Origin of the sequence: Martelella lutilitoris, assembly GCF_005924265.1 — a bacterium.
GTDB classification, from domain to species: domain Bacteria; phylum Pseudomonadota; class Alphaproteobacteria; order Rhizobiales; family Rhizobiaceae; genus Martelella; species Martelella lutilitoris.
In genome coordinates this window covers 337,871-393,066 of the sequence record NZ_VCLB01000001.1, presented here as the reverse complement: position 1 = coordinate 393,066, position 55,196 = coordinate 337,871, and the positions used below count along the sequence as shown (strand labels likewise).

Here is a 55,196-nt window from a genome sequence, read left to right as displayed (position 1 = left end):
GACCTCGACTTCGCCGCTCGTATAGACCTTCGATATGTCGCGCGCCGAAAAGATCGGCGCCCGTTCCCCGTGATCGGTCCTGACTTCCTGCTGGTCCTGCATGGCCTCTCCCGCAGCGGCGATTGCCGCCACCTCACGACTGCGGCGAGCTTACCGGCAAACCGGCTCAAGTCCAGTCTGGCCCAAAGAGAAATTTCCACCTTGACGCGCATCAAGGGAACGGTGCGCACAGAAAAGGCGCGACGGAAAACCGTCGCGCCTCTCAGGTCTCAATGCGGCTGCGGGCCGGGTGCGGGCTTACTCGCGGACGGCCGTCCAGCCCTGATACTCGTCGACATTGTCGGCCGTGATCAACTGCGGCTCGAGCAGCACGGTGGTCTCCTCGATTTCCTCGCCCTGATAGAACTTGTAGCCAAGCTCAAGCGCCTCGCCAGCCATGACATAGGGGTCCTGGGACGCGGATGCCTTCAAAAGCGAGTTCGGGTCCTTCAGCGACTTTTCCGTATCCGGCGCGCCGTCGACGCCGGTGATGATGATGTCGGTGCGGCCGAGCTGTTTGGCGGCGAGCTGGGCGCCGAGCGCCATCGGGTCATTAGCGCCGAAGACCGCGTCGAGATCGGAGAAGCGGGTCAGCAGGCCCTGCATCACGTTCATGCCGCCCTCGCGCGCGGCAAGGCCGTTCTGGTCGTTGGAGACCACATTGATGCCGTCATTGGCCTCGAACACCTCCATGCAGCCGGTAAAACGGTCATTGAGCGAGGAGGAGGACGGGCCCTTGATGATGGCGACATTGCCTTCGCCGGAAAGCGCGTCGACGATGTACTGGCAGGCCTTCTGGCCGGCGGCGATATTGTCGGTCATCACCGTCACGTCGGCGCCCGGCGCGGAAACGTCGAAGGCGGCAATCGTGATGCCGGCATTCTTGGCCCGGTTGACGGCGGGCGCGATCGCCGTGTCGTCAACAGCGTTCAGCATGATGATGTCGACGCCCTTGGCGATGAAGTTGTCGATCTGGCTGACCTGCTTGTTGAGGTCGTAGTCAGCGGAAACCGAGGTGATCTCGACATCCGGATTGATCTCGCGGGCGCGGTCCTCGATGCCCTTGATCGTGGCGACGAAGAACGGGTTGCCGAGCAGGCCGACGGAAATGCCGATGCTGTTCAGTTCCTTGTCCTGCGCCTGCGCGCCGGCGGCCGTCATGGCAATGGCGGCTGCCGCGCCAAGAAGAAGTTTCTTCGAAATATGCATGGTTGCTCCTCCGCGTGTTTGCGTTTCATGCGTGAATGAAAGGCCTTTATGTCCTGTCGGAACCCTTGCCGCGGAAGCGGTCGAGGGTGACGGCAGCGATAATGACAAGGCCCTTGATGATGAACTGCCAGATGTCCGACGTTCCCGTCAGGATCAGGCCGTTCGACAGGACCGCGATGATCAGCGCACCGATCAGCGTGCCCCAGATCGAGCCGACGCCGCCAACGAAACTGGTACCGCCCAGAATGACGGCGGCGATTGCGTCGAGCTCATAGGATTGTCCGAGTTGCAGGCCGTTGGCCGCGTAAAGCCTGGCCGCCGACATGACGCCGCCGAGCCCGGCCATCAGTCCGGACACGCCGTAGACGAACAGAAGGACGAGCGGCACCTTGATGCCGGTCAGCCGCGCGGCCTCCTGGTTGCCGCCGACGGCATAGATCCAGGTGCCGAGCACCGTGCGGCGCAGCACGAACCAGGAAATCAGGATGACCAGAAGGGCGATGATGGCAAGGATCGGCACGCCCAGGATGTCGCCATTGCCGATCACCGCGAATGGCAGTTCGGCGTTGAACACCGTCGTGTCATTGCCCATCAGCCGGGCCACGCCGCGCACCGCCGTCAGCGATCCGAGCGTGACGATGAAGGGCGGCAATCGCAGGAAGGCCACCAGCGCGCCGTTGGCAAGGCCGAAGGCGAGACCGAGCGCCAGCCCCGCCGGCACGCCGATCCAGCCGAGCGCCGGGTTGAGCGAGAACATCACCGCCGCCATGGCGGACGCCGCGAGGATCGAGCCGACCGAAAGGTCGATGCCCCCGGTCAGGATGACGAAGGTCATGCCGGCGGCCAGCACGATGTTGATCGAGGCCTGCTGCATGACGATCGACAGATTGTTGACCCCAAGGAACTTGCCGGTCAGGAGCTGGAACCCGATTGCCAGCAGAATCAGCACCGGCAACATGCCGAGCGTCTTGATCAGCGTGCCGACCTGGTAGGACCGGCCGTTTGCCGCCCCCTTCTGCGCCTCAGTCATAGATGTCCTCCTTCGGCTTCTTAGCGCCGTGTGTCATGCCGCAGCCCCGGTTCCCGTGGAAAGCCGCATGATTGCTTCCTGTTCGATCGCCGCGCCGTCCGCCGATGTCACCTCGCCGGCGATTTCGCCCTCGCGCATGACGATGACGCGGTCGGCGACATTGATGATTTCCGGCAACTCGCTGGAGATCATCACCACGGCAAGGCCCTGGCGCGCCAGCTCATCGATCAGCCGGTAGATTTCGGATTTCGCGCCGACATCGACGCCGCGCGTCGGCTCGTCGAGAATGATCACCTTCGGTTTGACTTCGAGCAGCCGTCCGAGCAGCACCTTCTGCTGGTTGCCGCCCGACAGCGAGCCGACATTGACGAAGGGTGAGGGCGCGCGGATCGACAGTTTCTCGAACTCGGCGCGCGCCCGCTTGCGCGCCGCGGTGAAATTGCGCGTGCCGGCAGGTCCCGAATCCTCGCCCATGACGCAGATATTGATGTTGTCGGCAATCGTCATGTCGAGGAACAGGCCGAGCTGCTTTCGGTCTTCCGTGAGATAGACGATGCCGGCGTCAAGCGCGGCGCTCGGGCTTTGCGGGGTTACCTCGCGGCCTTCGAGCAGCACCGTGCCCGATGTTGCCTTGTCGGCGCCGTAGATCAGCCGTGCCAGTTCGGTGCGTCCGGATCCGACAAGACCGGACACGCCAAGCACCTCGCCGCGCCGGACGGAAAAGGAGCAGTCGCGCACCTTGCGACCGGCGCTCATATTGCGCACCTCAAGGACCGTTTCGGCGCTTTCGTCGCGTTCGACATGCTCCTTCTTGTAGAAGGTCGAGAGGTCGCGTCCGACCATCATCGAGATCAGCCGTTCGGCGCTCAGCTCGTCGCGGTCAAGCGTGCCGATATATTTGCCGTCGCGCAGCACCGAGCAGCGGTCGGCAAGGCGGTAGACCTCTTCCATGCGGTGCGAGATGTAGATGATGGCGATGCCGTCGGCCTTGAGCGCGGCGATCACGTCGAAGAGCCGCTCGGTCTCGCGGCTCGACAGCGACGTCGTCGGCTCGTCCATCACGATGATCCTGGCATTGGTGGACATGGCGCGGGCAATCTCGACAAGCTGGCGCTCGCCGAGCGACAGGCTGCCGACCACCGTCGAGGGCGAGAAATCGACGCCGAGACGCTTCAGCAAAGGCGCGGTGCGCGAGCGCATCTCCGCGCGGTTGACGATGCCGGAACGCGCGCGCTCATTGCCGAGGAACACGTTTTCGGCGACCGTCAGATTGGGCGCCAGCGACAGTTCCTGGTAGATCACGGCAACGCCCATGGCCTTGGCCGCCTTCGGGTTGCCTTCCGGCACCGGCTTTCCGCCGACCAGGATGGTGCCGCCCTTGTCCGGCGTATAGGCGCCGGAGAGAATTTTCATCAGGGTGGACTTGCCGGCGCCGTTTTCGCCCATCAGCGCGTGCACCTCGCCGCCATGGGCGGTGATTGCAACATCCTCAAGGGCCTTCACGGATCCGAAGGTCTTCGAAATGCCTTCCATTTCCAGAACCGGGCGTGCGGTCTCTGTCATGCGTCGGTCTCTCCCTTTCGCGCGGCGACGATATAGTCGACGCCTTCCTCCTCGAGCATGCGGGCATCGGCATCGGCGAGGCCGTCATCGGTCACCAGCTTGCGGATCTGCGCAAAGGGCAGGGACAGCGTCGATGTCCGTTCGGCGAATTTGCGGCTATCGACGAGCACGATGATCTCGTTGGCGAAGGCGGCCATGTCGCGGGTCAGCTGCACGAGCAGCGGATTGGTCTCCATCAGGCCCTGTCTCTCGATGCCGAGCGCGCCGACGAAGAATTGCGAGGCATAGAAGGCGCGCTCGTCGGAAAACCGGTCGTAGACGATGCCGGGCTCGCGATGCAGGTCGCCGCCGCCGATGGTCAGCTGGCATTCGCCGAATTCGGCGAGATAGGCGGCAAGCGGCATGGAATGGGTGAAGACCCTAAGATTGCGCCGGGCGATCGCCATGCCGAAGTGAAAGCAGGTCGAGCCGCCGTGAATGATGATCGCGGTGCCGTCGCGCACGAGGGTCGAGGCGGCGGCGGCGATCGCGCGCTTCTGCGCCACGGCGATGTCACGGTTTTCCATGAAGGGAAGGGGGATGGCGCGTCGGGCGTGATGCCCCTTTTCGGCCGCGATGCCGCCATGCACGCGCTGGCCGAAGCCGGCCTTCTCGAGCTTGTCGATATCGCGCCGGACAGTTGCGGCGGACACGCCTGTCGCATCGGTCAGCTCGGTGACCGAGAGAAAGGGGTGCTCAGCAAGCAGGGCCAGGATTTTCTGGTGCCGGTGCAACTCCGCCATTCCGTCCTCCCGTACGGAATCTTGTTTCGGAAAAAATGAACCAATCGATTCAGAAATGCAAGATTTTGTGCGTACTTTTGGTCGAAAACTGTTTTGATGCGATCAAAAGATGATCGATATCAATCATTTCGGCCGTGATCTGGCGTTTTGGTATCTTTGCGGAGGCTTTCGGTCGCCGACGGCAGTTGCGCGGGCCGGGCGCGGCAAGCGCTGGCCCGCTGCAACCGCCGATCGGGCTCAGGCGGCGCGCAATTTGGTCAGGTGCTTTTCGATATCGGCGACCGACTGGTTGGCGAGTTCCTTCTGGATCTCCTCGCGCATTGTCCCGCTCGTCTCGGCCTTGAGATGGGGGCGGAGCGCGCCGATTGCCGCCGGCGGGGCGATCAGGACGTAGTCCTCGATCGTCTTGTCATAGACGAGGGCGTTGAGACGTTCGGCGACGCGTTTGACAAATTCCTGCTCAGCCTGTTCATGCCAGTCGGTTTCCTCCATGGCGCTGCGACCGTTGCCGACCGAGGAATGCGAGCGTCCGGGCCGGTCGGTGCCGATCTCGCGCGAGGGCGCGTCGTCCTGGGCGAAGCGCTCTTCGACCCTGAGGTTCAGGATTTCGGCATCGCCGATGTTTTCCAGAAACAGCGCCCGCGATCCGTCGCAGACGACGACCCAGGATTTGTGGGGAACTTTGAACAGGCTCATCATGGACCTCCTCTTGGTTGCCGGGGAAGATTTGCCTTAAGCAGAAACCCTCCGGGCAGGCCTGATGTTCCTCGAAAAGGTATCCGAAGCCGTGCCCCCTTCAGTCGATCGCCGGCAAAACCTCCAGGATTCGCCCCGCCTGGCGGGTGGCGGCCGTGGTCGGCGGCCAGACCAGGGAGAGGGTGAGGCTGAAACGATCCGACAGCGGAATGCTGCCGATCGGGGCGGCCATGGAAAGAAAGGCGGCCTCCGGCAGCACGGCGACAAAATCATGCTCAAAGACGAGGTTGACGATGATCGGCAGGGAATCGACCTCGACGATGCGCATGGCCGCCCGTTCGGCCTCGCTCAGCTTCTCGGCGAAAAGCGCGTCGGCCTTTTGCCTGAGTCCGCTTTTGAGGCTCGGCACGGCGACCGGGCGGGTCAGCACCAGATTGGCGACGTCCCCGCCGCTTGTCTCGATCAGCCGGCGCGGGCCGACGATGGAAAGGCGCGAGCGCGAGATCGCCCGGCGCTCGAAATTTTCCGGGATCGCCTCGGTATCCAGCAGCGCCACGTCATAGGTGCCGCCCTGCAGGCCGCGCATCAGCTCGTCCGCCGTGGTGGAGGAGATAAACAGCGGCGTGCCGGGCCGCTGCTCGAGCCAGCGCGCGGAAAGCCGGGCGAGGGAGCGCGCGGTATTGCTCTCGTAACCAAGCGGGATCACCGAGCCCAGGTGGCAAGTGGAGACGGTGCGGCGGAACTGGCGGGCCGCACTCTTGGTCAGCCGTTTCCAGACTTCCTCCAGCGTCTCGGCAAGGGCGAGCACCTGCTGGCCGGCGGCGGTCAGGTCGATACCCTCGGCGTTGCGGGCAAAGAGCGCCCGGTTCATGTCCGCTTCGAAGGCGGAAATCTGGCGGGAAAGCTGCGGCTGGCCGATGCCGATCTCGCGCGCGGCGCGGCGGATACTGCCCGAGCGCGCCACCTGCGAGAAGCGGGAGAGCGTAAGAAAGCTCACCGAAAGCTTCGCCTTTTGCACGGCGTCAACCACCGCAATCTCCCCAAGAGCACGGGCCGTGCCTGCCGCAAGCGCGATATCCGGCATCAGCCGCCTTCCCTCAAGCGTCAGCGACAGGCGCGATCCGGCCTTCTGCACCAGCGGCGTAGCGAGTTCGTCCTCCATCCGGCCGACGGCGGCCGCCATGCTGGCCGGCGGACGATGCAATGCGCGCGCTGCAGGCCGCAGGCCGCCGCATTTCAGCACTTCATGCACGCTTATGATCGTCAGCGTATCCAAGGACTTCGTCCTGTTTTGCGGTGCTTATATTTTATGCAAAATAAAGATTGCATAAATCGGGAGCATCTCCTGTTCATCATATGGGATATCCCGCCCTCCGCGATAATCCAATAGGCTCGCCTCAATCAATGGGGAACGCAATGAGCCCGAAGAACAAGAGCATCATGTTTTCAGGACAGCCGCTCGATTTCGACATCCTGTCGCGGATCGGCGCCGGCCTCGCGCTTCCCGCCGTCACCCAGGCCGGTGTCGAGCGGGTCGAGCGTGCCCATCAGGTGGTGCGCGACCGGCTTGCCGAAGGACTTTCGATCTACGGCGCCAATACCGGCGTCGGCGCGATGAAGGATACCGAGTGGACGGTCGAGGCGCTGGAAGATTTCAATCTCGGCCTCGTGCGCGCCCATCATTTCGGAACCGGAGACCCCTTCCCGGTCGAGATTGTCCGCAACGCGATCGCGATCCGCATCAACACCGCGCTGACCGGCCGGGTCGGCTGTTCCATGGCACTTGTGGAGGCGTTTCAGGCGCTGCTCGAACATGATGTCATTCCGGTCGTGCGCCGCACCGGCTCCATCGGCTGCGCCGACATCGGCCTGATGGGCCAGGTCTCGGCAGCGCTCACCGGCGTCGGCGATGCCGTCTATCAGGGCCGCCGCATGCCGGTGACCGAGGCCTTTTCGGCTGCCGGTCTTCAACCTCTGCGCATGGAACCGCGCGACGCGCTCGCGTCCTTCTCGCTCAATGCCATCGGCTATGCCTCGGCGGCATCCGCCCTGCACAAGGCCGCCCTTGCCGTGCGCGTGCTTCTGGCGACAGGGCTTGCGACGGCCGGCGCCATGGGGGCCGCGATCGCGCCCTGGCGTTCGGTGGTCGAGGTCGGCACCCATGCCCATGCCGATATCGGCGTCTGGCTCTGCCGCGCCTTTGATGACTGGTGCTGGACGTCTGCCAGCCATGTGCAGGATCCGTTGTCGATCCGGATGATGCCGCAGGTGTTCGGCACCACGATCGAGAGCCTGACGATTGCCGGCAATACAATCCTGGCCGCTACTGGCCGCACCGACGACAATCCGGTGGTCATCGGAAACGAGGTGCTCACCTCCGGCGGCTCGTTGCCGCTCGATGTGACGATCTACATGCAGGCCGCCCAGATCGCGATGGCCCATGTGGCGCGCAACATCTTCAACCGCTGCGTCATTCTCGCAAACGGCGGACGGCGCGGCCTGCCGGTCAATCTCGTGCCGCCCGGCACGGTGGCCACCGGTTTCGGCCCGATCCTGAAACTTGCCGGTGATCTCTTCATCCGCACCCAGTCGCTGTCCGCGCCGATCTCGGCCCAGTCGCTGGTGGTCGCCGGCGGCATCGAGGACGAGGCCGCCTTCCTGCCGCTGGTGGTCGAACGCTTCGAGCGACAGGTGCGGGCGCTGAGGCGCATGGCGGGGCTCGAGGCGTTGCTGGCGGCACAGGCCATGGATATTTCCGGCGATGAGCCACGCGGTGTGGCAAATCTGGTCTATGCTATCGTCAGATCGCATTCCGCGCTCTATCTGAAGGATAGGCCGCTTTCGAGCGAGGTCGAGCAGATTGAAGAGGAGCTCGGCTCGGAGGCGACAATGACCAGACTGATCGAGAAGGCGCCGCTGGCCCTGCTCGATGACTTCTTCGCACTCGCACCGCCTGAGACGGCCTGAGGCCGCAGGCGATCAAGCACGGTTTTGAACGGACCGACCAAGAGAGGGACAAATCATGAAACGACTTTTCACTTTGACAGGCGCGCTCGCCATCTCAGCCTTTGCCCTTGCAGGAACCGCTTCGGCCGATCCGGTCGTCGTCTCCTCCAAGATCGACACGGAAGGCGGTGTGCTCGGCAACATCATTATCCAGGCTCTTCAGGCCAATGATATTCCGACGGAAAACAAGATCCAGCTCGGCGGCACGCCGATCGTCCGTCAGGCGATCACGCAGGGCCAGATCGATATCTACCCGGAATATACCGGCAATGCCGCCTTCTTCTTCAACAAGACCGACCTTCCGGTCTGGAACAAGCCGGAGGCCGGCTATGAAGAGGCCAAGAAGCTCGACTACGACACCAACAAGATCGTCTGGCTGACCCCGGCGGACGCCAATAACACCTGGGCGATCGCTTTGCGCAAGGACGTTGCCGATCCGAACAACCTGTCGACCATGAGCGAGTTCGGCGCCTATGTCGCCGATGGCGGCACGGTGAAGCTGGCGGCATCCTCCGAATTCGTCACCTCGCCGGCAGCGCTTCCGGCCTTCGAGAAGGCCTATGGCTTCGATCTCACCTCCGGCCAGCTGATCCAGCTTTCCGGCGGCGACACGGCGGCAACGATCGCGGCGGCGGCAAAGCAGACCTCCGGCGCCAATGCCGCCATGGTTTACGGTACGGACGGCGGCATCGCGCCTTCCGGCCTGAAGGTGATGAAGGATGACAAGGGCGTCCAGCCGGTCTACCTGCCGACCCCGATCATCCGCGAGGTTCGCCTCGAGGAATACCCTGAGATCGCCGAGATCCTGAAGCCGATCTTCGAGGGCCTGACGCTTGAAACCCTGCAGGACCTCAACGGTCGTGTCCAGGTCGGCGGCGAACCGGCCGATGCGGTTGCCAAGGACTATCTGACGACGAACGGGTTCGTGAACTAACAGGCTGGCCCCGGCGCATTTGTCCATCCTTTTTAACCGTCATGCCGGGCTAGACCCGGCATCCAGGGCGGCTCGAAAAGTGGATGAAAATCGCCAAGAAGGGCTCTGCCATGCGGCCCTGGATCCCGGCTCAAGGCCGGGATGACGGGAACGAGTATTTCCGGCTTCCTCCAATTTGCGTCATGCTCGGGCTTGAGCAGGGCATGACGCAGCAGGTGGAGCGGGCGAGTGCAAAAGACGCTCAGGCCGTTCGCAATATCAATCTGCCGCGTGAATTGCATTGTCTTTAGCCCCCGCCGTAAGCGGGATAACCGACCCACAAGCCGAAGGGCATGCCATGTCAGCCATCAGCGCATACCGAAAGGAAGGCCGGGCCGCCGCAAGGCTCGACAAGCTCGGCGTCATCGTCGCGGCGATTGCGCTCTTCGCGCTCTTCCTCCAGCCCTTCGCGCTCTTCCGCGCGAACCGCATTGTCGCGGCCGACAATGTGATGGTCTGGTCGGCCATGCCGCTGTGGCAGGCCATTATCCTTGTCGTCGCCATGCTCGCCGCCATCGCCCTCATTCTGTTCAGGACGCCGGTGAACCTTCGGCTTGGCGTTTCGATCGCCGCGATTGCCGTGCTGGCGCTGATGGTCGGCCGTGCCGGCTATTACCTGATGCCGGCGGATAATCCTTACGCCCGTGTCTCGCCCGGCGCGAGCTTCTGGATCCTGTTGTTCGCCTTTTCCATCGCCATGGCCGATGCCATCGTGCGCAAGGCCTTGCCGCCGATGATGCGGATCGCGTTCCTGATCGTCGCCGCCGTCGCGATCGGGCTTCTGCTCTGGTCGGGCGCGTGGAACGACCTGTCGATCCTGAAGGAATACAACAACCGCGCCTCCGCCTTCTGGCGCGAGGGCCGCACCCATGTGGAACTCGCCTTCGGCTCGCTGGCGGCTGCATGTCTTGCCGGCATCCCCATAGGCATATTGTGCTTCCGCGTGCCGAGGGTGCGCGCCACCATTTTGAACAGCCTCAACGTTTTGCAGACGATCCCGTCGATTGCGCTGTTCGGCCTGCTGATCGCGCCGCTCGCCTGGATCGGCCGCAATGTGCCGGGCGCTGCCGAACTCGGCATTGCCGGTATCGGCTTCGCCCCGGCCATCGTCGCGCTGTTTGCCTATTCGCTGCTGCCCGTCGTCTCCAACACGGTCGCCGGCCTCGACAGCGTGCCGCGCGATGCCCGCGAGGCCGCGCGCGGCATGGGCATGACCGGTCGCCAGCGGCTTTTCCAGGTGGAGCTGCCGCTGGCCTTTCCCGTCATCCTCACCGGCATCCGCATCGTGCTGGTGCAGAATATTGGCCTTGCCGTAATCGCCGGGCTGATCGGCGGCGGCGGATACGGCACATTCGTCTTCCAGGGCATTGCCCAGACGGCCACCGACCTCGTGCTCCTGGGCGCGCTGCCGGTCGTCGGCATGGCCTTTGCCGCGGCCATCATTCTCGATGCGCTTGTTGAACTCAGCCAGACCAGGGCCAAAAAGGGGAGCCGGGCATGATCGAGATCGAGGGAATTACCAAGGTCTATGGCGACTATAATGCCGTCGACAACGTCTCGCTCACCGTCGAGCGCGGCGAACTGGCGGCGATCGTCGGCACGTCCGGCTCCGGCAAGACCACGCTGATGCGAATGATCAACCGCCTCGTCGAGCCGACATCCGGCGTAATCCGCATCGACGGGCGCGACAATCGCGAACTGCCGGATTACGAGCTTCGCCGCGGCATCGGCTATGCCATTCAGGGCCATGGCCTGTTTCCCCATCGCTCTGTAGCGGAAAACATCGCCACCGTGCCAAAGCTTCTCGGCTGGGACAGGAAGCGGCGCGATGCCCGCGTCGATGAACTGCTGGAGCTGTTCCATCTGGAGCCGGCAGCCTTTCGCGACCGTATGCCGCACGAGCTTTCCGGCGGACAGCAGCAGCGCATCGGCGTCGCCAGGGCGCTTGCCGCCGAACCGGCCGTGTTGCTGATGGACGAACCCTTCGGGGCGCTCGACCCGATCATCCGCGCCAAGGCGCAGGAAGACCTGATCGATATTCAGAGGAAATTCTCCACCACGGTCGTGCTCGTCACCCATGATATGGACGAGGCAATCCTCCTCGGCCACAAGATCGCGGTCATGCATGAGGGAAAGCTCGAACAATATGCGCCGGCGGCCGAAATCATCGCCGATCCGGCGAGCGCCTTCGTCAACGAACTGCTCGGCACCGGCGACAAGGCCTTTCGCATGCTCTCGCTGGAGGCTTGCGAAAACCTCGTCGAGGAAGGCCCGGCCGAGGGCGAGGCGATCCCCGCTTCGGCAAGCCTGAAGGATGCGCTGGCCGCAGCACTCTGGTCCGGTCGTGACGCGCTGCCGGTCGAGCGCGATGACAAGGTCATCGGCCGGGTCACCCGCGATGCCCTGATCCGTCGCGCTGCGGGACCGTCATCATGAGAGCCTCGGTCTTCATCCGTCTGGCGCTTCTCGTCCTGCTGATCGCCTTCATCAGCTTTCCGGAAGCCTTCGCGCCGGTGTTCCGGCCGTTCACCCAGAACGGCGCGCCGGCGATCTACACCCAGACCAGCCTGCTCTCCCTGACGCTGAGCCACCTCGCCATTGTCGGCGCGGCGACGGTTGCGGCGACCCTCTTTTCCGTCGGCCTTGCCATCATCGTCACAAGGCCGTTCGGCGTCGAGTTCCTGCCTCTGTCGCGCTCGATCGCCAATATCGGCCAAACCTTTCCGCCGGTCGCCGTGCTGGCGCTTGCCGTGCCGATGTTCGGCTTCGGCCCGATCCCAACGCTGATTGCGCTGTTTCTCTACGGCCTTCTGCCGATCTTCGAGAACGCGCTGACGGGGCTCACCAATTTGCCGGGCAATGTCTCGGAGGCCGCGCGCGGGGTTGGCATGACCGGCACGCAGCGTCTCATGCAGGTCGAGTTCCCGCTCGCCTTTCCCGTCATTCTCGCCGGCATCCGCCTTTCGGTCGTCATCTCGCTGGCGACGGCAACGATCGGCTCGACGGTCGCCGCCAAGACGCTCGGCGAGGTGATCATCGCGGGGCTTTTATCGAACAACACCGCTTTCGTTCTGCAAGGCGGTCTCGTGGTCGGCGTTCTGGCGCTCCTCATTCACGATGCCTTCGTGATGTTCGAGCGGGCAACCGCGCGGCGCACGGGCCGCTTCTACTAGGAGACATCAAATGTCGGATTTCGATCTCGTTCTGAAAGGCACGCTGGTGCTTTCCGATCGGGTGGTCAAGGGCGGCCATGTGGCGGTCCGCGACGGGCTGATCGCAGCCATCGGCCAGGGCACGATGCCCGAGGCACGCGAGCGTCACGATCTGGGCGAAGCCCTGATCCTGCCGGGCGCCATCGATGCGCAGGTGCATTCGCTGAGCCAGAAGGACCAGGAGGATTTCATCTGGTCAACGCGCTCTGCCGCTTCCGGCGGCGTCACCACGATCGTCGACATGCCCTATGACGAGGGCAATGTGGTGAATTCGGCCGAAGCGGTCAAAAAGAAGATCGCGCATGCATCGCCACAGGCCCGTGTCGATTTTGCCCTTTACGGCACGGTCGATCCCACGGAAGGGGCATCGCGTATCGTCGAGCAGGTAGAAGCCGGCGTCGCGGCCTTCAAGTTTTCCACCTTCGGCACCCATCCGACCCGCTTCCCCCGTATCCCCGCAGCGCTTCTGGAAGAATGCTTTGCGGCGATTGCGCCGACCGGCCTTGCCGCCGGCGTCCACAATGAGGACGATGAATTCGTCAACGCGGCCATTGCGAAAGTGAAGGCCTCCGGCATCACCGATTACCGCGCCCATGGCCTGTCGCGCCCGCCGCTGACCGAACTGCTCGCCATGCACCAGATCTTCGAGACGGGAGCCGAGACCGGCTGCCCGGCGCATGTGGTGCATTGCTCGCTTGGCCGCGGCTACGAGATCGCCGCCGGCTATCGCGCTGAGGGCCACAACGCCACCGTTGAATGCTGCATTCACTATCTGACGCTGGACGAGGAAAACGACGTCAAACGGCTCGGCGGCAAGGCCAAGATCAACCCGCCGGTGCGTCCGCGCGCCGAGGTTGAAAAACTTTGGCGCCATGTCGCTTGCGGCAATGTCACGCTGGTTTCCACCGATCACGTGAGCTGGTCGGAAGACCGCAAGACCAATCCGGATATGCTGGCCAATGCGTCGGGCGTGCCGGGGCTTGAGGTGATGATGCCGCTCTTCGTCAAGGGGGCGCTCGAGCATGGCGTGCCGCTGTTCTGGGCGGCAAGGCTGATGGCCGCCAATCCGGCGAAGCATTTCCGCATCGACCACGTAAAAGGCGCGCTCGAAATCGGCAAACATGCGGACATCGCCGTGCTGGAACCCGGCGATTTCGTCTATGACGCGGCGCAAAGCGGCAATAATGTCGTCGGCTGGTCGCCCTATAACGGCATGCGCCTGCCCTACAAGGTGGCGGCGACCTTCCTGCGCGGAAAACAGGTCTTTGACGGAAAAGCCGTCGCCGAACCGGGCTCCGGACGGTTCGTCCGGCCAGAGGCGAGCCTGCCGCTTCGGGAGATGATCCGATGAGCCGCAATCTCGCCGTCAGCGCGGCGCGGATCGCCGCCGATATCGATGCGCTGGCCGCGATCACCGATCCCGGCCGGCCGTGGACGCGGAGGGCCTTTTCCGATTTGTTTCTGCAAGGCCGCGCCTATCTGGAGACGCAGTTCCGGGCCGCAGGCCTCGAAACCCACATCGATACAGCCGGCAACCTGATTGGCCGCCGGGCGGGCCGAAACGCAAAAGCCGGCACGATCATGCTGGGCTCCCATTCTGATACGGTCCCGGATGGCGGGCGCTTCGACGGGGTCGCAGGCGTTGTCGTGGCGCTGGAAGTGGCGCGCGGTCTGAAAGAAGCCGGCATCGAACTGGAACACAATCTCGAAGTCGCCGACTTTCTCGCCGAGGAAGTCTCGATCTTCGGCGTTTCCTGCGTCGGCTCGCGCGGCATGGCCGGTATCCGTCCCGACGAGTGGCTCGGCCGCGAGGCGGAGGGCATGACGCTGGCCGAGGGCATCGAAAAGGTTGGCGGTAAACCGGCATTGCAGATCGCCCGTGACGATATCCGCGCCTTTCTCGAACTGCATATCGAGCAGGGGCCGGTGCTGGAGGGGGAAAAGCTGGATATCGGCGTCGTCACCGCCATCGCCGGCATCACCCGCGTCGAGATCATCGTCGAGGGCCGGGCCGATCACGCCGGCACCACGCCGATGGACCGCCGCGCCGACGCACTTGCCGCGGCGGCGCATGTGGTGCTTGCAGTTGAAACCCTTGCCGGCGAGCTTGCCGCGACCCCCGGCCATTTCGCCGCCACCACCGGCGAATTCGAGATGTGGCCGAACGCGGCCAATGTGGTGCCGTCGAAGGTGCGCATGCTGCTCGATATACGCTCGGAACACCGCGACGATCTCGGTGAATTCCTGACCGGTCTGGAATCCTGCCTCGAAGGCATCGCGCGTGACAATGGCGTTGCCATCGCCGCGCCGCGCCTCGTCTCCGACAATCCCGCCATGCCGATGGACCCGCTGGTGATGGAAACGCTTGATGCGGCCTGCGAGACGACAGGCGCTGCGCATCGTCGCATGGCCTCCGGCGCTGGCCACGATGCAGCCTTCATGGCGCGCATTGCCAGAGCCGGCATGATTTTCATTCCCTGCCTTTCCGGCCGCAGTCACGCGCCCGAGGAATGGGCGGAAAACGCCGATATCGCGCTCGGAGCGGAAGTGCTGCTCGAAGCGGTGAAGCGGCTCGACACAAAACTGATGGAGCAATGAGATGGGCCGTATCCTGACGACCAAAGATGTCGAACCCGCCGTCAAGGGCGGCTCTGTTTATGCTGCCGGTGGCGGCGGATGGGCCGATCATGGCCGCATGCTGGGCTATGCCGCCGTCAATGTCGGCAAGCCGGAGCTGGTCTCGGTGGAAGAGCTTGCCGATGAAGACTGGGTGGCGACCGCCGCTGCCATCGGCGCGCCGGCCTCGACCACGCCGTGGGAGATGCAGGGCATCGACTACATCAAGGCGGCGCAACTGCTGCAGGACGCACTCGGCGAAAAACTCGCCGGCCTGATCGTCGGCCAGAACGGAAAATCCTCGACGCTGAATGGCTGGCTGCCGTCCGCCGTGCTCGGCACCAAGGTGGTCGACGCCGTCGGGGATATCCGCGCCCATCCGACCGGCGACATGGGCGCAATCGGCATGGCGAGTTCGCCCGAACAGATGATCCAGACTGCCGTCGGCGGCAACCGCGCCGAAAATCGCTATATCGAACTGGTGGTGAAGGGCGCGACGGCGAAGATCTCGCCGGTGCTCAGAACCGCGGCCGACCAGTCCGGCGGCTTCATCGCGTCGTGCCGCAATCCGCTCAGGGCATCTTACGTGAAAGCCAATGCGGCGCTCGGCGGCATCTCCATGGCGCTCGCGCTCGGCGAAGCGATCATCGCGGCAGAGAAGAAAGGCGGCTCCGCCGTCATCGATGCGATTGTGAAAACCACCAATGGCGCAATCCTGACCGAGGGCAAGGTGACGAAGAAGGCGGTGGTCTACACCAACGAGGCCTTCGATGTCGGCACAGTCACGGTGGGTTCCGGCGACAAGGCGACGGTGCTGCACGTGATGAACGAATACATGGCGGTCGAGGATGCCGGCGGCAACCGGATCGCGACTTTCCCCGATGTCATCACCACGCTGTCGCCCGAGGGTGAACCCTTGAGCGTCGGTCAGTTGCAAGAGGGCATGACCATCTTCGTGCTGCATGTACCGAAGACGGTTATTCCGCTGTCGTCCAGCGTCAGGGATCCGGCCGTCTATCCGGTAGTCGAAAAGGCGCTCGGCATTTCTATTGCCGATTACGCGCTCGCCTGAGGAGACAGGACAATGCCGAAAGACAATCCGCGCCATCCGAATTTTCCGATCCCCGGCGGGCCTGAAGTTCGTGCAAAGGGCTGGCGGCAGGAAGCGCTGCTGCGGCTCATGGAAAACGTGCTTTCCGTCGGCGAGGACCCGGACAATCTCGTGGTCTATGCCGCGCTCGGCAAGGCCGCGCGCAATTGGCCGTCCCACGCCATGATAGTCAAGACGCTTCTCGAAATGGACGAGAACCAGACGCTGATCATCCAGTCCGGCAAGCCGGTCGGCCTGTTGAAGACCCACGCGAAAGCGCCGCTCGTCATCATGGCCAACTGCAATATCGTCGGCCAATGGGCGAAGGCGGAGGTGTTTTACGAACTGGAGCGCAAGGGGCTGATCTGCTGGGGCGGGCTGACGGCCGGCGCCTGGCAGTATATCGGCTCGCAAGGCGTCATCCAGGGCACCTATGAAATCTTCATGCGGATTGCCGAAAAGCGCTTCGACGGTTCGCTGGCCGGCCGTTTCATCCTGACGGCGGGGCTCGGCGGCATGGGCGGCGCCCAGCCGCTGGCCGGCCGCATGGCGGGTGCGGCCATTCTGGTGGTCGATATCGATGCTGAGCGCGCGAGGAAGCGCCACGAAATCGGCTTCCTCGACGAGATCGCGCCGGACCTTGACGCTGCGCTGGCGATGATTGAGGAGGCGGTAGCGGCGAAGAAGGCGATCTCCATCGGCCTCGTCGGCAATGCCGCCGACATCTATCCGGAGATTGTGCGGCGCGGCATCACGCCCGACATCGTCACCGACCAGACCTCGGCCCATGATCTGGTCTATGGCTATGTGCCGAAGGGCATGTCGCTGGCCGAGGTGAAGCGTCTGCGTGAGGAAGGCCCGGCGCAGCTGATGGCCGCAAGCCGTGCCTCGATTACCGATCACGTCCGCGCCATGCTGAAGTTCCAGCAAAACGGCGCGGAGGTGTTCGACAACGGCAATCTGATCCGCACTCAGGCGCGCGAAGGCGGGGTCGAAAACGCCTTCGACATTCCAATCTTCACCGAAGCCTATCTCCGGCCGCTGTTTGCCGAAGCCATCGGCCCGTTCCGCTGGATGGCGCTTTCGGGTGAGGCGAGCGATATCGCCCGCATCGACGATCTTGTGCTCGAAATGTTTCCCGACAATTTCATCGTCACCAACTGGATCCGGCTGGCGCGTGAAAACGTGCCGTTCGAGGGCCTGCCTGCGCGCATCGCCTGGCTTGGCCATGGCGAGCGCACGCGCCTTGCCGTCGCCGTCAACGATCTCGTGGCGAAGGGCGAGCTCAATGGCCCGGTCGCCTTCTCGCGCGATCATCTCGATGCAGGCGCCATGGCGCATCCGAATATCATGACGGAAAACATGAAAGACGGCTCCGACGCGATCGCCGACTGGCCGCTGATCGACGCCATGACCATGTGCGCCTCGATGGCCGATCTCGTCGTCATCCATTCCGGCGGCGGCGGCTATGCTGGCTACATGACCAGCGCTGGCGTTACCATCATCGCCGACGGCACCCCGGAAGGGGCCGAACGTCTGGAGCATGCGCTGACCAACGACACCTCGCTCGGGATCATCCGCTATGCGGATGCGGGGTATGAGCTTGCAAAGGCGGCGGCGGAACGCGGGAGCGTGGGGTATCTGCCGCTGGAGGGGTGACAACGCCGCCGCCCCGCCGTGTGAGACGACCCTGCTCGCCTTGTGAGAGTGCTCTGCCGAAAACCGATCTTTTCCCTTGAGGGGGAGATGCCCCGAGAGGGGCAGAGAGGGGTGAAACCCTGCAAGTAAGCAAAGAGTAAGAGGGGAGGTCCGCTCCCCCTCTGTCGTTTTCGCGACATCTCCCCCCAAGCGGGGAGATTGACTGTCATTCAGTCCGCACATCGCTCCGGTGTCGCCAGAGCCTGTGACGCGTCGCCTGGATCCTCGGGTCAAGCCCGAGGACGACTCAGAGTGAAGTGATGGATTGCGCCCGATAAAACGGTTGTCCCGTCAGATATCCAGATTGGCCACCGAAAGGGCGTTGTCCTGGATGAAGTCGCGGCGGGGTTCCACCTCGTCGCCCATCAGGCGCGAGAACAGGCCGTCGGCGCTGGTGGCATCGGAGACCTTGACCTGCAGCAGGGAGCGGACGTTGGGGTCCATCGTCGTTTCCCAGAGCTGCTCGGCATTCATCTCGCCAAGCCCTTTGTAACGCTGGGTGGTGAGGCCCCGTCGGCCGGCTTCGAACACGGCCTCCAGCATGGCGCGCGGGCCGTGGATGGTCAGATCGCCATTCTTGCGGCTCAAAAGCGGCGGTTTCTCGTAGACCTCGAACAGACGTTTCTGCAGCTGGTCCATGTAGCGCGCATCGGTCGAGCCGATCAGGCCCATGTCGAGCGAGGCGACTTCCTTAACGCCGCGCACGGTGCGCTCGAAGCGCAGTCCGCCATCCTCGCGCACGAAGCCTTCCCAGCCACGCTCGGTTTCCTCGGCGATCACGTCGAGACGGGCGGCGATATCGGCGGCAAGGCGTTCGGCCTCCGCCTGGTCGGTCACCCGTTCAGCGTTCAGAGCACCGGCAATCGCCGCCTGCTCGACCACCGCACGATCATACCGCGAATGAATGCCTTCCATCAGGTTGCGCATGCGGATCGCGTCAACAATCACCTGGCGCAGGTCCGCGCCGGCGCGCACTTCGCCGGAGGCCAGATGTAGGGATGCATCCTCAAGGCCCTGATCGATCAGGTAATCCTCGAGCGCCTGCTCGTTTTTCAGATATTGCGTCGATTTTCCACGCGTTACTTTGTACAGCGGCGGCTGGGCGATATAGAGATGGCCGCGCTCGATCAGTTCCGGCATCTGCCGGAAGAAGAAGGTCAAAAGCAGGGTGCGGATATGCGCGCCGTCGACGTCAGCATCGGTCATGATGATGATCTTGTGGTAGCGCAGCTTGTCCGGATTGTACTCGTCCTTGCCGATGCCGGTGCCAAGCGCGGTGATCATCGTGCCGATTTCCTGGCTCGACAGCATCTTGTCGAAACGCGCGCGCTCGACGTTCAGGATCTTGCCGCGCAACGGCAGGATCGCCTGGGTTTCGCGCGAACGGCCCTGCTTGGCGGAACCGCCGGCCGAATCGCCCTCCACCAGGACCAGTTCCGACTTCGCCGGATCGCGGTTGGAGCAGTCGGCAAGCTTGCCCGGCAGCGATGCGATATCGAGCGCGCCCTTGCGCCGCGTCAGTTCGCGCGCGCGCCGCGCCGCCTCGCGGGCAGAGGCTGCCTCGGCCACCTTGGTGACCAGCACGCGGGCCTCGTTCGGGTGCTCTTCCAGCCACTGGCCGAGCGCCTCATTGACGCAGCTTTCGACAACGGGGCGCACCTCGGAGGAGACCAGCTTGTCCTTGGTCTGCGAGGAAAACTTCGGATCCGGAACCTTGACCGAGAGAACGGCCGTCAGCCCTTCGCGGCAGTCGTCACCGGTCAGCGTGACCTTTTCCCGCTTCAAAATGCCGGATGTGTCGGCATAGGAGACCATCTGCCGGGTCAGCGCGCCGCGGAAGCCGGCCATATGCGTGCCGCCGTCGCGCTGCGGAATGTTGTTGGTGAAGCAGAGCACATTCTCGTGGTAGCTGTCATTCCACCACATCGCCACCTCGACGGTGATGCCGTCCTTCTCGGTGGAAATCGCGATCGGTTCGGAGACGAGCGGCTTTTTCGAACGGTCGAGATAGGCGACGAAGGCCGCCAGCCCGCCATCATAGTGCATTTCCTTGGAAACCGGCTCGGCATGGCGATTGTCGGTCAGAAGAATGCGCACGCCCGAATTCAGGAAAGCCAGCTCGTGCAGGCGCTTTTCCAGCGTATCATAATCGAAATCGACCATGGTGAAGGTTTCGGAACTGGGCATGAAGGTCAGTTCGGTGCCCGTCTCGCCGCCGGCATCGCCGATGACCTCCAGCGGCTTGTCGGCAACGCCGTGGGTAAAGGAAATCTGGTGCAGCTTGCCATTGCGCTTGATCTTCAGTCTCAGCCAGACCGAGAGCGCATTGACCACCGAAACCCCGACGCCGTGCAGGCCGCCGGAGACCTTGTAGGAATTCTGGTCGAACTTGCCGCCGGCATGCAGCTGGGTCATGATCACTTCGGCCGCCGAAATGCCCTCGCCGGTATGAATATCGGTCGGGATGCCGCGGCCGTTGTCGGTGACGGTCACGGAACCGTCGGGGTTCAGCGTCACGGTGACGAGGTCGGCATAGCCGCCGAGCGCCTCGTCGATGGCGTTGTCCACCACCTCATAGACCATGTGATGCAGACCCGAACCGTCGTCAGTGTCGCCGATATACATGCCCGGGCGCTTGCGCACGGCGTCGAGGCCCTTGAGAACCTTGATCGAATCGGCGCCGTATTCGGCCGGAAGGCCGACGGCTGTTTCTGGAGTTTCGCTCATCAACAGGTCTTTCCGAATGTGTCAGGGGTGCGGCGGGTCCCGCAAAACACCGCCGAATCACTGCTTTTTCAAGCGCCAAGCTTAGGGGAAAAGCCGTTTCCGCTCAAATCGCTGCGGTCCCTTTTACAGTCAAATTGGGGATAAACCTAGACCGTTTCAATGGCAGGGGCTTTTGGCCCCGCCACTCGTCAATCCGGCAGGATTTCTGCCGTGCGGCCTGAAGGTCTCAAAAGACCAGAGAGCGGTGAAGCGCGGCGCCGGCCCAGGCGCCGTCGGCAACGGCAAGCGAGACCGAATGCGGCGAGCGGGCGGCATCGCCGCAGGCGAAGGCGCCGGCAATGCCGGTTTCCTTCATCGCGTCGGTGACGATCTGGCTGCCGAGCATGGTTTCCTCCAGCGCGCAGCCGAACCGCTCGGCAATGGAGGTGGCCGGAACGGTTCGCGAGGCCACGAAAAGGCCGGTAAAGGACAGGAGGCGGCCGTCGGCAAGGCGGATGTCGGCCTTGCCCTCGATGCCGGCCACCGGCGTTTCCTCGATCGCGACGCCGCGACTGGTGAGGTCGTCGCGGGTCGCGGCGTCGAGCGTCACCGCGCCGTTCAGAAGGAATGTCGTCTTTCCCCATTCCGGGATTAGCTGTGCCTGATGCAGGGAGGTCGGGGCCGAGGCAATCACGCCGAGCGCGCCTTCGTTCAGCTCGTAGCCGTGGCAATAGGGGCAATGAAAGGCGTGCTTTCCCCAGCGTTCCTCAAGCCCCGCAATATTCGGCAATTCGTCGCGAACGCCTGTTGCAAACAGGACCCGCCGGCCACGATGGACCGTGCCGTCGGCAAGCGTAAGCGAAAACCCGTCCTTCTTTCCCGTGACATTCTCGGCAAGTGCGTCGATCCAGGTCAGGGTCGGATAGGCTTCAAGCTGGCGGCGCGCGTCCGCGGCGATCTTGCCCGGTTCGACGCCGTCCTGGCCAAGAAAGCCGTGCGAGTGGCTGGCGAAGCGGTTGCGCCTTTTGCCGCCATCGACCACCAGCACGGACCGGCGAGCGCGCAGAAGCTGCAGGGCGGCGGCCATTCCGGCATAGCTGCCGCCGATGATGATGACGTCATAGTCCATGAAGTCTATTCCTTTTGACTGCGCCAGGCGTCGTGGCGCCGCTTGAAATCGGCCGCGAGATCGGCAAGGGAAACGTCTGAAAAGCGGGACAGCAGCAGCGCCTCGGCCTCGGCAAAGGCATCGTCGAGCGCGGCATTGACCGCCTGCTCGACGAGGCAGGAGGGGTTTTCGCTGCGATTGCCGATGGCGAAGATCGCCGGTTCGCCCAGAGCGTCGTGCAATTGCCTGAGCGAAACCTTTTCCAGGTCGGCGGAAATCCGCCAGCCGCCGGCATGGCCGCGCGCAGACGTCACGAGGCCTGCCTCGCGCAGGAGACCCATCGTGCGGCGAACGACCACCGGATTGGTGTTCATGCAGCGCGCGAGCGCTTCGGAGGTCATCGGTTCGTCGTCCTGTTCGGCCATATGGAGCAGGGCATGGAGGACGGAGGAAAGGCGACTGTCTCTTTTCATGTAACTTTAATTATTACATTACGAGGCAAAATACAAGCGGCACCCGTCAGGGGCGCCGCCTGGAATTGGTAGAGCGGTCGCGCCTATCAAGGAAACGCAGACCCGCTCTCTCTTTGTTTTGGCGCATTTTCGCGGGCGACAGGTAAATCCACCTGACTGCGAAATGCTGTAGTCAGTCGAAACCGAGGCAGTGGAAAGACGTCAGTCAGCCCGCCTTGCGGCGGGTCCAGCGCTCATTGGGCTCGATCAGCGCCGCATCGGCGAAGGTCGCCATCTCGTGCTCGGCCCTGTCATGGGTCAGGATGCCGTTCCAGTGAAGGTAGAGATAGCTGTCGCGGATGATCTGGTTGGTCGAGGGGATGTTTGCCGCAGTGCTGCGGACGCGATTGGACTGGGCGGCCGTCGGGGCCATGACCTTCTCCATGGAATGCTTGCAATGTTCGGGAGGCGCTTACCGGCGGGAAACGTCTTCGCATTCGAGGCCCCATACAAGTCTTGCAGGGCCGGATGCAGAGAACCTCTTGGCCAGAAGCTGTATCGAGGCCCCGAATGCAGTTTCACCCTAGTAAAACTGCCGCCGTTCATCTTTGATCTCCCTCAAATTTCGTGAAGATCGTCACTTTTGAAGGGATAAGGGGGCCAGTTTCCGGTCAACAAGGCCGTCGAGTTCGCCGATCGCCTCTTCGTCGAGCTGGCCGATGATGCGCGACAGGCGGTTGGCAAAGGCGGTGTGGGCGGCCGAAAGGCCTGCCGTGTCGATCACGACGCGCGGATCGGACTGGTCGGCGATGGCAAACAGCGCCTCGGCATCGTCCCAGATAATATGAAAATAGCCGGCCACGCGCTGGAGAAAGTCGAAACTCGGCTTGCCGCGTCGGCCATGCTCGAGCGCGGAGAGATAGGCCGCCGAAACGCCGATGGCCTCGGCCATCTCTTTCTGCGACACGCCGCGCTCTGCCCTCAGCTTACGAACGGCTTCTCCGAACGGCGTCATGCTCATGTCCCCTTCTTCGGGCAAGGCGCACGTAGAGCGCGCCTTCGCCGCCATGCTGGCGGGCCGCCGTCTCGTAGGACGAAATCAGCGGCCGGAAATCCGGCAGCGAAAACCACATCGGCACGGCCCGCTTCAGCGCGCCGTCGCTGCCGATCGAACCGCCCTTGCCGGTGATCACCAGAATATGCCGGTGTCCCCTGTCATGGGCGCGGTGCAGGAATGCCAGAAGCAGCGCATGCGCCTCGTCCTGAAACAGGCCGTGCAGGTCGATCCTGGCGTCGATTGCAAGCCGGCCGCTCGCCAGCTTGCGCTTGACCGGCCGTTCCAGCGGGTGATGCCTGCGGGACTTCTCCGCTTCCGGCTTCTTCGGCAGCGCCAGCGGCGAAACGCTGGTCTTTCCTGTGTCGGTCTTTTTGCCGTCAGCGACAATGCCATTCATCAGGTCGGGAAAACTTTCCGGGGCGGATGCCGGCTTTTCCAGCTTCTTGCCGGGAAGCGGGCGGGCCGTGCGCGCGACCTTCATCCACAAGTCCCGTTCTTCTGTGGAGAGCTTCCGGCGGCTCATCGTGAAAGAAACTCCCGGCAAGAAGAGGCGGCGCCGAAACGCCGCCCCCAACGAAACACTGGCAAGGCCTATTCGGAGGCGGTCGCGATCAGCTTCCAGTTCGGGTCGCGCGCCCGCGTGTCGCGCGCAAACGTCCAGAGATCCCGGATCTCGGCAATCTGCTCGGCGTCACCGTCAACGATCTCGCCGTCCTTGCCATAGGTGGCGGAGATCATCTGGCTGACAATCCTGAGCGTGATACGGGCCTCGGTCTTGTCGACCTCCGCCTCGGTGATCTCGGCCTTCTCGATGCCGACAAAGCTCGCCTTGACGGATTCGCCATTTGCCTCGCGCTCGCTGATGGCGGCGTTGAAGCCCTCATAGACTTCCTTCGACAGGAGGCCCTTCAGCGTGCGACGGTCTCCGTCGGCAAAGGCCATGACGATCATCTCATAGGCCGCGTTCGCGCCCTTCATGAAGGCTGTCGGCTCGAATTGCGGATCGGCCTCGACAATGGCCCGCAACCCCCTGTTCGCCTCGCTGCCCTCCGGCGCGATCTTGTCGACGGCGGCAAGCCGCTCGGCCTTGTTCTCCTTCTCAGTGCCGGGCAGCGTGATCACATTGCCCTCCTGGCGGGCAGCATCGGTCGCGTCCGCGCGCGAGCGGACCGGGGTCTGTTCGTAGCGCGGCTTCTCATTGCCGGTGCGGCGGCCCAGAACATTGCGGAGCTGGAAAAAAATCACCACCGCAGCAATCAGGAAGAAGAGTGTTACGAGATCGCTTGTGCCCATTTTGGTGTTAACCGCCGTTTTCCCTGTTGTTTCCACTCCCCATATAGACTTCACAGGGCCATGATTCAAATGTAACACTTCGTAGAAAGGCGTTCATTTCGTCATGATCATAAACGAAGACGGACCGAACAGGAAACCGATTTGCCGCTTCTGATTGTCATCATTCTCTTCCCCTTCGTGGAAATCGCCGGGTTCATCATTGTCGGGCGGGCCATCGGCCTGTTTCCGACGCTGGGCCTGATCGTCCTCACCGCCGTGATCGGGGCAATCCTGTTGCGCGTGCAGGGCTTTTCCGTGCTGCAGCGCCTGCAGACGGATGTGCGCGACGGCGGCGATCCGGGCCGCGAGATGGTGCACGGGGCGATGATCGTGCTTGCCGGCATTCTGCTGCTCATTCCCGGCTTCGTCACCGACATCATCGGTTTCCTGCTGTTTATCCCGCCCTTCCGCGATTTCGTCTGGCGGCGGATCAGCCGGAACATGGTCGTGGTCTCGCAGGGCTCCGGCTTCTTTCGCGCCGGGCCGGGACCGGGCGGACCGCGCAGCAAGCCGGGCGGCAAGGGGCCGACCGTGGTCGATCTCGACGCCGAGGACTTTTCCTCCGGTGCCTCCGACCCGAACTCTCCATGGGCGGAACGCGACAGGCTCGATGACGAGCGCTCCGACGACGACAGGAAAAACGACAGGGACCGCTAGAAGGCGAAAAGCCGGGACGATCGGTCACGCGCCCTGCGTCACGGGCTCTTCAGGGGGCGCCAAGGGTTGTGCGCTCGTCCCCTAAATGCTAACTGGCAATCCAAATTGACCACTCGAAAGGACGCGAAATGGCAGAGGAAAACGGCGCTGAAAAGAAGCAGAGCCCGTCGCTCAGCATTCTGACGCAGTACATCAAGGATCTTTCCTTCGAAAATCCCGGCGCCCCGGCTTCGCTGCAGAAGCGTGAAGGCCAGCCGAACATCAACATCAGTGTCAATGTCAACGCCAATCCGCTTGGCGAGGACAATTACGACATTCTGCTTTCGCTGAAGGCCGAGGCCAAGTCCAAAGACAAGACGTTGTTCCTGTGCGAGCTGGTTTATGGCGGCGTCTTCCGCGTGGCGAACTTCCCCAAGGAGCACGTGCTGCCGATGCTGTTCATCGAATGCCCGCGCCTGCTCTTCCCCTTCGCCCGCCAGATCGTGGCGGATGCCACCCGCAATGGCGGCTACCCGCCGCTTCTGGTCGACCCGATCGACTTCGCGCAGATGTTCCAGAAGCGCATGGCCGAGGAACAGGCCCGCGCCAAGGTCCAGCAGCCCGCCAACTGAGCGGACTGACAAGAGCTTCAGGAAAGACCCGGCCTTCGCGCCGGGTTTTTTTTTTTTGTTGACGATGCTCTCGTCACCCTCATTCGTCATGCTGGCCTAGAGCCGGCATCCAGGGCCAAGAATCGAGAATCACCGCGATTAAGGCACTGTTATAAAACGTGTTTGTGGCCCTGGATCCTCGGGTCAAGCCCGAGGATGACCCGGTACGGGTAGGGAGGGGCCTTTTCAACCGACGCCTCGATGAGAAACGCGATGTCCTGAAATCCGGGTAGGATACAATACTGAGCGGTTTCAACGCTTTTCAACGTTCTCGTGATTTTAAACCGGACACCAGTGGCTCAAGACCGGGGTGACGGAGAATGTAAGCAGGCTCTTTGCTTTAGCAACAGGCTTTTTCAGCAGTCTGAACCCGGCACCCATGGCCGGTTTTTGTCCGGCGCGCGTTTACGAAGCGCTCAGACTTCGTGCGGAAAACTCTCTTCAGTCCCGATCAGCGCCAGACCGTGCGCGATCGAGAGAAGCTCGCCGCCGGTTTCGATGCGGGAGGCGTCGAAGCGATTTTCGAAGATGTTGCGGACGGCCGGCACGAAGGAGGAGCCGCCGGTCAGGAACACCTTGTCGATCTCGGTTGCGGCGATGCCTGCCCCCGTGATCGCCTCGTCGAGCGCCTCTTCCATCTGCCGCAGCTCGCCCGATATCCAGCCCTCGAAATCTGTGCGGCGCACGGAGCGGCGGCTGTCGCGGCCGAGCGGGGCAAAGAAGAACTCTGCCTCGTCTTGCACCGAAAGCGCTCTCTTGGTGGCCGAGACTGCTTCATAAAGCGGATACCCCTCGTCGTTTTCGATGAGCTCGATGAAGAGCTCCAACGCCTCCGGGTCGCTTGCGTCCCGCACCAGGCTTTTCAGGTCGGCAAAATCGCGCGTGGTCTTGAAGATCGACAGCTGGCTCCAGCGGCCGAAGCTTGCATAATAGTTCGACGGCACGTCGAGTTTCTTGCCAAAGCTCCTGTAAGTCGTGCCCTTGCCGAGCATCGGGCTCACCACATTGTCGATGATGCGATAGTCGAACATGTCGCCGGCAACGCCGACGCCGGAATGCGACAGCGGTTCGGCGGAAAGCCTGCCTGCGCTTTTCGAGAACCGGATGATCGAATAGTCGGTGGTGCCGCCGCCGAAATCGGCCACCAGAACATTGCCGTCCGACCTGAGCCGGCTGGCGAAATACCAGGCGGCCGCCACCGGCTCCAGCACGAAGCGGATTTCCGGGAAGCCGAAGCGTGAAAGCGCGTCATTGTAGCGCTCCAGCGCCAGCGTCTCGTCGGCGCCGATGCCGGCAAAGCGCACCGGACGGCCGGCAACCACACGGGCAACATCGCCGGGCCAGCCATCGCCCGCATAGGCCATCAGCTTTTCCAGGAATACCGCCATCAGGTCGGCAAAGCTGTGGCGACGGCCGAGCACGGCCGTCTCCGAAAATAGCGGGCTTGCCGCATAGGTCTTGATCGACTGCAGGAAACGGCATTCGCCGGGATGGTCGATCAGCGTGCGGATCGCCGCTGCGCCCGCTTCCGTGACAAGCGGCGCGCCGACGGCGGCCTTTCGGTCCTTCATGAAGGAAAGGCAGGTGCGCATCGTATCGGTCGTTCCCGCCAGGCTCTCGAATGTCAGCGAGCGGGTTTCTCCCTCGCCATCCGCGGGAAGCGCGATCACGGTATTGGTCGTGCCGAAGTCCAAGCCGAGCGCGGTCATGACGCCGTCCTTTTGATCGATGGAAATGTCTTGCGAAGGGCGGCGGTTATACGCCTTTGGGACGGCATGGCAAGACGCGGGCATGAAAAAGCCGTCGCAACTTTCGCCGCGACGGCCTCAGGCTCGGTTCGTCGCTGCTCAGAGCGCCGGGAACCGGCCGTTGCGGCGGGCATCCGCCATGAGGGCCGCAATCGCGCAGGAGCCGATACGGGCCTGCGCGCCATCGGCGCGGCTTGTCAGGATGATCGGAATGCGGGCGCCGAGGATGATGCCCGAGGAGGTGGCGCCGCCGAGAAGCACGAGCTGCTTGGCCAGCATGTTGCCGGATTCCAGGTCAGGCGTCAGCAGGATATCGGCATCGCCGGAAACGACGGACGAGATGCCCTTGATCTTGGCGGCCTCCAGGCTGATCGCATTGTCGAAGGCCAGCGGCCCGTCGACGATGGCATTGGTGATCTGTCCGCGATCGGCCATCTTCGACAGGCAGGCGGCGTCGATGGTCGACTGGATCGCGGGGTTGACGGTTTCAACGGCCGAAAGCACGGCGACCTTCGGCGTGATCTCGACATCGGAGATCGCGATCATCAGGTCGATGGCGTTCTGGGCGATGTCGACCTTGGCGGCGAGATCCGGCTTGATGTTCATCGCCGCGTCGGTGATGAAGAAGGGCTTGGGATATTCCGGGTCGACCATGGCGAAGACATGGGAGACACGGCGGCCGGTGCGCAGTCCGGCATCCTTCTTGATCACGGCGCCCATATATTCGTCGGTGTGCAGGCTGCCCTTCATCAGCGCCTCGGCCTCGCCCTTGCTGGCGAGGGCGACAGCCTGTGCGGCGGAGGCATGGCTGTGCGGCGTGTCGATGATCCTGTAGGCGGAAATGTCGATCTCATTCTCGTCGGCAATCGCCTTGATCTTGCTTTCCGGGCCAACAAGAATCGGTTCGATCAGGTTTTCATGGGCGGCCTCGACGGCGCCCAGAAGCGCGTCGCGGCTGCAGGGATGCACAACGGCGGTGGCGATTGCGGGCTTCTGCGCGGCGCGTTCGATGAAATTCTTGTTGAAGCCTGCGACGTCGAATTTGTCGGCCATCGTGGAATACTCCTTGGGTGATCGGGTTATGCTCGGGAGGTTTGGGCTGAAGAGGGCGGAAGAAAGGTTGTTACGGCTGCATGCGTTTCCGCGACCGAACGGCGCGCGGCGCAGAGTGAGGCCTTTGGGAGGGCGAGGCTTTGCTCCGGTTCTTCTGCCATATCGGTCTCTTCCAGTTCCCGTCATGCGCAAGTCGGCTGAGTGGACTTCGGCGAAGCCGCCGGTTAACGTGTAGCCGCTTCTGCCCGGGTGCCGCCGCGAGACGCCTTCGACTTAAGGCTAAGTTCTTGGCGCGGCCTTGAGCAAGATCAATCTGGCATATTAGAGCGCCGTGCGTCCATTCGGACGCACAAGGGACGCACTAACCTATTGAATCTACGCATCGTGCTTTCCGAAAATCGATACCGATTTTCGCGCCGATGCGCTAGTCTGCCACTGCCCATCCAAAACTTCGCTTCCGCCGGGTGGTGCGCATCAAAACACGCCAATGATAGGGAAGGTTCATGTCGAGGAAAAGAACAGTCTTGATGTCCGTCATGTTCGCGGGACTCCTGGCCGGCGCGGCGCAGGCTGAGACCGCGCTGTCGATCAAGGTGCCGGGCGGACCGGACGCGATCGATAACGAAGCCATTTATGATTGCGGCGACTTCACGCTGAAGGCGCGGTACGTGACCAGCGGCGAGATTTCGTTGGCGCGGCTGGAATGGCCGGAGCATCTGACCGTCGCCGCGCAGGTGATCGCTGCTTCCGGCGCGCGCTATGCCGCCGGTCCCTGGGTCTGGTGGACCAAGGGCGACGGGGCGACGCTCTACAATGTGATGAACGGCGAGAGTGATCCGGGCATTGCCTGCGAAACCGCATCCTGAACGAAGATGGACCGGTTCTTCGTCATTTCCGGCTGTTCGGGCGGCGGCAAGTCGAGCCTGATCGAGGCGCTCGCGGCGAAAGGCTTCGCAGTTGTCCCCGAGCCGGGCCGGCGCATCGTGGCGGAGGAAGTGGCGGGCGAGGGCATGGCGCTGCCATGGGTCGACATGGCCGCCTTTGCGCGAAGGGCGGTGGCAATGGCCGCCGCCGATCATCAGGCAATATGCGAGACCGCCGGACCGGTGTTCTTCGATCGCGGTCTGATCGATGCCGTCGCGGGCCTTTGCCATGCGACCGGGGCCGCCGAAGTCCCGGATATCGCTCGGAAGCTCCGTTACAACGCCACCGTTTTCATGACCCCGCCCTGGCCGGAGATCTACGTCACCGACGCCGAACGTCGTCACGGGCTCGATGACGGCATCGCCGAATATGAGCGGCTGATGGATTTCTACCCGAAGCTCGGCTACCGACCGGTGGTGCTGCCGAAGGCCGATATCGAGACCCGCATCCGCTTCATCCTGCAGCGGGTCGGCGTCTACTGAAAACGGCCGCCGCGCTGCAGAACCTCGATCTTGTAGCCGTCGGGATCGGTGACGAAGAAGAAGCGGGCAAAGGGCGCGCCCTCGCGCTCCATCGCGACAAGCCTGCCGACGGGAATGCCGAGACCGGTCAGCCGCCGGTGCTCGGCCTCGATGTCTTCGACGCTGACGGCAAGATGGCCGTAGCCATTGCCGAGATCATAGGCCGCGCTCTGGTCCGCATTGACCGTCAGTTCCAGCTCGAAGCCTGTCTCGGCATTGGCGAGATAGATCAGCGTGAAGCCGTCGAACGGGTAGCGATCGACCACCTCGAGGCCGAACAGAAGATTGTAGAAATCGATCGAGCGGGCTTCATCGAGCACGCGGATCATCGAATGGATCATCTTGGCCATGGCGGCGGCTCCCTTGGTTTCGTTCTCCCATAAGCCATTTGCCGCGGACGGAAAAGGCTCGGATGCGTTTCTTGCGGGGCGAACCGTTCCGGCGGTTCCGCGGCTTGACCGCCCGTGGGCGCGGGTCTATCGCGGAGCCGTGGAGACGCCATGCCGCAATGGGCGCGGGCAGGCGGAACGAGGGGCAATCATGGCATCACTGACCCGCACATCGGGCATCGGCTTTGCGGTTGCGGCGGTTGCGACGCTGTCGGGCGTCGACGCGCTCGCCAAAAGCCTTGGCGCGGAGATGTCGAGCTTCCAGGTCGCCTTCCTGCGCTACACGGTCTCGGCGCTGTTTCTTGGCCTGTTCGTCGCCGTTTTCGTGCGCCGGAGGCCAAAACCCGGCTTCATGAAGGACCATGCGCTGAAGGGGTTTCTCGCTGCCGCCACGGCCAGCCTGTTCTTCTACGGCATTGCCGGCATGCCGCTGGTCATGGCGCTGGCGCTGGCCATGACGGCGCCGATCTACATGGCCCTGCTCGGCGCCCTGGTCTTCGGCGAACGGCCCGGGCGGGCGACCTATCTGGCGCTTGTGCTTGCGGTCTCGGGCTCGGGGCTCATCGTCGCGGCAAGGGGCGCGGGGCTTGCCGGCCCTCCGGTCTCGTTTGCCGCCATTGCCGCCGGTCTTGCCGCCCCGCTTGCCTATGCCTTCACGGCGATCGCGATGAAGCGCTCGTCCGCCAATGATCATCCGATTACGCTCAGCATGATGCAGACGGCATTCGCCGCGGTCTTCTCCGCGCCGATGGCGTTTTTCCTCTGGCAGGCGCCCGATCCGGCGTTGTCCTGGCAGATCGCCCTGATCGGACTTTGCGGCGCGCTCGGCTTCATCTTTCTGGTCGCCGGGCTGAACCGCATGCCGGCCTCGCTTTATGCAGTGGTCGATTACTCCTCGCTTGTTTGGGCGGGGTTCTACGGTTTTGTCTTTTTCGATGAAATCCCGACATGGCCGACCCTTGCCGGCGGCGCGCTGATCGTGGCGGCCTGCGTGATTTCGGCAGGCTCCTCACGCGGCGCGGGCGTTCAGGACAGGCCTTGAGTTTGACATCCGCCAGGGTCTGGATCACCGGACGATTAATCTGAACCGCCCGGTGATCCAGCTCATCGTTTGCGCATCGGGCTATCGAAAAACCGGATTCCACTTTCTCGCCCGATGCTCTAAAGCATCTGCCGCAAGCAACAGGTGAAACGTGAACGATATTCCGAGACATATTGACGATCAGCGTCGCGAGACGATCATGAAGGCCGTGACCGACATTCTGGCCGCGCTCGGCGAGGATCCGGCGCGCGAGGGCCTCAGGGACACGCCGTCGCGGGTGGCGAAAATGTACATGGACGTGTTTTCCGGCCTTCATGAGGATGCCTCGGAGCACCTGAAGACCGTGTTCACCGAAGACGGCCATGACGAGATCGTCATCGTCAGGGACATTGCCTTCCATACGATGTGCGAGCACCACCTCCTGCCCTTCTTCGGAAGAGCGCATATCGCCTATCTGCCCGATGACGGACGGCTGACCGGCCTTTCCAAGCTCGCCCGCGTGGTCGAAACGCTTGCCCGCCGGCCGCAGCTTCAGGAGCGGTTGACCGGCCAGATCGCCGACGCGATCGAAGCCGTCCTCAGGCCGAAGGGCGTGATGGTGTTGGCAGAGGCGCGCCACATGTGCATGGAGATGCGCGGCATCAAGGCTCACGGCGCCAAGACCGTCACGCTGGTTTCGCGCGGCGTCTTCAAGACCGATCCCGCACAGCGCGCCGAGACCCTTGCCCTGCTGCGTGGCCCCGTCTGACAAAGACCGCATGTCCTGTATCTTTTTTTGCCGCGCTGCAGGCAAAGACGCTTGAAAAACCCGCCAAGAGCCTGTAACAGCCCCATGCATCGCAACGCGCTCGCCGCGTTCGGGCCGCTTTAGCTCAGTTGGTAGAGCACATCATTCGTAATTACCGGGTCCGCCCGAGAATGACGTGCGAAGCCAGTGGGTTGGCGGGTGACAGAATAAAATAGTAGGGCCATAGTAGGCCGGCCCTGCGCTTGGAATGCCGCTTTAGCTCAGTTGGTAGAGCACATCATTCGTAATGATGGGGTCACGTGTTCGAGTCACGTAAGCGGCACCACTTCCAAGACATCGATAGAGGAAGTGCCAAAAGTGCAGCTATGACCGATGGCCCATATGATCCAAGAGCAATAGCGAACCTCATGCTTGAGGAGGCAGACCGCTCGGGAATATCGGTTACCAATCTTGCGCTTCAAAAACTCCTTTACTTTGCCCATGCGATTTTTCTTGTCGAAACTAAGCGACCACTCGTCAGCGGTTATTTCGAAGCCTGGCGTTACGGTCCGGTTCATCCCGCTGCCTATTCGGCATTCAAGATGGCTGGCAGTTCACCCATCGACTTCAGGGCCACCAGCCAAGATGTCTTGACCGGCGAGCGTTTCGCTCTCGAAGTACCGGACGCGCTATCCGTCCGTCGCCATATCGCGCGAATAATGTCATCCTATGGCCAGCTTTCCCCCGGTCGTCTTGTTGATATCTCTCACGCCAAGGGTGCACCGTGGCACTTTATTGCGGACAAAGGCAGAACATCTGTTGCACTGGGGCTTCGAATCCCTGATGATGTGATCGTTAACCGATTCAAATTTCATAAGATTTCGGTTGGCGAGAGCACCGTCGCGGGAGAACCGGATGAAGATACGCCGCTTACCTGAAATAGACTTGGCACGGATCGCGCATCTGCCGACCGATCAAAAGCGTCGTGCCCTTGAGCACTTCAAGCTTGGGCATCCTACGATCACCTACAAGCCTGTCCGTATGCGGTTTGCCGACATATTCAATGTTCAGCCGGATATGTTCTCCGCAGCTGACGCCATCGAATGGACGGTGCTGGAACGCCTGATAAGATCGAAGGCGACCTCCGACGATGAGCGCATTGCGAACCTACTTGTGGCCAAAGGTTTGCATCTGTTCGCACAGGACAATGCGTTGCGCAGTCGAACCCAAGGCTTCTTTCCGTTGGCACTTAGTGTTGGCGAGAAAGTTGAATACTGGCTGCCAATGGTGACGGCATTCGAGGGTTCCCCTCTGGTCCTTTTCGTCGATCCTCGGCGGTCAAAGCAATTGACGGCGGAGGCCCGACGTTTCGTATTTTCCATGATGCATGAGCATATTCGTGTCTCAGACCCGGACTTTGGCACCTCACGTCTCGGCATCATTCAGTTTGGCAATGCGATCGAAGACCAGCGCCCGGTGAAGATGTGGACCGATCAGGGGATCGATCTTTATGGGTTCGAGCAACTCGATCAGATGGTGAGCGAAACATATGCCATCTGGCGCGAGGTTAGCGAGGAACGCGAGGCAGATGTCCGACGCAAAGCCGCTGGTGGCGGTCATGGACCTCTGTTCGACTGATGCCCTTCAGCGCGCTTTCAGTCGCCGTTTCACGGCCTTCCGCACGCGCCGCCAGTATGTCTGTTCCGCACCGTCGCTTCGATACCACGCGTCGTGTTGCCGCAATAAGGCTTCCTCTGCGGGATCGGCGAAGTGTTCAATGAGTTCGTCGGCAACACGCGTGATCTCCTCGGAGGGTATCAGTCGCGGTTTGATGGAGTCCGTCCAGATGCCCCACGCGATCAGTCCGACGAAGATGATCAGCTGAATACCGCAGAAGACCAGAATTAGCCCGGCAAGAAGCTTGATTGACATATCCCACATCGCAGACCTCGACCTGTTGCGATGTAGCCTATAGTCAACATTCCTTCTGCGAAAGCCAAAATTGAGATTCATCGTCCGTGGGCTTATCGTCTTCATTCGTGACTTATTGCGCCCATGGAAGACGTGCGCGCGATACTCGCTCGAAACATAAAGGCTGCCCGCAGACGGCTGAATATCTCGCAGGAAGAACTTGCCGCGCGGGCCGAGATCGACCGCACCTATGTCTCGGGCATCGAGCGCCAGGTTAGGAACCCAACGATCACCGTTGTTGCAAGATTTGCAGAGGCCCTGGAGACCACCACGGCAAACTTGCTTGATGGCAATAGCCGGTAGTTGCCCCCGAAACACGACGTTCCCGCGACGATCACGCGCTGCAAAGCCACGGCCGCCACCCATAACCCCGCTCAGCGGCCCGTCGGAGGCCGTCAGACGCGCTCGGCGCGTTTGTGCTGGGTTATAGCCCGCCGCGCCTGGCGGCCTCGGAGGGCCGTATGCGGGCGGCGGTGCAGTCCGGTCAACCTGCCCATAGCTGGCGGCAGCGGGTGTAACCTGTAACCGTAACCTTGGCCCCAAAAAGACAAACGGGAGGAGGGGGAGTATGGCGCTCCCCCTTGCCGCCGCGCGGCACCGCGCCCGGCACCGTTACGCGGGTTACGGTTACGGCATTGGCGTATATTCAAAATGGCGGTTCCACGTCGGACGAGCCTGCCTTGACCCGCTCCAGCGTGGGTATGCCGCCATCGCCGCGCCGAGCGACCCATTCCGCCTTGCGCTCATCGTCGGTGCCGCGCGCAAAACCCTTGCGCGGCGAGATGCCGTCCTGGCCGGGATCGTGCAGACGGAAGGTGTTATAATCCCAACCGATCCTGTCCATGATCGCCCGCAGGCGTTGCGCCTCCGGTGCCCGCATCCTGCCACCCTCGAAGCCGAGGAGGAGCTTGACGCTTTCCAGCGAGACGCGGCCTGTGCGCTCGCCGAACCAATCTTCGAGCACGGGTTCGAAGGTGTCCTCGACAAGCCGCACGGTCTGCACGTCCGCCGCCGCCTGCCAGAGGTGGCGCGGCAGCCCGATCTCCTCGCCGGCCCGTTCCCGCACCACCGCCTCGGCCCAGAGCTGGTGCACGTCTTCCTTCAGCCTCGCCAGGTCGATTTCGCCCACCTTCACGGGCCAGAAACGGCGATTGCCGGTCAGGTCGCGAAGATAGGCGTCTTCATTGGTGGTGCCGATAATGATGCAGTGCCGCCGATAGCCGCGCGCATCGTGGCCGTAGGCCTTGCGGTAGTTATCCGTGTCCGTGCTGAGGAATTTCTTCAGGCTCTGGCTCGTGGTGTGGTTCATGCCGTCGAGCTCCTGGCACTCGACAATCCAGGCGCGGGCGAGCAGCTCGGCCTTGGTCTTGTCGTCGCTTTTCAGATCGAGATTGCCGCAAAACCATTCCTTGCGGACGGCAAGCCGTTCCGCGAGGCCAGACTTGCCGGCACCTTGCGGACCTTCGAGCACCAGCATCGTATCGAACTTGACGCCGGGCTGCTTGATCCGTCGCACACCGGCAATCAGCAGCTTGGAGCCGAAGGCGCGGTTGAGCTGGCTATCCTCGGCACCGCAATAGTCCCTCAGCCATGTGTCGATGCGCGGTGTGCCATCCCAGGCGAGACCGTCGAGATAGTCGATGACCGGATGATAGGCCTGGTCGTGGGCAACCGCGATCAGCTCCCGCCTGACGGCGCTCGGGCTTGCCTTGAAGTGCAGGTCCCGCAGGAACTTGCTGCTCAGGATTTCGATGATCTCGTTGAGGTCGCGGTCGTCGAGACCCTGGCCCGTGATCTCATCGGCATTGACAAAGAGGTTTCGGCGCGCGTCTACGCCGAGCCGCATCAGCGCGTAGCGGACATTGTCGGGATGGTCCTTCAGCGGGTTGCCTTCGAGGCTCGTTTTCGGCCAGTCGCCGCGCCTGGCCTCGATATAGGCTAATCCCCGCGCCACCTGTCTTTGGGCGTACCGCAGCGGATTCGGGTTTTCGAGCACATGCGCGCTGATCTTCAAGCCGGGATCGGTGACGATCGAGACCACGTGGCCCGGATCGACATCTTTTCCCAGGAGCCAGATGATGGAGGCCAGAACCAGCTCGGAACGCGAATCGTAACTCTTGGCGGGCGGGTCGATGCCATCGACCAGCGCCGCAGCCCATTCCGGGCTCGGCGGTATGATCTCCGAGAGATCGTCCGGCAAGGGAAGAGGCTGGATTTCGGTCACTTCCGGCGTGACGAGCGCCCTCGAAGGGGCGGCGAGCGCCTTGGCCGTGTCCGTTTTCAGCTTGAAATCCGCCGCCATGTATTCGACGGGCGGCTTGTCGAGATCGACCGGCTCCCCCGCGAGGGCGAGCGCCGGTTCGCGCCCGGCCTCGCGCTTCTTCTGGTTCAGCCAGTTGACCGTGAACGGCACCCGCATCAATTGCGCGGGGCTCTGGGTGTTCCCCTTGCCCTGATAGACCTTCAGGATTGCAAGGTTCAACGCCTTCGCCGCCTCGCAATCCATCGGCTCCTTCAAGCGCCAGAAGGCCTGGTAGCCGCCGCCGGAAAAGCATATCGCGCTCGGTGCCGGCAAGCGCTTCGGCATTCGCTTCGGATCGGTCAGCAGGGCGAGGATGGTTTCAAGCTGCTCCGCGCGCGAGCCGGGATAGTCCTTGCCGTCGAGATCGACATGGAGAAACCGTGCGGCGGAAAGATTGCGCTTGCCCCGGCCGCCGGACAGAAACTCGCCATTCGGCAGGAAATAGATGTTCCGCTGCAGATCGCCGGCATTGTTGATGCCGACGAATTTCTCTGCGGATTCCCGCTCCTGGGGACCGTAGGTCTTCTGCACCGGGCTTTCCGGACCGACGCTGTTCATGCGCTCGAGATGCAGCGGTGCGCCCTGTGTCAGCCAGGCAAGGAAGGCGATGGCCCGTTTCGGGTCGGGTTGGAGATGGTCAGACATGATCGCTGCCCTCCGTGTTGCATTCGCCGGCGGCGAGCCAGTCGAGGACATCGGGAAGGCGATAGCGGATCGCACCGACCTTGCTGTGGGCATTCAGGCGGAGAAACTTGGGTCCCCCGCCATATATTCTTCTCTTGTGAAAGAACGACGTGCTGAGCCCGGTGAGCGTGGCGACTTCTTTCGTGGTGAGAAGCTTTTCGGGATAGGCAAAGGTGCGCAACGAGGCGGCACCGTTCGCGCGAACGGACGATGAGTTGGGATTCATGTCGAACCTACCTGTGGTAGGCCCTGCCAAGGCCGGTTAAGACACTCGGCGATCGGAATCATTCATCTGACGTGGCAGGGAAAATCCCCTAAAGAGCGCCACCCGAAGGCTAAAGCCGACGGAACCCGCCGCGGATATGCATCCGCTGGATGCTGTCACCTCATCCGCTATAAATATCGCATAGCCTCAGGGCTTATTCAACCCAAGGACGCGGCGCGTCAAATCTTTTACGTCTAATGGTTTGATCGAAGGCGACTTTGTTTCATCGAGAAGCATTGAGCATCCCATTCCGCAAGCTCGCACAGAATGCGCGAGACTGCCTCGTCTCGCAGTGCCTCGATTGCCGGATCGCTTTCAACGGCCTGTCGCTTATATTCGCGACAAAGCAGGTCTTTCGCCTCGCGGACCTCGAGCGGGCAATCGAGCCCAAGGATTTCGTGCGCGGCACTTTCCGCCAGCGAGGCCACCGACCGGGCGGGCGCGTTATTCGAAACGGGGAGGAAGGCGGACATTTCGGCATTGCAAATATCCCGCCGCCGTTCGCGGATCATATTGGCAAGCGCTTTATCGATTGCGCCATTCCGCGTAGTCGACGGACCCAAGAGCGCCTTCATTGCCAGACCCAGACGGCGTTCGACGCACTGGTCCGACTCTGCAGATGCCGGATGCGCCGCGATGATCGCCAACAAGACCCGTTCCAGCACCGTTTCGGTTCCCGCTATCATCGCGTCAGTCCGCGGCATCGACCAGCTCCAATATCCGTTGTGCGACCTGTTCCACCGGCCCGCGCAAGCGCTCGGCATTGACGACGATGTATCCGCCCGTCACATCGCCCGTGGCGCGGTGGTTCAGCAGTCGCTTGAGCGCGTAATAAGGAACGTCCAGGCTCTCCGCGATGGTGATGAAGGTGCGGCGAAGGTCGTGAAGCGTGAAGCTGACCCCGGCACCGGCGCTGACGCGCTGAAGGAACTTCTTCGTCTCGATAAGATGCCCGTCCTTGCCCGGCCCCGGAAACACGAAGGGCGAGCCATTCGACCGTTTGCGGCGTTCGGAGAGGAGGTCGAACAGGAAGGTGGAGAGCGGCAGGGTCAGCGGATCGCCATTCTTCGTCTTGGGCAGATGCAGCGTCTTCGCGACAAGGTCCACATTCTCCCAGCGCAGCGCCATCAGCTCACCCCGGCGCATTCCGGTAAAGAGCGCCGTCAAAAGAAAGTCGCGGGAATGTACCGGCTCCGCATGGACCGCCTTCCACCAGTTCGGCAAATCCTGCGCCGAAACGAGCGTCTGCCGACGCTGCTCACGATGCCATGCCCGCGCCTGCGTCAATATCTGTGCCGGGTTGGGCGGAAGCGCGTCATGCGTTGCGGCGGCGAAATTATAGACCGACCGGAAATGCCGGAACACATTGTTCGCGGTCGTCTTGCCCACTTCCGCCGAAAGCTCCTGATGGCGCTTCAGCACCATCTGTCGGGTGATTTCGTTAATCGGCTTCCTGCGCCAGGATTTCAGATAGAGCCGGGCCGAGCGGGTGTAGTTGTCGACCGTGTGCCTGGAAAGATGGGGACGCGCGGCAAAGAAACTGTCGAACGCATCGGCCAGCGTGACCCGCGCCACGACTTCCCGCTTCTTCTCGGCGTTGGGATCCTGCCCCTCGGCCATTTCGCCCAGCAGCGCCAGCGCCTTCTTGCGGGCGACTTTGGGCGCGAAGACATCCGCCCGCCCGATGGTGACGCGCCGCGTCTTCCGGTTCACCTGCCCCTCGGCATAATAGCCCTTAGATTGGGTGCCGACACGCAGACCGAAGCCGGTCAGCAGCGTATCGCGATAGAAAACCTGCCCGCTCTCGGCGTGAGGAAGTTCGTCAATCGCACGGCGGGTGAAACGTAAACTTGGCATTGAGACCTCCTTCTGGCCTCAACTTAAGGTAACGCAATTCTCTTGAAAATACAAGCAATATCAAATAGTTATGAAGACGATTCTATTGACGGGAAAGACGATGAAACGCCATCCAACGCCTGCGCACGCGCGAGCGGACGAAAATCGGAATCGCCTGTTTCAGTTTAGCCCAACGTGGCAAGAAGAACTTTCTTGATTTTCCCATAGTATCTGTTACTATGATTTTGAAATGACAAAAGCACTGCTACACGAAATCGCTGCTATTCGCAACGGCACGACCTTCAAAGCCGACGACGGTGGCGTTCCGTTCGTGCAAGGGCGACATCTGCGTGGTGGGTATATCGTCCCCGGAGACTTTGCGTTTGGTGCTCCGCCCGTTCGCAGTTTCGCGGAAGCCCAGTTGCGGTCAGGCGATGTGCTCGTCGATACGAGGGGAACGGTTAACTGGGCGGCTCCCGTCGAAACCATTGATTCTCCCTTGTTTGCCATACTTGACATCGCGATTGTCCGCTTGTCGAGCGCGCGTGTTCTGCCTGCCTATCTCGCGCTTTTCCTGAACTTGCCGACCACACAAAGCGCGCTGGCCATGATGCGCAGCACTGCAACGATCCCGCGCCTGGGGCTTGGAGCGCTCGCCGAGCTCGAAATTCCGATACCCTCTATTCAGGTGCAGGAACGCATGGTCGCGCTCGATTATGAGCGACGACATCAAACACATCTGAACGAGAAACTTGGTGAGGCGCGCAATCGCCTGACCGACGAAATCCTCCGCCGTTCGGCGGAGGGGCAGCCCATGCCGGACGGCAATCCAGCATGGGCAATTCACCGCCAGACAAACCTTGCTCGGGAGCGTCTGGCTAATCCTCCCTTTGAAGAAGGAAATCGTATTATGAGCAATAAGAAGTCGCCCGGCAAGGGCGGAACCACCCATGTCGTTCCTGCAAAGGACGGCGGTTGGAATGTGAAGCGTGGCGGCGCAAGCCGCGCGTCCGGACATTTCGACACCAAGCAGCAGGCTGTCGATCGCGCGCGCGAGATCAGCCGCAACGCTCAGAGCGAACTGAAAATCCATAATCAGGATGGCAGGATCGCTCAGTCGGACAGCCACGGCAACGACCCGCGCGACGTCAAGGGCTAAAGCCGCAGCACCGGGAGTGGGCAGGTTCGCCTGCCCCTCCATTCATGGGAAAATGAGAATGAACGACAAGATCAGCCAGAACGATATCAATGCAGCCGCATGGGCGGCCTGCGACACCTTCCGGGGCGTCGTCGATGCCGCACAGTACAAGGACTACATCCTGACCATGCTGTTCCTGAAATACGTCTCCGACGTCTGGCAGGATCATTTCAATGCGTACAAGAAACGCTTCGGCGACGATGATGAACGCATCCGCCGTCGTATGGAGCGCGAAAAATTCTTCCTGCCCGAAGGCACGTCTTTTTATGATCTTCACCTCCAGCGCAGCGCCGACAATATCGGCGAGATCATCAATATCGCCCTGGAAAAATTCGAGGACGCCAACAAGAAGAAGCTTGATGGCGTGTTTCGCAACATCGATTTCAATTCCGAATACAATCTCGGTGAAACCAAGGACCGCAATCGCCGCCTGAAGAACCTGCTTGAGGATTTCAACAAGCCTGCGCTCAACATGAGCCCTTCGCGCGTCAACGAGGATGTGATCGGCGAAACCTACATTTATCTGATTTCGCAATTCGCCTCGGATGCCGGAAAGAAGGCCGGGGAATTCTTCACGCCCCGCAAGATTTCCGAGCTTCTGGTGCGGCTCGTCGATCCCCAGCCCGGCAATCGGATATACGATCCTGCCTGTGGCTCGGCCTCACTTCTGGTCCGCGCATCGGAGCAGGTGGCGGCGAATGCTCAAAACGAGCAGGACATGCGCAATTTCCAGCTTTTCGGGCAGGAGGTGAACAGCGGCACGCGCGCGCTCGCGCGCATGAATCTATTCCTGCACGGGCTCGACAACGCCGAGATCGAATGGGGCGATACGCTCAACAGCCCCAAACACCTCGAAGGCGATGCGCTGAAGCGTTTCGATATCGTCGTCGCCAATCCGCCGTTTTCTCTGAAGAAATGGAGCGGCCAGGAAAAGAAGAAGGGCAAGGACCAGCGCGACGAGGATACGGATGGCAAGATCGACCCGCGCATCGACCCCTATAATCGCTATTTCCGCGGCATTCCACCGGTCTCGCGCGCCGACTTCGCCTTCATCTCTCACATGGTTGAGAGCGCGCGCCCGGGTTCGGGCCGCATCGGCGTCATTGCGCCGCACGGGGTGCTGTTTCGCGGCGGCGCCGAAGGGCGCATCCGGCAATCGATGATCGAGGAAAACCTGATCGACGCGGTCATCGGCCTGCCGGCGCAATTGTTCCCCTCGACCGGTATTCCGGTCTGCATCGTCATCTTCGATCGTGCCCGTGAAAAGGGCGGCGCGCGGGAGGCTGCCGGTGACGTGATGTTCATCGATGCCGCGCGCGACTATGATCCGGGCAAGAAGCAGAACCAACTGCTTGATAGCCATCTTGACACGATCGTCGATGCCTATCGCAAGCGCCAGCCGGTCGAGCGTTATGCCCGCCCGGTGCCGCGCGCGGAGATCGCGGAGAACGGTTTCAACCTCAACATTCCGCGCTATGTCGACACCTTCGAGCCGGAAGAGGAAATCGACATCGCCGCCGTGCAGCGCGAAATCATCGATCTGGAGCGGCAACTGGCCGAAAGCCGTGCGCGGATGGACGGCTATTTGCGGGAGCTTGGGTTGGATGTCTGAACACCGCGCTTTCCCGAAAAGCGTTCAGGCCGGGATTCCCAGACTTGGACCGAAGCCTGATGGATGGACGACTTACGCCTTGGGCGATTTGCTTGAGGTGGTTGAACGGCCCGTTCGGCTCGACGCTGAAAAGCATTACCAGCTCGTTACAGCGAAGCGGAATCGCGGGGGCATCGTTGAGCGCGGACGGCTCAGAGGGCGGTCCATCAAGACTAAGACTCAGTTTCTCACGAAAAGCGGGGATTTCCTAATTTCACGCCGCCAGATTGCGCATGGTGCCTGTGGAATAGTTCCCTCCTCTTTGGACAACGCAGTTGTTTCAAACGAGTATGCAACGCTTCAGCCGACCGACCGGCTGAATATTGATTTCTTGAAACACCTGACGAACACCATTTACTTCCAGCAGACCTGTTTTCACTCCAGCATAGGAGTCCATGTCGAAAAGTTGGTGTTTAATCTCGAACACTGGATGACATGGCAATTTCACCTGCCTCCGCTCCCCGGACAGCGCCGCATCGCCGCCATTCTCGATGAATGGGACAAGGCGATAGCGATTGCAGAGAAGCTAGTTGATACGAGGGCGCGACGGAAAAACTGGCTCTCACGCCAAATTTTTCGGCTTTCCGGCGACCAAACCAGCGGCGGCGATATTCAAGAGGTCAAGATTTCAGACATCGCAGAAGTTATACGTGGAGTTGGATATGATCCAACTATCGATAAGTCACCGGAAGGTGGCGTAAGAATTCTCACTGCCGGCAACGTGCAGCAACGACGGATAACTCTGCAAGGGGATTCAACTTATGTGATAGAAGACATAGTGCCTCAGCGATTGCTGACTCAGCAAGACGACTTCATTGTATGTATGTCGAATGGCAGCAAGCATCTTGTCGGCAAAGCTGGCCGCTGCTTGAATACGCCATCTGAAAAAATGGCCGCAGGGGCTTTTTGCGCAACCGTACGGCCGAAGCATAGCCAATCAGTACGACTGCTTGATCAGATGTTTCAATCTCAGCGATACGCCGAACTACTTCACTTAGCGCTCGCGGGATCGGCTATTGGCAACTTGGCACCATCGCAGCTTGAAGATTTTCTGTTTTTCTTCACGGACTCCGAAAAATCCATAGAAGAACTAGAACTCATAGATCGTGATCTCGACCAATCAACTCTTCTGGCGGAGCTACTGTCTAGTCAAAAACGCGGCCTGATGCAAAAGCTCTTAAGCGGTGACTTGCCCGTACCGGAGAGCATCGACCGGCTTTTGCCTGGCGGTCAGGATGTTGACGACGCTCTTGAGGCGGAGGACCAGAGCGCGGAGGCGACAGGATGAGCGAGAGCCCGCAATTTTCGACCTCGGAAGCTGGAAGCGTGCAGCTGCAGACCCTGCATCTGCTTGCCAATCTCGGCTGGCGCTACAAGACGCGCGCCGACTGCGAGGGCGAGCGGCGCGGGCGGTTGGCCTCGACCCTGCTTGAAGATGTGCTGGCCGAACGGCTGCATGCCATCAACCGGATCGAACAGCGCGGCAGGCGCTGGCCGGTGACCGATGCCGCCGTTCAGGAGGCGATCGGCAAGCTGCAGGCGGCGCTCGGCGACACCAGCAAGGGCGCGCAGGCGGCCAATGAGGCGGCGACCGATCTGATGCAGCTCGGCACCGCCATCCCCATCACCATCGAAGGGGAAACCAAGAGCCGCCAGCTTGGCTTTATCGACTGGCAGAACCCGGAAAACAACCTGTTCCACATGACGGCGGAGTTCCCCGTAGAACGGTCCCGTTCGGCCGAAACCCGACGGCCCGACATCGTGCTTTTCATCAACGGCATTCCGGTGGCCGTGATCGAACTGAAGAAATCCGCCGATGGCGCTGATCAGGGCATCAGCCAGACGATCCGCAATCAGGGCGCGGATGAAGTCCCGCGCCTGTTCGCCTCGGTCCAGGTCCTGCTTGCCGCAAACCCGTCCGATCCGCGCTATGCGACGCCCGGCACGCCGAAACAGTTCTGGTCGAAATGGCGCGAGAAGGAAATCAGCGAGCGGCGGATCGGCGAGATCGTCAACGCGCCGCTCGACCCCGGAGAGGCCAGCGCCATCTTTGTCGACTTCTCGCCGCACCGCCGTCGCCATGAAGGTCTGATGGACAGTGCCGACGGCCGGCTGCCGACGCCGCTCGACATCACGCTCGTTGCGCTCTTTTCCAAGGCGCGCCTGATCGATCTGATCCGCGCCTACACCCTGTTCGATGGCGGTATCAAGAAGATCGCACGCTATCAGCAATATTTCGGGGTGAAGGCCGCCCTCTTGCGCCTGTCGCACTATGACGACCACGCGCGCCGCAAGGGCGGCGTGATCTGGCACACGCAGGGCTCCGGCAAATCGCTGACGATGGTGATGCTGGCCAGGGAGATTGCCAATCTGATCGAGGATCCCCGTATCGTTCTGGTCACCGACCGGCGCGATCTCGACCGGCAAATCCGCGATACCTTCAAAGCCACCAGACTGCACGACGTTCGCCAGGCCACGACCGGGCGGCATCTGCTTGATCTTGTCGAGGAAAAAGCCGGGATCGTCACCACCCTCATTCACAAGTTCAAATCCGGCCTGCGCAGCCGCGAGGTCATCGACCAAAGCAGGGACGTCTTTCTGCTCGTTGACGAAAGCCACCGCAGCCAGACCATCAAGGACGATGAGAGCCTGCACCGGCAGATGCGCAAGGTGTTCCCGAACGCCTGCTATATCGGCTTCACGGGCACACCCTTGCTGAAGAAGGAACGCTCGACCTTTGACCGCTTCGGCGGCCTGATCCATGCCTACAGGATTGACGAGGCCGTCGAGGACGAGGCTGTTGTCCCGCTTCTCTACGAGGGGCGACTGGTGGAAACCGATGTAGATGAGAAGTCGCTCGACCGCTGGTTCGAGCGCCACACCAAGGGCCTGTCTGCGCAAGAAATTACTGAACTCAAGAGGAAATTCTCGCGCGGACGGGAGGTTCTGGGCGCCGAACCCTATCTGGTTGAAATCGCCGCCGACGTGTCCGAGGACTTTTCCTGGAACTGGAAGGCGACCCCGTACAAAGGGCAGCTTGTCGCCCAGAGCCGACGCGCGGCGGTGATCCTCAAGAAGCTGCTCGATAATTTCGGCGACGTCACCAGCGAAGTTGTCATTTCACCCGGCGACGACCGGGACAATTATGAGCAGGTCAACGAAGAGCCGAGCGACGAAGTCGACCGGTTCGTGAAGCAGGTGAAGGCCAATCACGGTTCTGTCGAGCGCTATGAAGAGCTTGTCATCGAACGCTTCAAGAATGGCGGCGAACCGGATATCCTGATTGTCGTCGACAAGCTGCTCACTGGTTTCGATGCCCCGCGCAACCGCGTTCTCTATCTCACCAGAAAGCTGAAGGAACATGGCCTTTTGCAGGCCATTGCCCGCGTCAACCGGCTTTACGAAGATGATACGGGAGAGAAGAAGGATTTCGGTCATATCATCGACTATGCCGGGATCCTGGGTGAGCTGGACAAGGCGTTGACGCAATATTCCGCCTTCGAAGGCTATGACGAGGCCGATGTTGCCGACGCACTGCATGCCATCCGCAAGCAAACGGAAAGCCTTCCCGACAAGCATGCGGCTCTCCTCGATCTTTTCAAATCGATCCGGAACCGGCACGATCAGGAAGCCTTCGAGGCCTCTCTTGCCGACGACCTGCGCCGGCAGGATTTCTATGATCGACTTCGAGAGTTCGCAAAAGCGCTGCAGCTGGCCTTTTCTTCCGAGTCCTTTTCGCAAGATACCAGCCAGCGCGTGATCGACGGCTACAAGGCCGACCTCAAGCGGTTTGAAAACCTTCGGCGGGCCGTTTCCCGGCGTTTTGCCGACCGGCTCGACGATGCCAAGTCGAAGGAGCTCGATGCAAAAATCAAGGCATTGCTCGACAGACACATCACGACGGATGGCATCACGCCCATTGTTGCCGCGGTCAATATTTTCGACGAAACCGGTTTTCGCCAGGTGGTGCTCGAGGAAACCGGGAGCCTTGCGTCCAAAGCCGACGCGATTGCCAGCGCCACATCGAAATCCATCACAGAGAAAATGGAAGACGACCGCGTCTTCTATCAGCGTTTCTCGCAGATGATCCGGAAGACGATCGAGGCGTTTCGTGCCGGTCGCCTGAGCGAGCAGGATTACTTTCAGCGCGTGCAAGATATCCGAAACGGCGTGGTCAACCGCAATGCGGCCGAGGATGTCCCCGATCGGCTGAGAGGAAACGAAACGGGTAGCTCGATTTATCGCAACCTTGTCGAGGACTTCGCCGGTATTTCCTCACCGGAAGAGGCGTCGGGCTTCGCTGAAGAAACCGCAGCCGCCTTTGACAAGATCATGCGCCAGCACCGCAAGATCGGCTGGCAGGATGACCCGGACACGCTGAACGAAATTCGCAATGCGATGGATGACTTTCTCTATGACGAGATCAAAAGCACACGTGGGTTGTACGGTCTCGACGCCGACGCCATGGATGCGATGATCGACAAGGCGCTGGTGATCGGCCGCCGACAGCTGAAATTCTAGCCATGGCAAACGTTACCACGCACAACGTCGAACTTGCCGGGCAGATCCTGCCTTACGCGCTAAAACGGTCTTCGCGCAAAACGCTGACGATCACTGTTTTTCCCGATGGCGGCATACTGGTTGCAGCACCGGCTTCTGCCAGCGTGGCGGACATCGATCAGCGCCTCAGGCAGCGTGGCCGGTGGATTCTCCGGACGAGGCGGGCGTTCGAGCAATTTCGACCCATTACACCCCCGCGCCGATATCTACCGGGTGAGACACACCGTTATCTAGGACGGCAATACAGGTTATCGGTCGAGCAATCATTGCGATCAGACGTCACCATCGAAGGCGACCGAATTGCGGTCAAATATCCTGGGATGCGGTCTGCCGAGAGAACCGAACAGCTTCTGACAACTTGGTTCCAGCATCAGTCGCGGCAACGACTGCTGGAGCGTCTGACGTCGCTTTCACGCGCGTTTCCGGAATACGGTGACCCGCCCAGGCTGACCGTGCGCAAGCTGACGAAACGATGGGGCAGCATGTCTCAGGATGGTTCGCACATGCTGCTCAATACCCGTTTGATCGAAGCGCCTATCGACTGCATAGATTACGTCATCATTCACGAGCTTTGTCATGTTCGCGAACCCAATCATGGTCCGGCCTTCTTCGAGTTACTTGAACAAAAGCTGCCCGATTGGGAAAGACGCAAGCTTCGTCTTGAGAAAATAATGGTATAGGGTCGCGCCAAAGCCGGGGAAGATGATTGATGAGCGATATAAAGCTTTTCCGCACGGAGAGTGCTACGGTCACCGAACTGCGCGGCAGCGCGGTTGCATTGGAAAAGTCGCTTCAGACCCTTATTGAGCGCAACATGGAAGCGTTCCTCGGTGTGCGGTTTCTCGCCTCCGAGTTTCCAACAACGCATGGCGGGCGCATGGATTCGCTCGGCATCGACGAGAACGGCTCCCCGGTAATCGTCGAGTACAAACGGGCCAGCAACGAGAACGTCATCAACCAAGGCCTGTTCTATCTCGACTGGCTGATGGATCATCGCCGCGATTTCGAATGGCTTGTTCTGGAGCGCTTCGGTGCGGAGCAGGCAAAGGCGGTCGATTGGAGCACCCCGCGCCTGATCTGCATTGCCGGCGACTTCACGAAGTATGATGCCCATGCGGTCAATCAGATGAACCGGAACATCGCACTTGTTCGTTATCGCCGCTTTGGCGACGAACTCTTGCTATTCGAACTGCTGACCTCAGCATCGGAGCGGCCCGCGCGCGAAATCCCGGTCAGTAGCGATGCCCAAGGCGAGTCTGCGGCAACCCGACCACGGTCTCGTCAGAAAACGGTTACGCAATACCTCGCGGACGCCGACCAAGACCTTGTCGACCTCTACGAGGCGACAAAGGCGTACCTGCTCGCGCTGGGCGACGATGTCGAGCTGAAGACCCTCGACAACTACGTTGCTTTCCGCCGCCTGAAGAACTTTGCATGTGTCGAGGTCAAGCCGCAGATCAGGCACCTCAAGGTTTTCGTCAAGGTCGATCCGGACACCATCGAACTTGAGCCCGGCTTTACCCGTGATGTGCGCAACATTGGCCATTTTGGCACTGGCGATCTTGAAATTATCATCACCGACGTCGCCACACTGGACAAAGCCAAGCCAATGATGGACCGCAGCTATGATGGGGCGTGAAGGACTGGGCCGTATTCGCTAAACCGATCGCCTTCTGCGCCCATACCCAAGCTGGTAGTCGACGCCGGTCATCCGAAAGCGCCACTTCAGCATTTCCTCGCTGGCCAGGAATTTGTTCATGGCGGCAGTGTCGGTTAGTCCGTCTCGCCGGATGCGTAGCAAAGCGGGCCGGGGCAACAAGAGTGTGCCACCTAGCCAATCCGCTTCATCTTCTTGATCCTGACTGTAATTCGAAGGAATCAAATGGCCATCTTCCGAAAGGCTGGCGGAATGGAGTTCATGGCCGAGAGCTATGTGAGCCAGTTCATGCATAATGACGCTATTTATTCGGGGCGCAGATTGCGACGAATTGAACAGAATCAAGTGGCGGTTGCCAATTCGCAAGGTAAAAGCTGACCAGCTTAGGCCATCAACAACAGTCAACTGGTGTAGGTCTGTAGCGGGTAGTCCAGCGACATCGCGCTCGTTCCAGACAGTAGCACCGAACTGCTCTGCTAGATCGGCACCATGAAGCGGCTCGTCATGAGCAAGGCCGAGAGATTTCCTAATCTCCACCGATCGACGCTCGCATTGAGACTTAAACCCCCGACGCAGCAACTAATGTCCTTCCGCTTCGATTTTCTCGACAAACTGCTTGCTGGCCCGTTCGATTAAGGCAGCCAGTGATTTTGCAGTATCGGGAGATATCGCCTGTTTCTTCTTAAAGGCGATCTGCAAACCGCCGATTCCTGTGAACTTGGCCATATCTTCTTCAAGCCACGCACAGACCTTCTCAAGAGTACCCATGTCGGGAACGTGACCGCGCTCAATTCTGGACAGCGTAGTAGGGCTGATTCCGATCTCGGCGGCGGTAGCTCGGACACCCATGCTTCCCTTCTTCTTCTGCACGAGACCAGCAAGGTCTTCGATCTTCATACTTCTCCCCTTGTGTGCCTTAGAGTAGAATTTGTGTGTCACAGACTGGACAGCTATCACGCAAAGCGCTAGCGTTCGTACCAGTCAGTGGCACACTTAGTGAATCACTCCTGATTCGGTAGGTCAAGGCCAAATGACCGACTGCGACCATTTGGAGATCGGAAATGGTGAAGGTGGAATTCAAGCTGAATGGGCGGTCGGTGCGACCCAACGATATCGCCAATCAGTTGGAGAAAGCGATGATGAAGCAGGTGCAGGACCGGATTACTCATAAACTGCGGAACGTCCGCGATCCCGAAACAGGTGCGGCACCGACGATCAAGGTCATCGGACGGTCACTGGATAACCTCTCGTTCGAGGTCGCCGGCTCACCCGCCCTGATCGAGGAAGTGAAGCGTCGCCTGCGGTAGGGACGATGTTTGGCGCAACCTCAAGGAAAAAGGAAAGGAGGTGATTCATATGGCGAATAAGGAAGTTACGAGCGCAAAGGCTGCTTCGGCAGCATCGAAAGTGCTGCGCAACCCCAATTCGAGCAAGGCTGCCAAGACGGCGGCCGCGTCAGCTCTCACGCAGCGCCCCAATCGCAAGAAGTAGAAGTGTCCGGCGGCAGGCCTTCGTCTGCCGCCCGTCTTAAACGCCAGATGGAGAAAGAAGATGGCAAACGATGACAAGGAAGAAAAGAGTAAGGCGGTCACCATCGTGATCGATGGTACACCGTACGAAGTGGACAAGGGTGATCTTACCTACGTCGAGTTGGTAACGCTCGCGGACCCTGAGTATCCGCAGCACCCCGAGACCACGTATTCGGTGACTTACAAACGCGGCCACGGCAATAAGCCGGAGGGCACGCTATCGCCCGGTGGTTCTGTCAAGGTCAAGGATGGCATGGTGTTCAATGTTTCACGCACTGGTCAGTCATAACGAAGACCTCAACCGGCTCCTGGTGAAGGGCTATGCGATCGCGCTCGACGGCAATCACCTGATTGTTCGTGATATCCCCTATCTCAATGACAAGGGGGAACTTTGTTGGGGCGCGATCGTGTGCAAGATGCAATCGCCCGACAACAAGCGTTACACACAAAAGAACCATCAGATCTTCTTCGCGGGCTCGCATCCTCATGGACTTGATGGTAAGCCGGTTGCCAATCTCGGGGGTGGGCCTCATAGGCTTCCGTTGCCTGACAGCCCCGATGTAGTGGTCCAGCGATCGTTTTCGAACAAGCCCCAGTCTGGCGGTTATGCCGACCATTTTGCTAAAATCGAAAGTTATGTAACGATTCTTTGTGGACCTGCGATGGAGCGATACGGTGCTAGCCCGCTGACGTTTAACGCAGTTGAAACAATCGTCGGAACGTCGGTGTTCAAATTCAAGGACACCCTAACAACCTTGGCTGAAATCGGCGATCTCTCGGCGAAACTCAAAAATGAAGTCGTGGCCCTCATCGGACTTGGCGGTACCGGAGCGTATGTGCTCGATTTCATGGTCAAAACACCAGTTGCGCGAATACTGGGATTCGACCGCGACCTGTACCATGTTCACAACGCCTTCCGGTCGCCCGGTAAGCTAGACGAAGCCGAGCTCGATCAGTCGAAGGCTGAGGTTTATCAGAATCGCTATGAAGGCTTCCGCGAAGGACTCTCCTTGGTTCCGAAATTCGTGGATGAATCTTGTGCCGAAGACTTTAGGGACGTGACCTTCGCCTTTGTCTGCGTCGATAAAGGCAGTTCGCGGCGCGGAATATTCGACCTGCTAGTCAAGCTGGGCATCCCCTTCATCGATGTGGGTATGGGCCTGGATCGAAAGCAGGGTCCGATCAATGGCACTTTGCGCGCAACCTACTACGAGCCTGCGAATGCCGAAGCCATGCTGGAGCGCAATCTCGCGGAGCTAGGTGACCGTGAGGACGATGAATACCGTGTCAACGTGCAGATCGCCGAATTGAATGCTTTGAACGCTTGTCTGGCGGTACTACGGTACAAACAGATTAGGGGTTTCTACCTAGACGAGAACTACTTTAACCACATGTTGTTCAAGGTGAATGACATCAAGATTCATGGCGAGCCAGAATGATCGAAGAATTCCGTTTGGCCCGCGTGCAATATGTGCCCAAGACGCTAGAACCTGGTGTGCTTTACGTCGCTGACGAGTTCGATATCGCGGTGCATCTGTGCGCCTGCGGATGCGGCTCGAAAGTCACAACGCCGCTTGGCCCTACTGAGTGGCGTTTGACAGAGCAATATGGTCAACCGACGCTTCATCCATCTGTCGGCAACTGGCAACTGCCATGCCGTTCTCACTATCTCATCACTTCGGGCAAAACACGCTGGGCGGGACAGTGGAGCGAAGAACAGATTGCCGCGGGTCGAACGGCCGAAGAGCAGCGGCGAGAAGCCTTCTACGCGCAGCGTGCGCGCGAACGGAAGTGGTGGGTTCGTCTGTGGAACTGGGTGCGTGGCCTGATTGGTTTCTAGAGCTTTGACAGTCTTAAGCAGTCTTGCCAAGGCCCGCCAACATCTGTCGAAAACTCGCAGCTTCAGTGCATCCAAAGCTGCTGTCGCGCTATTGCACAGAATTCAGTCGAGCCGTGACATCCCTCCATCCACACGCTCCCCTCCGCTCCCCAATTGCTTAATCCCGTTGATAGGGGGAGGTCCGACAAACGGCGACACGTTTGCGATTAGTAGGGTGGATAAGGATTTGTATTTCGGTAGTAGGGGTGCGGGGTGAAAGGGGTGGCAACCGGGTGACATGCCGTGCTACCTCTCACGCCATGAAAGTGGAGTCGCGCCAACGGCTTGTCTAGTAAGGTTCAACGATTTCGTAGAGCATATAACTGTATGAAATAATTACGAAAAACAATTCGTAATGATGGGGTCACGTGTTCGAGTCACGTAAGCGGCACCAGCCAACCCAATGCTGCTTCTTGTCTTTATCAGCGCGCCTGTCTCAGGCTATTTTGCCATGATCTTCTCGGTCATGTTTGCGCAATATCCGCGAAGGTCGGGATAGTCGGGGTTAAACTCGTGGACATTGATCGATGCGCCGCGTCCGACACAATCGCCCCCGACCAGTTCGCCGGCGGCAGGCGGTTTCGGGTGTTCGACATCGTCGATGATGTGCCGGATTTGATGTCTCTCGGCAATCCCCGACACATCAAATCCGGCACGCCGCGTCTCCGATGGCGTCGCTGGTTCCAACGGCAAAGGGCGGGCTCAGGCCTCGCCCCAGAGATCCTCGGCCACCTTGACCACGAGCTCGAGCTTGCGGCGCTGGTCATCCTCGGTCAGCGCATTGCCGTGTTCGGTGGAGGCGAAACCGCATTGCGGGGCGATGCCGAGCTGGTCCATGTCGACATATTCGGCGGCCTTGTCGAACTGACCGCGGATCCAGTCCATGCTCTCCAGTTCCGGCGTCTTGGTGGTGATGAAGCCGGCCATGATGCGCTTCTTGCCCTTGGGCAGAAGCTTAAGCGGCTCGAGGCCGCCGGCGCGGTCGGTGTCATATTCCATGAAATAGATGTCGACGCCGGTCTTGTTGAAGATCGCGTCCGCCGCCGCGTCATAGCCGCCGGAAGCGGCATAGGTGGAGCGGAAATTGCCGCGGCACATATGCATGCCGATCAGCATGTCGGCCGGGCGGTCCTTGATCGCCTCGTTCAGCATCCAGGCATAGCGGTCGATCAGCCAGTCGGGATCCTGGCCCATGGCCTTGCGCTGAGCGCGCTGGTCGGGATCGCCGAGATAGGCAAAGAAGATGTCGTCGAGCTGAAGGTAGCGGCAGCCGGCGGCGTAATAGGCATTAACGGCCTGCTTGTAGGCGGCCGCGATATCGGCGAAGAGAACATCCGGATCCTTGTATTCCGCCGGCAATACGTCGGCCGGGTCGGTGCGAAAATGGACGCAGGAAGGCCCGGGGATCGAGATCTTCGGGCAGACCTTGGTGTGGTCCTTCACGAAGGTGAAGTGCTCCAGCATCGGGTGATCGGCGGGAAAGCCGAGCTTGCCGTTGATCACCGGGCGGACCGGCGGGATCTTGGTGCCGTGGAACTGCACCCCTTCGTCGCCCGTCTGCATCTCCATGCCGTCCAGCATGCCCATGAAATCGAAGTGCCAGAAGGCCCGGCGGGCCTCGCCGTCGGTGACGACCTTCAGACCGACATCCTCCTGCATCCTGATCAGCGCTGGGATCGCGGCGTCTTCGATGGCCCGCAGTTCTTCGGCCGGCACATGCGCATTGCGGGCTTCCGCGATCGCGCGGGGACGGAGAAGGCTACCGACATGATCGGCGCGGAAAGGGGGTGTGGGCATGGCTTGGGCCTCGCTTTGGATACAGCGCTGCGCAGGGCGCAGCCGTCATGAATCGGGATTGCTGTCTATCATGATTTCGACGGTGCGGTCGACAATGGTCTTCTTTCGCCATGCGCCGTGGAAGTCCTATTTCTTGGGCCTCACATAGATTTCCAGCCGGTGGCTGACGATCGAAAAGCCGTGGCGCCGGGCGATCTCTTCCTGAAGGCGCTCGATCTCGTCGGAGCGGAATTCGATGACATCGCCGGTCTCGATATTGATCAGGTGATCGTGGTGCGGATGGTCCGCGCTTTCGAAACGGGCAGGGCCGTCGCCGAACCTGTGCTTTTCGAGAATGCCCTTTTCCTCAAGCAGCCTCAGCGTGCGATAGACGGTCGCCAGCGCAATGCCGGGATCGATCTCGATCACGCGCCGGTGGAGTTCGGCGGCATCGGGATGATCGTCCATGCCTGCAAGCACCTGCAGAATGACCCGGCGCGGCTTGGTCAGGCGAAGGCCGTTTTCGGCGCAAAGGGCTTCGATATCCATGCAATACGCTCTCTCATTGGTTTGCGGACGGGCGATCTGCCTTTCAACCTTCGAACGCCGTGCTTTCGCAACTAGGCCAGTTGCGTCTCAATTGCAAACCTGTGTCTCACTCCGATATCCGCCTGCTTTCGGCGCGCGCCGCCTTTTGCGTGACGTAGAGAAAGACGCCGATGAAGGCGGCAGAGAGCAGAAGCACGATTGTCGGGGCCGGCGCGCTGTCGATGAAAAACGACAGGTAGATGCCGAGGAAGGACGACAGGACGGCGACGGCCATCGACAGGACCAGCATGGTCCGGAAGTTCCGCGTCAGGAGAAAGGCGATCGCGCCGGGGGCGATCATCATCGAAATCGCCAGAATGATGCCGACCGCCTTCAGCGCCGCAACCACCGTCAGCGAGATCATGCAGAGCAGGCCGTAGTGAAGGAAATTGACCCGAAGCCCGACGGCGCGGGCCTGCGCCGGATCGAAGGCATGCAGCAGAAAGTCCTTCCATTTGAGGCCGAGGACCGCGGCGACGAGGGCGGAGATCGCGGCGGTCTCGGCGATATCGCCCCAGGAGACGCCGAGCATGTCGCCGAAAAGGATATGGTCGAGATGGACCGAGGACTGGATCTTCACATACATGACGAGGCCGAGCCCGAACATGCCTGCAAAGACGATGCCCATCACCGTATCCTGCTTGATCCGGCTGTTCTCGCTGAGGTAACCGGTCAAAAGCGCGCAGACCATGCCGGCGATGAACGCGCCGATGGCATAGGGAAATCCGATGATGTAGGCGATGACGACGCCGGGGAAGACGGCGTGCGAGATCGCATCGCCCATCAGCGACCAGCCCTTCAGCACCAGAAAGCAGGAGAGCAGCGCCATGGGCACCGCGACCATCGTCGAAATGATCAGGGCGCGGACCATGAAGGAGAACTGGAACGGCATGGCAAGGGTTTCGACCATGGTCATCGGCCTGTCTCCAGCGCCCTTCCGGCGCGCCGTCTGGCGGCGCGCAGCCCGTGCTTGGGCGCGAAGACGAAGGCAATCAGGAAGAGGGCCGTCTGCAGGACGAC

Annotated in this window: 59 protein-coding genes and 1 tRNA gene (2 of these 60 running past the window's edge); 31 read left to right on the top strand and 29 right to left on the bottom strand. The window is 61.2% G+C overall.

From position 1 onward, the window contains the following. The 7 genes from FF124_RS01860 to FF124_RS01830 form a co-directional block, all read right to left on the bottom strand. Positions 1 to 102 carry the 5' portion of an ABC transporter ATP-binding protein gene (locus tag FF124_RS01860; RefSeq protein WP_138746770.1) on the bottom strand. It extends 642 nt beyond the left edge of the window, so only the first 102 of its 744 coding nucleotides appear in the window; the start codon lies at positions 100 to 102; its stop codon lies off the left edge, out of view. A 195-nt stretch (positions 103 to 297) separates the two neighbouring features. Further along, complete coding sequence (locus tag FF124_RS01855) at positions 298 to 1,248, bottom strand: ABC transporter substrate-binding protein (RefSeq protein ID WP_138746769.1); 951 nt, start codon at positions 1,246 to 1,248, stop codon at positions 298 to 300. 46 nt (positions 1,249 to 1,294) lie between these two features. Beyond that, positions 1,295 to 2,278: an ABC transporter permease subunit gene (locus FF124_RS01850; RefSeq protein ID WP_138746768.1), complete on the bottom strand. Its 984-nt coding sequence runs from the start codon at positions 2,276 to 2,278 to the stop codon at positions 1,295 to 1,297. 33 nt (positions 2,279 to 2,311) lie between these two features. Then, complete coding sequence (locus FF124_RS01845) at positions 2,312 to 3,841, bottom strand: sugar ABC transporter ATP-binding protein (RefSeq protein WP_138746767.1); 1,530 nt, start codon at positions 3,839 to 3,841, stop codon at positions 2,312 to 2,314. Next, entirely contained in the window at positions 3,838 to 4,623 is a 786-nt protein-coding gene (locus FF124_RS01840; protein ID WP_138746766.1) for a DeoR/GlpR family DNA-binding transcription regulator, read from the bottom strand. The genes FF124_RS01845 and FF124_RS01840 overlap by 4 nt, the downstream gene beginning before the upstream one ends. Before the next feature lie 237 nt (positions 4,624 to 4,860). Further along, positions 4,861 to 5,319 (bottom strand): baeRF12 domain-containing protein, encoded by a 459-nt coding sequence (locus FF124_RS01835; RefSeq protein ID WP_138746765.1) that lies wholly within the window; start codon positions 5,317 to 5,319, stop codon positions 4,861 to 4,863. 100 nt (positions 5,320 to 5,419) lie between these two features. Continuing rightward, positions 5,420 to 6,595 (bottom strand): LysR family transcriptional regulator, encoded by a 1,176-nt coding sequence (locus tag FF124_RS01830; protein ID WP_138746764.1) that lies wholly within the window; start codon positions 6,593 to 6,595, stop codon positions 5,420 to 5,422. 140 nt (positions 6,596 to 6,735) lie between these two features. Here FF124_RS01830 and FF124_RS01825 point away from each other — a divergent pair, with 140 nt between their 5' ends. From FF124_RS01825 to FF124_RS01780, 10 genes are all read left to right on the top strand, one after another. Next, a complete protein-coding gene (locus FF124_RS01825; protein WP_138746763.1) occupies positions 6,736 to 8,286 on the top strand; it encodes an aromatic amino acid lyase in 1,551 nt (516 codons plus the stop codon). A 55-nt stretch (positions 8,287 to 8,341) separates the two neighbouring features. Continuing rightward, positions 8,342 to 9,259: a glycine betaine ABC transporter substrate-binding protein OsmF gene (gene osmF / locus FF124_RS01820; RefSeq protein WP_138746762.1), complete on the top strand. Its 918-nt coding sequence runs from the start codon at positions 8,342 to 8,344 to the stop codon at positions 9,257 to 9,259. An 83-nt stretch (positions 9,260 to 9,342) separates the two neighbouring features. Continuing rightward, positions 9,343 to 9,549, top strand: coding sequence for a hypothetical protein (locus FF124_RS01815; RefSeq protein WP_138746761.1), 207 nt, complete (start codon positions 9,343 to 9,345; stop codon positions 9,547 to 9,549). A gap of 47 nt (positions 9,550 to 9,596) precedes the next feature. Continuing rightward, the gene (locus FF124_RS01810) at positions 9,597 to 10,799 is read left to right on the top strand and encodes an ABC transporter permease (protein ID WP_138746760.1); all 1,203 of its coding nucleotides are present in this window, start codon (positions 9,597 to 9,599) and stop codon (positions 10,797 to 10,799) included. Next, complete coding sequence (locus FF124_RS01805) at positions 10,796 to 11,734, top strand: ABC transporter ATP-binding protein (RefSeq protein WP_138746759.1); 939 nt, start codon at positions 10,796 to 10,798, stop codon at positions 11,732 to 11,734. The genes FF124_RS01810 and FF124_RS01805 overlap by 4 nt, the downstream gene beginning before the upstream one ends. Beyond that, positions 11,731 to 12,471 carry an ABC transporter permease gene (locus FF124_RS01800; protein WP_138746758.1) on the top strand — a complete coding sequence of 247 codons (741 nt, stop codon included), beginning with the start codon at positions 11,731 to 11,733 and terminating at the stop codon, positions 12,469 to 12,471. Before FF124_RS01805 ends, FF124_RS01800 begins: the two co-directional genes overlap by 4 nt. Before the next feature lie 10 nt (positions 12,472 to 12,481). After that, positions 12,482 to 13,861 (top strand): dihydroorotase, encoded by a 1,380-nt coding sequence (locus tag FF124_RS01795; protein WP_138746757.1) that lies wholly within the window; start codon positions 12,482 to 12,484, stop codon positions 13,859 to 13,861. Next, positions 13,858 to 15,108, top strand: coding sequence for a Zn-dependent hydrolase (locus tag FF124_RS01790; protein ID WP_138746756.1), 1,251 nt, complete (start codon positions 13,858 to 13,860; stop codon positions 15,106 to 15,108). Before FF124_RS01795 ends, FF124_RS01790 begins: the two co-directional genes overlap by 4 nt. A 1-nt stretch (position 15,109) precedes the next feature. Further along, complete coding sequence (locus tag FF124_RS01785) at positions 15,110 to 16,198, top strand: thiohydantoin desulfurase (protein ID WP_138746755.1); 1,089 nt, start codon at positions 15,110 to 15,112, stop codon at positions 16,196 to 16,198. A gap of 12 nt (positions 16,199 to 16,210) precedes the next feature. Further along, positions 16,211 to 17,875, top strand: coding sequence for a thiourocanate hydratase (locus FF124_RS01780; protein WP_138746754.1), 1,665 nt, complete (start codon positions 16,211 to 16,213; stop codon positions 17,873 to 17,875). Between the two features lie 330 nt (positions 17,876 to 18,205). Here FF124_RS01780 and gyrB read toward each other — a convergent pair whose 3' ends face one another. The 7 genes from gyrB to FF124_RS01745 all read right to left on the bottom strand — a co-directional run bounded on the left by gyrB (position 18,206) and on the right by FF124_RS01745 (position 24,530). Beyond that, on the bottom strand, positions 18,206 to 20,641 hold the full coding sequence (gene gyrB / locus FF124_RS01775; RefSeq protein WP_138746753.1) for a DNA topoisomerase (ATP-hydrolyzing) subunit B: 2,436 nt from the start codon (positions 20,639 to 20,641) through the stop codon (positions 18,206 to 18,208). A gap of 226 nt (positions 20,642 to 20,867) precedes the next feature. Then, positions 20,868 to 21,749 carry an NAD(P)/FAD-dependent oxidoreductase gene (locus tag FF124_RS01770; RefSeq protein WP_138746752.1) on the bottom strand — a complete coding sequence of 294 codons (882 nt, stop codon included), beginning with the start codon at positions 21,747 to 21,749 and terminating at the stop codon, positions 20,868 to 20,870. Between the two features lie 5 nt (positions 21,750 to 21,754). Further along, positions 21,755 to 22,201, bottom strand: a complete 447-nt coding sequence (locus tag FF124_RS01765; protein ID WP_138746751.1) for an RrF2 family transcriptional regulator — start codon at positions 22,199 to 22,201, stop codon at positions 21,755 to 21,757. Between the two features lie 205 nt (positions 22,202 to 22,406). Then, positions 22,407 to 22,613 (bottom strand): hypothetical protein, encoded by a 207-nt coding sequence (locus tag FF124_RS01760; RefSeq protein WP_138746750.1) that lies wholly within the window; start codon positions 22,611 to 22,613, stop codon positions 22,407 to 22,409. A gap of 204 nt (positions 22,614 to 22,817) precedes the next feature. After that, the gene (locus FF124_RS01755; RefSeq protein ID WP_138746975.1) at positions 22,818 to 23,195 is read right to left on the bottom strand and encodes a helix-turn-helix domain-containing protein; all 378 of its coding nucleotides are present in this window, start codon (positions 23,193 to 23,195) and stop codon (positions 22,818 to 22,820) included. Next, positions 23,167 to 23,760 (bottom strand): Smr/MutS family protein, encoded by a 594-nt coding sequence (locus FF124_RS01750; protein WP_138746749.1) that lies wholly within the window; start codon positions 23,758 to 23,760, stop codon positions 23,167 to 23,169. The genes FF124_RS01755 and FF124_RS01750 overlap by 29 nt, the downstream gene beginning before the upstream one ends. 68 nt (positions 23,761 to 23,828) lie before the next feature. After that, positions 23,829 to 24,530: a Tim44/TimA family putative adaptor protein gene (locus FF124_RS01745; protein ID WP_138746748.1), complete on the bottom strand. Its 702-nt coding sequence runs from the start codon at positions 24,528 to 24,530 to the stop codon at positions 23,829 to 23,831. Between the two features lie 141 nt (positions 24,531 to 24,671). Between FF124_RS01745 and FF124_RS01740 the strand changes: the two genes are divergently transcribed. Both FF124_RS01740 and secB read left to right on the top strand, forming a co-directional pair. Then, positions 24,672 to 25,226 carry an FxsA family protein gene (locus FF124_RS01740; RefSeq protein ID WP_138746747.1) on the top strand — a complete coding sequence of 185 codons (555 nt, stop codon included), beginning with the start codon at positions 24,672 to 24,674 and terminating at the stop codon, positions 25,224 to 25,226. Between the two features lie 128 nt (positions 25,227 to 25,354). Then, positions 25,355 to 25,837: a protein-export chaperone SecB gene (secB, locus tag FF124_RS01735; RefSeq protein ID WP_138746746.1), complete on the top strand. Its 483-nt coding sequence runs from the start codon at positions 25,355 to 25,357 to the stop codon at positions 25,835 to 25,837. 455 nt (positions 25,838 to 26,292) lie between these two features. Here secB and FF124_RS01730 read toward each other — a convergent pair whose 3' ends face one another. Both FF124_RS01730 and FF124_RS01725 read right to left on the bottom strand, forming a co-directional pair. Continuing rightward, on the bottom strand, positions 26,293 to 27,585 hold the full coding sequence (locus FF124_RS01730; RefSeq protein WP_138746745.1) for an Hsp70 family protein: 1,293 nt from the start codon (positions 27,583 to 27,585) through the stop codon (positions 26,293 to 26,295). Between the two features lie 138 nt (positions 27,586 to 27,723). Then, positions 27,724 to 28,677, bottom strand: a complete 954-nt coding sequence (locus tag FF124_RS01725; protein ID WP_210237417.1) for a bifunctional enoyl-CoA hydratase/phosphate acetyltransferase — start codon at positions 28,675 to 28,677, stop codon at positions 27,724 to 27,726. Between the two features lie 527 nt (positions 28,678 to 29,204). Between FF124_RS01725 and FF124_RS01720 the strand changes: the two genes are divergently transcribed. Beyond that, a complete protein-coding gene (locus tag FF124_RS01720) occupies positions 29,205 to 29,543 on the top strand; it encodes an MliC family protein (RefSeq protein WP_187326768.1) in 339 nt (112 codons plus the stop codon). Between the two features lie 6 nt (positions 29,544 to 29,549). After that, positions 29,550 to 30,083, top strand: a complete 534-nt coding sequence (locus FF124_RS01715) for an AAA family ATPase (RefSeq protein ID WP_138746742.1) — start codon at positions 29,550 to 29,552, stop codon at positions 30,081 to 30,083. Here the strand turns inward: FF124_RS01715 and FF124_RS01710 are convergent. Then, positions 30,077 to 30,472 carry a VOC family protein gene (locus tag FF124_RS01710; protein WP_138746741.1) on the bottom strand — a complete coding sequence of 132 codons (396 nt, stop codon included), beginning with the start codon at positions 30,470 to 30,472 and terminating at the stop codon, positions 30,077 to 30,079. The genes FF124_RS01715 and FF124_RS01710 overlap by 7 nt on opposite strands. A gap of 190 nt (positions 30,473 to 30,662) precedes the next feature. Between FF124_RS01710 and FF124_RS01705 the strand changes: the two genes are divergently transcribed. The 5 genes from FF124_RS01705 (at position 30,663) to socB (ending at position 33,918) form a co-directional block, all read left to right on the top strand. Then, positions 30,663 to 31,553: a DMT family transporter gene (locus tag FF124_RS01705; RefSeq protein ID WP_187326767.1), complete on the top strand. Its 891-nt coding sequence runs from the start codon at positions 30,663 to 30,665 to the stop codon at positions 31,551 to 31,553. 151 nt (positions 31,554 to 31,704) lie between these two features. Continuing rightward, positions 31,705 to 32,301: a GTP cyclohydrolase I FolE gene (folE, locus tag FF124_RS01700; RefSeq protein ID WP_246072144.1), complete on the top strand. Its 597-nt coding sequence runs from the start codon at positions 31,705 to 31,707 to the stop codon at positions 32,299 to 32,301. Between the two features lie 249 nt (positions 32,302 to 32,550). Next, positions 32,551 to 32,626 (top strand) — tRNA-Thr (locus FF124_RS01695). Between the two features lie 40 nt (positions 32,627 to 32,666). Then, positions 32,667 to 33,218 (top strand): type VI toxin-antitoxin system SocA family antitoxin, encoded by a 552-nt coding sequence (gene socA / locus FF124_RS01690; protein ID WP_138746739.1) that lies wholly within the window; start codon positions 32,667 to 32,669, stop codon positions 33,216 to 33,218. Beyond that, positions 33,196 to 33,918: a type VI toxin-antitoxin system SocB family DNA replication inhibitor toxin gene (socB, locus tag FF124_RS01685; protein ID WP_138746738.1), complete on the top strand. Its 723-nt coding sequence runs from the start codon at positions 33,196 to 33,198 to the stop codon at positions 33,916 to 33,918. Before socA ends, socB begins: the two co-directional genes overlap by 23 nt. Positions 33,919 to 33,924: 6 nt before the next feature. Here socB and FF124_RS01680 read toward each other — a convergent pair whose 3' ends face one another. Continuing rightward, positions 33,925 to 34,212 carry a hypothetical protein gene (locus FF124_RS01680; protein WP_246072143.1) on the bottom strand — a complete coding sequence of 96 codons (288 nt, stop codon included), beginning with the start codon at positions 34,210 to 34,212 and terminating at the stop codon, positions 33,925 to 33,927. 123 nt (positions 34,213 to 34,335) lie between these two features. On the opposite strand from FF124_RS01680, the gene FF124_RS01675 reads away from it, so the two are divergent. Continuing rightward, positions 34,336 to 34,554: a helix-turn-helix domain-containing protein gene (locus FF124_RS01675; RefSeq protein WP_187326766.1), complete on the top strand. Its 219-nt coding sequence runs from the start codon at positions 34,336 to 34,338 to the stop codon at positions 34,552 to 34,554. Positions 34,555 to 34,897: 343 nt separating this feature from the next. Here the strand turns inward: FF124_RS01675 and FF124_RS01670 are convergent, their stop codons facing one another. The 4 genes from FF124_RS01670 to FF124_RS01660 all read right to left on the bottom strand — a co-directional run bounded on the left by FF124_RS01670 (position 34,898) and on the right by FF124_RS01660 (position 39,359). Beyond that, entirely contained in the window at positions 34,898 to 37,198 is a 2,301-nt protein-coding gene (locus FF124_RS01670) for a virulence-associated E family protein (protein WP_187326765.1), read from the bottom strand. Then, the gene (locus FF124_RS20495; protein ID WP_187326764.1) at positions 37,191 to 37,463 is read right to left on the bottom strand and encodes a helix-turn-helix transcriptional regulator; all 273 of its coding nucleotides are present in this window, start codon (positions 37,461 to 37,463) and stop codon (positions 37,191 to 37,193) included. The genes FF124_RS01670 and FF124_RS20495 overlap by 8 nt, the downstream gene beginning before the upstream one ends. Before the next feature lie 233 nt (positions 37,464 to 37,696). Continuing rightward, positions 37,697 to 38,188: a hypothetical protein gene (locus tag FF124_RS01665; RefSeq protein ID WP_138746735.1), complete on the bottom strand. Its 492-nt coding sequence runs from the start codon at positions 38,186 to 38,188 to the stop codon at positions 37,697 to 37,699. A gap of 4 nt (positions 38,189 to 38,192) precedes the next feature. Next, positions 38,193 to 39,359 carry a tyrosine-type recombinase/integrase gene (locus tag FF124_RS01660; RefSeq protein WP_138746734.1) on the bottom strand — a complete coding sequence of 389 codons (1,167 nt, stop codon included), beginning with the start codon at positions 39,357 to 39,359 and terminating at the stop codon, positions 38,193 to 38,195. 229 nt (positions 39,360 to 39,588) lie between these two features. On the opposite strand from FF124_RS01660, the gene FF124_RS20990 reads away from it, so the two are divergent. From FF124_RS20990 to FF124_RS01630, 6 genes are read left to right on the top strand one after another with little or no spacing between them, the layout of a single operon-like run. Continuing rightward, on the top strand, positions 39,589 to 40,497 hold the full coding sequence (locus FF124_RS20990) for a DUF2188 domain-containing protein (RefSeq protein WP_246072142.1): 909 nt from the start codon (positions 39,589 to 39,591) through the stop codon (positions 40,495 to 40,497). 58 nt (positions 40,498 to 40,555) lie between these two features. After that, positions 40,556 to 42,148 carry a type I restriction-modification system subunit M gene (locus FF124_RS01650; protein WP_138746733.1) on the top strand — a complete coding sequence of 531 codons (1,593 nt, stop codon included), beginning with the start codon at positions 40,556 to 40,558 and terminating at the stop codon, positions 42,146 to 42,148. Next, positions 42,141 to 43,475, top strand: coding sequence for a restriction endonuclease subunit S (locus FF124_RS01645; protein WP_138746732.1), 1,335 nt, complete (start codon positions 42,141 to 42,143; stop codon positions 43,473 to 43,475). The genes FF124_RS01650 and FF124_RS01645 overlap by 8 nt, the downstream gene beginning before the upstream one ends. Further along, positions 43,472 to 46,708: a type I restriction endonuclease subunit R gene (locus FF124_RS01640; RefSeq protein ID WP_138746731.1), complete on the top strand. Its 3,237-nt coding sequence runs from the start codon at positions 43,472 to 43,474 to the stop codon at positions 46,706 to 46,708. Before FF124_RS01645 ends, FF124_RS01640 begins: the two co-directional genes overlap by 4 nt. 2 nt (positions 46,709 to 46,710) lie before the next feature. After that, complete coding sequence (locus tag FF124_RS01635) at positions 46,711 to 47,427, top strand: M48 family metallopeptidase (protein WP_138746730.1); 717 nt, start codon at positions 46,711 to 46,713, stop codon at positions 47,425 to 47,427. Positions 47,428 to 47,456: 29 nt separating this feature from the next. Continuing rightward, a complete protein-coding gene (locus FF124_RS01630; RefSeq protein WP_138746729.1) occupies positions 47,457 to 48,386 on the top strand; it encodes a DUF5655 domain-containing protein in 930 nt (309 codons plus the stop codon). A gap of 18 nt (positions 48,387 to 48,404) precedes the next feature. Here FF124_RS01630 and FF124_RS01625 read toward each other — a convergent pair whose 3' ends face one another. Next, positions 48,405 to 48,941, bottom strand: a complete 537-nt coding sequence (locus tag FF124_RS01625) for an ImmA/IrrE family metallo-endopeptidase (protein ID WP_187326763.1) — start codon at positions 48,939 to 48,941, stop codon at positions 48,405 to 48,407. 42 nt (positions 48,942 to 48,983) lie between these two features. Beyond that, the gene (locus FF124_RS01620; RefSeq protein ID WP_138746727.1) at positions 48,984 to 49,301 is read right to left on the bottom strand and encodes a helix-turn-helix domain-containing protein; all 318 of its coding nucleotides are present in this window, start codon (positions 49,299 to 49,301) and stop codon (positions 48,984 to 48,986) included. Positions 49,302 to 49,465: 164 nt separating this feature from the next. Here FF124_RS01620 and FF124_RS01615 point away from each other — a divergent pair, with 164 nt between their 5' ends. From FF124_RS01615 to FF124_RS01600, 5 genes are read left to right on the top strand one after another with little or no spacing between them, the layout of a single operon-like run. Beyond that, the gene (locus FF124_RS01615) at positions 49,466 to 49,711 is read left to right on the top strand and encodes a hypothetical protein (protein WP_138746726.1); all 246 of its coding nucleotides are present in this window, start codon (positions 49,466 to 49,468) and stop codon (positions 49,709 to 49,711) included. Between the two features lie 49 nt (positions 49,712 to 49,760). Continuing rightward, entirely contained in the window at positions 49,761 to 49,895 is a 135-nt protein-coding gene (locus tag FF124_RS20890) for a hypothetical protein (protein ID WP_281285218.1), read from the top strand. Between the two features lie 60 nt (positions 49,896 to 49,955). Beyond that, positions 49,956 to 50,222, top strand: a complete 267-nt coding sequence (locus FF124_RS01610; RefSeq protein ID WP_138746725.1) for a multiubiquitin domain-containing protein — start codon at positions 49,956 to 49,958, stop codon at positions 50,220 to 50,222. Further along, a complete protein-coding gene (locus tag FF124_RS01605; protein WP_138746724.1) occupies positions 50,197 to 51,372 on the top strand; it encodes a ThiF family adenylyltransferase in 1,176 nt (391 codons plus the stop codon). The genes FF124_RS01610 and FF124_RS01605 overlap by 26 nt, the downstream gene beginning before the upstream one ends. After that, positions 51,369 to 51,773 (top strand): ubiquitination-like system serine protease family protein, encoded by a 405-nt coding sequence (locus tag FF124_RS01600; RefSeq protein ID WP_138746723.1) that lies wholly within the window; start codon positions 51,369 to 51,371, stop codon positions 51,771 to 51,773. Before FF124_RS01605 ends, FF124_RS01600 begins: the two co-directional genes overlap by 4 nt. 480 nt (positions 51,774 to 52,253) lie before the next feature. Here the strand turns inward: FF124_RS01600 and FF124_RS20490 are convergent, their stop codons facing one another. From FF124_RS20490 to FF124_RS01580, 5 genes are all read right to left on the bottom strand, one after another. After that, positions 52,254 to 52,454 (bottom strand): hypothetical protein, encoded by a 201-nt coding sequence (locus tag FF124_RS20490; protein WP_187326762.1) that lies wholly within the window; start codon positions 52,452 to 52,454, stop codon positions 52,254 to 52,256. A 60-nt stretch (positions 52,455 to 52,514) separates the two neighbouring features. Further along, a complete protein-coding gene (locus FF124_RS01595) occupies positions 52,515 to 53,609 on the bottom strand; it encodes a 5-methyltetrahydropteroyltriglutamate--homocysteine S-methyltransferase (protein WP_138746722.1) in 1,095 nt (364 codons plus the stop codon). 126 nt (positions 53,610 to 53,735) lie between these two features. Further along, positions 53,736 to 54,137, bottom strand: coding sequence for a Fur family transcriptional regulator (locus tag FF124_RS01590; protein ID WP_138746721.1), 402 nt, complete (start codon positions 54,135 to 54,137; stop codon positions 53,736 to 53,738). 106 nt (positions 54,138 to 54,243) lie between these two features. Continuing rightward, positions 54,244 to 55,092: a metal ABC transporter permease gene (locus FF124_RS01585; RefSeq protein WP_138746720.1), complete on the bottom strand. Its 849-nt coding sequence runs from the start codon at positions 55,090 to 55,092 to the stop codon at positions 54,244 to 54,246. Next, positions 55,089 to 55,196: the final stretch of a metal ABC transporter permease gene (locus FF124_RS01580; protein ID WP_138746719.1), read on the bottom strand. It continues 750 nt past the right edge of the window; the window shows 108 of its 858 coding nt (coding positions 751-858); its start codon lies beyond the right edge, outside the window; its stop codon occupies positions 55,089 to 55,091. Before FF124_RS01580 ends, FF124_RS01585 begins: the two co-directional genes overlap by 4 nt.

Coding starts and splice junctions, on each gene's coding strand:
- FF124_RS01725 (WP_210237417.1), bottom strand. CDS start 28,677: ATGGCCGACAAATTCGACGTCGCAGGCTTCAACAAGAATTTCATCGAA.
- FF124_RS01845 (WP_138746767.1), bottom strand. CDS start 3,841: ATGACAGAGACCGCACGCCCGGTTCTGGAAATGGAAGGCATTTCGAAG.
- secB (WP_138746746.1), top strand. CDS start 25,355: ATGGCAGAGGAAAACGGCGCTGAAAAGAAGCAGAGCCCGTCGCTCAGC.
- FF124_RS01590 (WP_138746721.1), bottom strand. CDS start 54,137: ATGGATATCGAAGCCCTTTGCGCCGAAAACGGCCTTCGCCTGACCAAG.
- FF124_RS20990 (WP_246072142.1), top strand. CDS start 39,589: ATGACAAAAGCACTGCTACACGAAATCGCTGCTATTCGCAACGGCACG.
- FF124_RS01665 (WP_138746735.1), bottom strand. CDS start 38,188: ATGATAGCGGGAACCGAAACGGTGCTGGAACGGGTCTTGTTGGCGATC.
- FF124_RS01675 (WP_187326766.1), top strand. CDS start 34,336: ATGGAAGACGTGCGCGCGATACTCGCTCGAAACATAAAGGCTGCCCGC.
- FF124_RS01760 (WP_138746750.1), bottom strand. CDS start 22,613: ATGGCCCCGACGGCCGCCCAGTCCAATCGCGTCCGCAGCACTGCGGCA.
- FF124_RS01610 (WP_138746725.1), top strand. CDS start 49,956: ATGGCAAACGATGACAAGGAAGAAAAGAGTAAGGCGGTCACCATCGTG.
- FF124_RS01705 (WP_187326767.1), top strand. CDS start 30,663: ATGGCATCACTGACCCGCACATCGGGCATCGGCTTTGCGGTTGCGGCG.
- FF124_RS20495 (WP_187326764.1), bottom strand. CDS start 37,463: ATGAATCCCAACTCATCGTCCGTTCGCGCGAACGGTGCCGCCTCGTTG.
- FF124_RS01770 (WP_138746752.1), bottom strand. CDS start 21,749: ATGGACTATGACGTCATCATCATCGGCGGCAGCTATGCCGGAATGGCC.
- FF124_RS01715 (WP_138746742.1), top strand. CDS start 29,550: ATGGACCGGTTCTTCGTCATTTCCGGCTGTTCGGGCGGCGGCAAGTCG.
- FF124_RS01650 (WP_138746733.1), top strand. CDS start 40,556: ATGAACGACAAGATCAGCCAGAACGATATCAATGCAGCCGCATGGGCG.
- FF124_RS01680 (WP_246072143.1), bottom strand. CDS start 34,212: ATGTCAATCAAGCTTCTTGCCGGGCTAATTCTGGTCTTCTGCGGTATT.
- socA (WP_138746739.1), top strand. CDS start 32,667: ATGACCGATGGCCCATATGATCCAAGAGCAATAGCGAACCTCATGCTT.
- FF124_RS01710 (WP_138746741.1), bottom strand. CDS start 30,472: ATGGCCAAGATGATCCATTCGATGATCCGCGTGCTCGATGAAGCCCGC.
- FF124_RS01840 (WP_138746766.1), bottom strand. CDS start 4,623: ATGGCGGAGTTGCACCGGCACCAGAAAATCCTGGCCCTGCTTGCTGAG.
- FF124_RS20890 (WP_281285218.1), top strand. CDS start 49,761: ATGGCGAATAAGGAAGTTACGAGCGCAAAGGCTGCTTCGGCAGCATCG.
- FF124_RS01780 (WP_138746754.1), top strand. CDS start 16,211: ATGCCGAAAGACAATCCGCGCCATCCGAATTTTCCGATCCCCGGCGGG.
- osmF (WP_138746762.1), top strand. CDS start 8,342: ATGAAACGACTTTTCACTTTGACAGGCGCGCTCGCCATCTCAGCCTTT.
- FF124_RS01720 (WP_187326768.1), top strand. CDS start 29,205: ATGTCCGTCATGTTCGCGGGACTCCTGGCCGGCGCGGCGCAGGCTGAG.
- FF124_RS01835 (WP_138746765.1), bottom strand. CDS start 5,319: ATGAGCCTGTTCAAAGTTCCCCACAAATCCTGGGTCGTCGTCTGCGAC.
- FF124_RS01600 (WP_138746723.1), top strand. CDS start 51,369: ATGATCGAAGAATTCCGTTTGGCCCGCGTGCAATATGTGCCCAAGACG.
- FF124_RS01810 (WP_138746760.1), top strand. CDS start 9,597: ATGTCAGCCATCAGCGCATACCGAAAGGAAGGCCGGGCCGCCGCAAGG.
- FF124_RS01800 (WP_138746758.1), top strand. CDS start 11,731: ATGAGAGCCTCGGTCTTCATCCGTCTGGCGCTTCTCGTCCTGCTGATC.
- FF124_RS01855 (WP_138746769.1), bottom strand. CDS start 1,248: ATGCATATTTCGAAGAAACTTCTTCTTGGCGCGGCAGCCGCCATTGCC.
- FF124_RS01645 (WP_138746732.1), top strand. CDS start 42,141: ATGTCTGAACACCGCGCTTTCCCGAAAAGCGTTCAGGCCGGGATTCCC.
- FF124_RS01765 (WP_138746751.1), bottom strand. CDS start 22,201: ATGAAAAGAGACAGTCGCCTTTCCTCCGTCCTCCATGCCCTGCTCCAT.
- FF124_RS01595 (WP_138746722.1), bottom strand. CDS start 53,609: ATGCCCACACCCCCTTTCCGCGCCGATCATGTCGGTAGCCTTCTCCGT.
- FF124_RS01620 (WP_138746727.1), bottom strand. CDS start 49,301: ATGAAGATCGAAGACCTTGCTGGTCTCGTGCAGAAGAAGAAGGGAAGC.
- gyrB (WP_138746753.1), bottom strand. CDS start 20,641: ATGAGCGAAACTCCAGAAACAGCCGTCGGCCTTCCGGCCGAATACGGC.
- FF124_RS01745 (WP_138746748.1), bottom strand. CDS start 24,530: ATGGGCACAAGCGATCTCGTAACACTCTTCTTCCTGATTGCTGCGGTG.
- FF124_RS01815 (WP_138746761.1), top strand. CDS start 9,343: ATGAAAATCGCCAAGAAGGGCTCTGCCATGCGGCCCTGGATCCCGGCT.
- FF124_RS01670 (WP_187326765.1), bottom strand. CDS start 37,198: ATGTCTGACCATCTCCAACCCGACCCGAAACGGGCCATCGCCTTCCTT.
- FF124_RS01790 (WP_138746756.1), top strand. CDS start 13,858: ATGAGCCGCAATCTCGCCGTCAGCGCGGCGCGGATCGCCGCCGATATC.
- FF124_RS01630 (WP_138746729.1), top strand. CDS start 47,457: ATGAGCGATATAAAGCTTTTCCGCACGGAGAGTGCTACGGTCACCGAA.
- FF124_RS01795 (WP_138746757.1), top strand. CDS start 12,482: ATGTCGGATTTCGATCTCGTTCTGAAAGGCACGCTGGTGCTTTCCGAT.
- FF124_RS01660 (WP_138746734.1), bottom strand. CDS start 39,359: ATGCCAAGTTTACGTTTCACCCGCCGTGCGATTGACGAACTTCCTCAC.
- FF124_RS01825 (WP_138746763.1), top strand. CDS start 6,736: ATGAGCCCGAAGAACAAGAGCATCATGTTTTCAGGACAGCCGCTCGAT.
- FF124_RS01850 (WP_138746768.1), bottom strand. CDS start 2,278: ATGACTGAGGCGCAGAAGGGGGCGGCAAACGGCCGGTCCTACCAGGTC.
- FF124_RS01635 (WP_138746730.1), top strand. CDS start 46,711: ATGGCAAACGTTACCACGCACAACGTCGAACTTGCCGGGCAGATCCTG.
- FF124_RS01605 (WP_138746724.1), top strand. CDS start 50,197: ATGTTTCACGCACTGGTCAGTCATAACGAAGACCTCAACCGGCTCCTG.
- FF124_RS01640 (WP_138746731.1), top strand. CDS start 43,472: ATGAGCGAGAGCCCGCAATTTTCGACCTCGGAAGCTGGAAGCGTGCAG.
- FF124_RS01750 (WP_138746749.1), bottom strand. CDS start 23,760: ATGAGCCGCCGGAAGCTCTCCACAGAAGAACGGGACTTGTGGATGAAG.
- socB (WP_138746738.1), top strand. CDS start 33,196: ATGAAGATACGCCGCTTACCTGAAATAGACTTGGCACGGATCGCGCAT.
- FF124_RS01805 (WP_138746759.1), top strand. CDS start 10,796: ATGATCGAGATCGAGGGAATTACCAAGGTCTATGGCGACTATAATGCC.
- FF124_RS01585 (WP_138746720.1), bottom strand. CDS start 55,092: ATGACCATGGTCGAAACCCTTGCCATGCCGTTCCAGTTCTCCTTCATG.
- FF124_RS01785 (WP_138746755.1), top strand. CDS start 15,110: ATGGGCCGTATCCTGACGACCAAAGATGTCGAACCCGCCGTCAAGGGC.
- FF124_RS01755 (WP_138746975.1), bottom strand. CDS start 23,195: ATGACGCCGTTCGGAGAAGCCGTTCGTAAGCTGAGGGCAGAGCGCGGC.
- FF124_RS01615 (WP_138746726.1), top strand. CDS start 49,466: ATGGTGAAGGTGGAATTCAAGCTGAATGGGCGGTCGGTGCGACCCAAC.
- FF124_RS01730 (WP_138746745.1), bottom strand. CDS start 27,585: ATGACCGCGCTCGGCTTGGACTTCGGCACGACCAATACCGTGATCGCG.